At 51.7% G+C, this 55,564-nt stretch carries 60 protein-coding genes (2 of these 60 running past the window's edge); 37 read left to right on the top strand and 23 right to left on the bottom strand.

Translation table 11 applies throughout. From position 1 onward, the window contains the following. Window positions 1-372: the end of a diguanylate cyclase gene (locus tag INP78_RS06265; RefSeq protein ID WP_194741340.1), read on the top strand. It extends 1,254 nt beyond the left edge of the window; 372 of the gene's 1,626 nt are visible here — the last part of the coding sequence; its start codon lies beyond the left edge, outside the window; it ends in the stop codon at window positions 370-372. Between the two features lie 16 nt (window positions 373-388). On the opposite strand, the gene INP78_RS06270 is transcribed toward INP78_RS06265, so the two are convergent. Then, entirely contained in the window at window positions 389-757 is a 369-nt protein-coding gene (locus INP78_RS06270) for a glutaredoxin family protein (protein WP_228522704.1), read from the bottom strand. 332 nt (window positions 758-1,089) lie between these two features. Here INP78_RS06270 and mraZ point away from each other — a divergent pair, with 332 nt between their 5' ends. The 21 genes from mraZ (at window position 1,090) to INP78_RS06375 (ending at window position 24,160) form a co-directional block, all read left to right on the top strand. Then, window positions 1,090-1,536: a division/cell wall cluster transcriptional repressor MraZ gene (gene mraZ / locus INP78_RS06275; protein WP_194741341.1), complete on the top strand. Its 447-nt coding sequence runs from the start codon at window positions 1,090-1,092 to the stop codon at window positions 1,534-1,536. Beyond that, on the top strand, window positions 1,533-2,522 hold the full coding sequence (gene rsmH, locus INP78_RS06280; RefSeq protein ID WP_194741342.1) for a 16S rRNA (cytosine(1402)-N(4))-methyltransferase RsmH: 990 nt from the start codon (window positions 1,533-1,535) through the stop codon (window positions 2,520-2,522). The genes mraZ and rsmH overlap by 4 nt, the downstream gene beginning before the upstream one ends. A gap of 11 nt (window positions 2,523-2,533) precedes the next feature. Next, window positions 2,534-2,812, top strand: a complete 279-nt coding sequence (ftsL, locus tag INP78_RS06285; protein ID WP_019883491.1) for a cell division protein FtsL — start codon at window positions 2,534-2,536, stop codon at window positions 2,810-2,812. A gap of 19 nt (window positions 2,813-2,831) precedes the next feature. Beyond that, on the top strand, window positions 2,832-4,565 hold the full coding sequence (locus INP78_RS06290) for a penicillin-binding protein 2 (RefSeq protein ID WP_194741343.1): 1,734 nt from the start codon (window positions 2,832-2,834) through the stop codon (window positions 4,563-4,565). Further along, a complete protein-coding gene (locus INP78_RS06295; protein ID WP_194741344.1) occupies window positions 4,562-6,022 on the top strand; it encodes a UDP-N-acetylmuramoyl-L-alanyl-D-glutamate--2,6-diaminopimelate ligase in 1,461 nt (486 codons plus the stop codon). Before INP78_RS06290 ends, INP78_RS06295 begins: the two co-directional genes overlap by 4 nt. Beyond that, entirely contained in the window at window positions 6,019-7,386 is a 1,368-nt protein-coding gene (gene murF, locus INP78_RS06300) for a UDP-N-acetylmuramoyl-tripeptide--D-alanyl-D-alanine ligase (RefSeq protein ID WP_194741345.1), read from the top strand. The genes INP78_RS06295 and murF overlap by 4 nt, the downstream gene beginning before the upstream one ends. Before the next feature lie 8 nt (window positions 7,387-7,394). Then, window positions 7,395-8,498, top strand: coding sequence for a phospho-N-acetylmuramoyl-pentapeptide-transferase (gene mraY, locus INP78_RS06305; protein ID WP_194741346.1), 1,104 nt, complete (start codon window positions 7,395-7,397; stop codon window positions 8,496-8,498). Window positions 8,499-8,525: 27 nt separating this feature from the next. Beyond that, window positions 8,526-9,896, top strand: a complete 1,371-nt coding sequence (murD, locus tag INP78_RS06310; RefSeq protein ID WP_194741347.1) for a UDP-N-acetylmuramoyl-L-alanine--D-glutamate ligase — start codon at window positions 8,526-8,528, stop codon at window positions 9,894-9,896. Next, on the top strand, window positions 9,881-11,044 hold the full coding sequence (gene ftsW / locus INP78_RS06315) for a putative lipid II flippase FtsW (protein ID WP_228520038.1): 1,164 nt from the start codon (window positions 9,881-9,883) through the stop codon (window positions 11,042-11,044). The genes murD and ftsW overlap by 16 nt, the downstream gene beginning before the upstream one ends. Beyond that, complete coding sequence (gene murG, locus INP78_RS06320) at window positions 11,044-12,144, top strand: undecaprenyldiphospho-muramoylpentapeptide beta-N-acetylglucosaminyltransferase (RefSeq protein WP_194741348.1); 1,101 nt, start codon at window positions 11,044-11,046, stop codon at window positions 12,142-12,144. Before ftsW ends, murG begins: the two co-directional genes overlap by 1 nt. Further along, window positions 12,141-13,535, top strand: a complete 1,395-nt coding sequence (gene murC, locus INP78_RS06325) for a UDP-N-acetylmuramate--L-alanine ligase (protein WP_194741349.1) — start codon at window positions 12,141-12,143, stop codon at window positions 13,533-13,535. Before murG ends, murC begins: the two co-directional genes overlap by 4 nt. Next, complete coding sequence (murB, locus tag INP78_RS06330; protein WP_194741350.1) at window positions 13,532-14,437, top strand: UDP-N-acetylmuramate dehydrogenase; 906 nt, start codon at window positions 13,532-13,534, stop codon at window positions 14,435-14,437. The genes murC and murB overlap by 4 nt, the downstream gene beginning before the upstream one ends. Then, window positions 14,434-15,354 carry a D-alanine--D-alanine ligase gene (locus INP78_RS06335; RefSeq protein ID WP_194741351.1) on the top strand — a complete coding sequence of 307 codons (921 nt, stop codon included), beginning with the start codon at window positions 14,434-14,436 and terminating at the stop codon, window positions 15,352-15,354. The genes murB and INP78_RS06335 overlap by 4 nt, the downstream gene beginning before the upstream one ends. A 17-nt stretch (window positions 15,355-15,371) precedes the next feature. Beyond that, window positions 15,372-16,076: a cell division protein FtsQ/DivIB gene (locus INP78_RS06340; RefSeq protein ID WP_194741352.1), complete on the top strand. Its 705-nt coding sequence runs from the start codon at window positions 15,372-15,374 to the stop codon at window positions 16,074-16,076. 56 nt (window positions 16,077-16,132) lie between these two features. After that, complete coding sequence (gene ftsA, locus INP78_RS06345; RefSeq protein WP_019883476.1) at window positions 16,133-17,371, top strand: cell division protein FtsA; 1,239 nt, start codon at window positions 16,133-16,135, stop codon at window positions 17,369-17,371. 82 nt (window positions 17,372-17,453) lie between these two features. Beyond that, window positions 17,454-18,614: a cell division protein FtsZ gene (ftsZ, locus tag INP78_RS06350; protein WP_194741353.1), complete on the top strand. Its 1,161-nt coding sequence runs from the start codon at window positions 17,454-17,456 to the stop codon at window positions 18,612-18,614. Between the two features lie 114 nt (window positions 18,615-18,728). Continuing rightward, window positions 18,729-19,664 (top strand): UDP-3-O-acyl-N-acetylglucosamine deacetylase, encoded by a 936-nt coding sequence (gene lpxC / locus INP78_RS06355; protein WP_024930573.1) that lies wholly within the window; start codon window positions 18,729-18,731, stop codon window positions 19,662-19,664. Between the two features lie 18 nt (window positions 19,665-19,682). After that, window positions 19,683-19,865 (top strand): hypothetical protein, encoded by a 183-nt coding sequence (locus INP78_RS06360; RefSeq protein WP_194741354.1) that lies wholly within the window; start codon window positions 19,683-19,685, stop codon window positions 19,863-19,865. 33 nt (window positions 19,866-19,898) lie between these two features. Continuing rightward, a complete protein-coding gene (locus INP78_RS06365; RefSeq protein ID WP_228522705.1) occupies window positions 19,899-21,878 on the top strand; it encodes a transglycosylase SLT domain-containing protein in 1,980 nt (659 codons plus the stop codon). A gap of 84 nt (window positions 21,879-21,962) precedes the next feature. After that, entirely contained in the window at window positions 21,963-22,925 is a 963-nt protein-coding gene (locus INP78_RS06370) for a complex I NDUFA9 subunit family protein (RefSeq protein WP_194741355.1), read from the top strand. Window positions 22,926-22,948: 23 nt separating this feature from the next. Then, window positions 22,949-24,160 carry a multifunctional CCA addition/repair protein gene (locus tag INP78_RS06375; protein WP_194741356.1) on the top strand — a complete coding sequence of 404 codons (1,212 nt, stop codon included), beginning with the start codon at window positions 22,949-22,951 and terminating at the stop codon, window positions 24,158-24,160. A 13-nt stretch (window positions 24,161-24,173) separates the two neighbouring features. Here INP78_RS06375 and INP78_RS06380 read toward each other — a convergent pair whose 3' ends face one another. From INP78_RS06380 to INP78_RS06425, 10 genes are all read right to left on the bottom strand, one after another. Continuing rightward, on the bottom strand, window positions 24,174-25,109 hold the full coding sequence (locus INP78_RS06380) for a sensor domain-containing diguanylate cyclase (RefSeq protein ID WP_194741357.1): 936 nt from the start codon (window positions 25,107-25,109) through the stop codon (window positions 24,174-24,176). A gap of 213 nt (window positions 25,110-25,322) precedes the next feature. Then, complete coding sequence (locus INP78_RS06385) at window positions 25,323-25,664, bottom strand: excalibur calcium-binding domain-containing protein (protein WP_194741358.1); 342 nt, start codon at window positions 25,662-25,664, stop codon at window positions 25,323-25,325. Between the two features lie 37 nt (window positions 25,665-25,701). Further along, window positions 25,702-25,926, bottom strand: coding sequence for a DUF2788 domain-containing protein (locus INP78_RS06390; protein WP_194741359.1), 225 nt, complete (start codon window positions 25,924-25,926; stop codon window positions 25,702-25,704). Between the two features lie 24 nt (window positions 25,927-25,950). Next, window positions 25,951-26,544, bottom strand: coding sequence for a nucleoid occlusion factor SlmA (gene slmA, locus INP78_RS06395; RefSeq protein WP_194741360.1), 594 nt, complete (start codon window positions 26,542-26,544; stop codon window positions 25,951-25,953). A 65-nt stretch (window positions 26,545-26,609) separates the two neighbouring features. Continuing rightward, a complete protein-coding gene (locus tag INP78_RS06400; RefSeq protein WP_194741361.1) occupies window positions 26,610-27,266 on the bottom strand; it encodes a pyrimidine 5'-nucleotidase in 657 nt (218 codons plus the stop codon). Window positions 27,267-27,292: 26 nt separating this feature from the next. After that, complete coding sequence (gene argB / locus INP78_RS06405) at window positions 27,293-28,174, bottom strand: acetylglutamate kinase (RefSeq protein WP_194741362.1); 882 nt, start codon at window positions 28,172-28,174, stop codon at window positions 27,293-27,295. Window positions 28,175-28,244: 70 nt separating this feature from the next. Continuing rightward, entirely contained in the window at window positions 28,245-29,813 is a 1,569-nt protein-coding gene (argA, locus tag INP78_RS06410) for an amino-acid N-acetyltransferase (protein WP_194741363.1), read from the bottom strand. 316 nt (window positions 29,814-30,129) lie between these two features. After that, the gene (gene cfa, locus INP78_RS06415; protein ID WP_194741364.1) at window positions 30,130-31,302 is read right to left on the bottom strand and encodes a cyclopropane fatty acyl phospholipid synthase; all 1,173 of its coding nucleotides are present in this window, start codon (window positions 31,300-31,302) and stop codon (window positions 30,130-30,132) included. Window positions 31,303-31,468: 166 nt separating this feature from the next. After that, window positions 31,469-32,401, bottom strand: coding sequence for an AEC family transporter (locus tag INP78_RS06420; protein ID WP_194741365.1), 933 nt, complete (start codon window positions 32,399-32,401; stop codon window positions 31,469-31,471). Window positions 32,402-32,409: 8 nt separating this feature from the next. Next, on the bottom strand, window positions 32,410-32,877 hold the full coding sequence (locus tag INP78_RS06425) for a nuclear transport factor 2 family protein (RefSeq protein WP_194741366.1): 468 nt from the start codon (window positions 32,875-32,877) through the stop codon (window positions 32,410-32,412). 135 nt (window positions 32,878-33,012) lie between these two features. On the opposite strand from INP78_RS06425, the gene INP78_RS06430 reads away from it, so the two are divergent. Next, entirely contained in the window at window positions 33,013-33,228 is a 216-nt protein-coding gene (locus INP78_RS06430) for a ribbon-helix-helix protein, CopG family (RefSeq protein WP_194741367.1), read from the top strand. After that, window positions 33,212-33,466, top strand: coding sequence for a type II toxin-antitoxin system RelE/ParE family toxin (locus tag INP78_RS06435; RefSeq protein WP_194741368.1), 255 nt, complete (start codon window positions 33,212-33,214; stop codon window positions 33,464-33,466). Before INP78_RS06430 ends, INP78_RS06435 begins: the two co-directional genes overlap by 17 nt. Before the next feature lie 130 nt (window positions 33,467-33,596). On the opposite strand, the gene INP78_RS06440 is transcribed toward INP78_RS06435, so the two are convergent. Together INP78_RS06440 and INP78_RS06445 are read right to left on the bottom strand one after the other, a co-directional pair. Further along, window positions 33,597-34,244: a hypothetical protein gene (locus INP78_RS06440; RefSeq protein WP_194741369.1), complete on the bottom strand. Its 648-nt coding sequence runs from the start codon at window positions 34,242-34,244 to the stop codon at window positions 33,597-33,599. Then, complete coding sequence (locus tag INP78_RS06445) at window positions 34,245-34,979, bottom strand: 16S rRNA (uracil(1498)-N(3))-methyltransferase (RefSeq protein WP_194741370.1); 735 nt, start codon at window positions 34,977-34,979, stop codon at window positions 34,245-34,247. It lies immediately after the preceding gene. Between the two features lie 99 nt (window positions 34,980-35,078). Between INP78_RS06445 and INP78_RS06450 the strand changes: the two genes are divergently transcribed. Beyond that, a complete protein-coding gene (locus INP78_RS06450) occupies window positions 35,079-35,630 on the top strand; it encodes a thioredoxin family protein (protein ID WP_194741371.1) in 552 nt (183 codons plus the stop codon). A gap of 3 nt (window positions 35,631-35,633) precedes the next feature. Here the strand turns inward: INP78_RS06450 and INP78_RS06455 are convergent, their stop codons facing one another. Further along, window positions 35,634-36,848 (bottom strand): NnrS family protein, encoded by a 1,215-nt coding sequence (locus tag INP78_RS06455; protein WP_194741372.1) that lies wholly within the window; start codon window positions 36,846-36,848, stop codon window positions 35,634-35,636. Between the two features lie 87 nt (window positions 36,849-36,935). On the opposite strand from INP78_RS06455, the gene INP78_RS06460 reads away from it, so the two are divergent. Beyond that, a complete protein-coding gene (locus INP78_RS06460; RefSeq protein WP_194741373.1) occupies window positions 36,936-37,376 on the top strand; it encodes an Rrf2 family transcriptional regulator in 441 nt (146 codons plus the stop codon). Between the two features lie 92 nt (window positions 37,377-37,468). After that, on the top strand, window positions 37,469-38,668 hold the full coding sequence (locus INP78_RS06465; RefSeq protein WP_194741374.1) for a globin domain-containing protein: 1,200 nt from the start codon (window positions 37,469-37,471) through the stop codon (window positions 38,666-38,668). A 44-nt stretch (window positions 38,669-38,712) separates the two neighbouring features. Here INP78_RS06465 and INP78_RS06470 read toward each other — a convergent pair whose 3' ends face one another. The 3 genes from INP78_RS06470 to INP78_RS06480 form a co-directional block, all read right to left on the bottom strand. Further along, a complete protein-coding gene (locus tag INP78_RS06470) occupies window positions 38,713-39,444 on the bottom strand; it encodes a PEP-CTERM sorting domain-containing protein (RefSeq protein ID WP_194741375.1) in 732 nt (243 codons plus the stop codon). An 81-nt stretch (window positions 39,445-39,525) separates the two neighbouring features. Continuing rightward, window positions 39,526-41,394: an ATP-binding protein gene (locus INP78_RS06475; protein ID WP_194741376.1), complete on the bottom strand. Its 1,869-nt coding sequence runs from the start codon at window positions 41,392-41,394 to the stop codon at window positions 39,526-39,528. A 13-nt stretch (window positions 41,395-41,407) separates the two neighbouring features. Beyond that, window positions 41,408-42,667: a transporter gene (locus INP78_RS06480; RefSeq protein ID WP_194741377.1), complete on the bottom strand. Its 1,260-nt coding sequence runs from the start codon at window positions 42,665-42,667 to the stop codon at window positions 41,408-41,410. A gap of 115 nt (window positions 42,668-42,782) precedes the next feature. On the opposite strand from INP78_RS06480, the gene INP78_RS06485 reads away from it, so the two are divergent. The 3 genes from INP78_RS06485 (at window position 42,783) to INP78_RS06495 (ending at window position 45,516) form a co-directional block, all read left to right on the top strand. After that, window positions 42,783-43,418 (top strand): response regulator transcription factor, encoded by a 636-nt coding sequence (locus INP78_RS06485; protein ID WP_194741378.1) that lies wholly within the window; start codon window positions 42,783-42,785, stop codon window positions 43,416-43,418. A 164-nt stretch (window positions 43,419-43,582) separates the two neighbouring features. Next, window positions 43,583-44,401 (top strand): VPLPA-CTERM sorting domain-containing protein, encoded by an 819-nt coding sequence (locus INP78_RS06490; RefSeq protein ID WP_194741379.1) that lies wholly within the window; start codon window positions 43,583-43,585, stop codon window positions 44,399-44,401. A 98-nt stretch (window positions 44,402-44,499) separates the two neighbouring features. Further along, complete coding sequence (locus INP78_RS06495; protein WP_194741380.1) at window positions 44,500-45,516, top strand: Gfo/Idh/MocA family protein; 1,017 nt, start codon at window positions 44,500-44,502, stop codon at window positions 45,514-45,516. A gap of 301 nt (window positions 45,517-45,817) precedes the next feature. Here the strand turns inward: INP78_RS06495 and fae are convergent, their stop codons facing one another. Then, window positions 45,818-46,369, bottom strand: coding sequence for a formaldehyde-activating enzyme (gene fae, locus INP78_RS06500; protein ID WP_019883452.1), 552 nt, complete (start codon window positions 46,367-46,369; stop codon window positions 45,818-45,820). Between the two features lie 270 nt (window positions 46,370-46,639). On the opposite strand from fae, the gene tkt reads away from it, so the two are divergent. Beyond that, window positions 46,640-48,625 (top strand): transketolase, encoded by a 1,986-nt coding sequence (tkt, locus tag INP78_RS06505; RefSeq protein ID WP_194741381.1) that lies wholly within the window; start codon window positions 46,640-46,642, stop codon window positions 48,623-48,625. A gap of 156 nt (window positions 48,626-48,781) precedes the next feature. Beyond that, window positions 48,782-49,120 (top strand): zinc ribbon domain-containing protein YjdM, encoded by a 339-nt coding sequence (locus INP78_RS06510; RefSeq protein WP_194741382.1) that lies wholly within the window; start codon window positions 48,782-48,784, stop codon window positions 49,118-49,120. An 18-nt stretch (window positions 49,121-49,138) separates the two neighbouring features. Here the strand turns inward: INP78_RS06510 and INP78_RS06515 are convergent, their stop codons facing one another. Genes INP78_RS06515 through INP78_RS06525 form a run of 3 tightly spaced genes read right to left on the bottom strand, consistent with a single transcriptional unit; the run spans window position 49,139 to window position 50,791 of the window. Further along, complete coding sequence (locus tag INP78_RS06515; protein ID WP_228522706.1) at window positions 49,139-49,729, bottom strand: Swt1 family HEPN domain-containing protein; 591 nt, start codon at window positions 49,727-49,729, stop codon at window positions 49,139-49,141. After that, window positions 49,719-50,354, bottom strand: coding sequence for a DUF5343 domain-containing protein (locus INP78_RS06520; RefSeq protein ID WP_194741383.1), 636 nt, complete (start codon window positions 50,352-50,354; stop codon window positions 49,719-49,721). Before INP78_RS06520 ends, INP78_RS06515 begins: the two co-directional genes overlap by 11 nt. Window positions 50,355-50,401: 47 nt before the next feature. Then, on the bottom strand, window positions 50,402-50,791 hold the full coding sequence (locus INP78_RS06525; protein ID WP_194741384.1) for a hypothetical protein: 390 nt from the start codon (window positions 50,789-50,791) through the stop codon (window positions 50,402-50,404). A gap of 266 nt (window positions 50,792-51,057) precedes the next feature. Between INP78_RS06525 and INP78_RS06530 the strand changes: the two genes are divergently transcribed. Then, window positions 51,058-51,237, top strand: coding sequence for a hypothetical protein (locus INP78_RS06530; protein WP_194741385.1), 180 nt, complete (start codon window positions 51,058-51,060; stop codon window positions 51,235-51,237). Between the two features lie 56 nt (window positions 51,238-51,293). Next, on the top strand, window positions 51,294-51,560 hold the full coding sequence (locus tag INP78_RS06535; RefSeq protein WP_194741386.1) for a hypothetical protein: 267 nt from the start codon (window positions 51,294-51,296) through the stop codon (window positions 51,558-51,560). A 72-nt stretch (window positions 51,561-51,632) separates the two neighbouring features. On the opposite strand, the gene INP78_RS06540 is transcribed toward INP78_RS06535, so the two are convergent. Both INP78_RS06540 and INP78_RS06545 read right to left on the bottom strand, forming a co-directional pair. Next, window positions 51,633-51,803: a hypothetical protein gene (locus INP78_RS06540; protein WP_194741387.1), complete on the bottom strand. Its 171-nt coding sequence runs from the start codon at window positions 51,801-51,803 to the stop codon at window positions 51,633-51,635. Beyond that, the gene (locus INP78_RS06545; protein WP_194741388.1) at window positions 51,800-52,285 is read right to left on the bottom strand and encodes a nucleotidyl transferase AbiEii/AbiGii toxin family protein; all 486 of its coding nucleotides are present in this window, start codon (window positions 52,283-52,285) and stop codon (window positions 51,800-51,802) included. Before INP78_RS06545 ends, INP78_RS06540 begins: the two co-directional genes overlap by 4 nt. 228 nt (window positions 52,286-52,513) lie before the next feature. Between INP78_RS06545 and INP78_RS06550 the strand changes: the two genes are divergently transcribed. The 3 genes from INP78_RS06550 to pepN form a co-directional block, all read left to right on the top strand. Next, complete coding sequence (locus INP78_RS06550; protein WP_194741389.1) at window positions 52,514-52,744, top strand: antitoxin; 231 nt, start codon at window positions 52,514-52,516, stop codon at window positions 52,742-52,744. Window positions 52,745-52,752: 8 nt separating this feature from the next. Further along, a complete protein-coding gene (locus INP78_RS06555) occupies window positions 52,753-53,148 on the top strand; it encodes a type II toxin-antitoxin system VapC family toxin (RefSeq protein ID WP_228522707.1) in 396 nt (131 codons plus the stop codon). 63 nt (window positions 53,149-53,211) lie between these two features. After that, window positions 53,212-55,564 carry the 5' portion of an aminopeptidase N gene (gene pepN / locus INP78_RS06560; protein WP_194741391.1) on the top strand. Its footprint extends 254 nt past the window's final position, so the window shows 2,353 of its 2,607 coding nt (coding positions 1-2,353); the start codon lies at window positions 53,212-53,214; its stop codon lies beyond the right edge, outside the window.

Consider the following 55,564-nt stretch of genomic DNA (forward strand, 5'->3'; position numbering starts at 1 on the left):
CATGGCAGTATGACCTTTATTGATCTGGATGGACTCAAGTTTTACAACGATCATTATGGTCATGCGCGTGGTGACGCGTTACTGGTAAGTTTCGCAAAACACTATCAACACTATTTGGGCAGCCATCTCGTCTTATATCGACTGGGAGGGGATGAGTTTGCCGTGTTGGCACACAAAGGCGAGGTGCGGGTGGTTGAGCAGGCGCTGCAAAAAACCATTGAAAGCGTACGCCTGGAGGGGTTTGAGTTTTCTGGTGCCAGCGCAGGGTCTGCCTATTACTATGAGGCTGAGAACATCACCGAACTCATGCAGTTGGCAGATGAGCGCATGTATGAAAATAAGCGGTCGCGCCAGTCAGCTGTGACGGCCTGACTGTGATGTTTACTCGCTATTTAGCTGGGCTGGCTGCTTGTCGTTGCCAGTGATCCAGTACAGTTTCCATCTTTTTCTGCTGATAACCTCGCACTGCTTCCCCTGCCACCAGTAATACCGGGATCCCGTTCGCGGCCAGCCGTTGGTATTGGCTGCGCGCTTCTGCTGAGGTTTCGATATTCATTTCCTGATATGGAATCCCTTTGGCTGCCAGCAGCGCCCGTGTTTTTTCGCAATACGGGCACCAGTCGGTGGCGTAGAGCACCACTTGCCCGTGGCTAAAGTCTGGCGGTGGACTCAGGTAGAGCCACCAGGTGCGCCATTCCATGGCCAGCAAAATCACGGTGCCTATGATCAGGAATTTCAATCGTGGAGAAAGCTGCATCTTAATCGTCTATGAAGCGTGAGGGGGATGTTGAAGTTGACCTATTTTTTGCACAAAGAATCATCAAAAAATAACATTTTTTAATTATTCAATATTTTCAATGAGATAGCTATTTTTATTAAACAACTTTATGTGTTTATTGCGCCAATATGTTGATTTGAATTGCTTTGTTAAAATGCTCTAAGTCGTTGTCTTTAAAAGGGATTTTTTCTCCCAAAGTGCTTGCCAAGCACTTTTTTTTTATCTATAGTGTGCAAAAGGGTAATTTTGTGTTGAATTGTGGGAAATTTATCCCGCTTTTAAACAAAATGAATGGGTAAAGGTCAATATTGATGTTTCGCGGGGCGGTACAGTTAAGTTTGGATGCTAAAGGACGGCTCAGTGTGCCGGCCAAGCATCGTGACGCCCTGACGGCTGGCGGGCAGGGCGAAGTCGTGCTCACGGCCCATCCGCACCGCTGCCTGATTTTGTATCCACAAGCAGCTTGGGAGCCGATTGAGTCCAAGCTGACCAGTTTGTCCAGTTTTAATCCTCAAACCAGTGGTATTCAACGCATGATCGTCGGTCAGGCGGATGTGATGCATCTGGATTCTGCCGGTCGTTTGCTGGTGAATGCCGTACTGCGCAAGTTTGCCAAGCTCGATAAAGACGTGATGATGGTCGGGCAAGGTAGTCATTTTGAGTTGTGGGATCTGGCGGCATGGGATCAGCAGCTGGAGAGCCTGATGGCGACCGACCAGTTGCAGATACCGCAAGAGCTAGAAGGATTCTCGCTATGACGCGGGGCGCGAAGTCAGCGCCCGCGTCCTTGACGGAAACGTCAGTGTCACCAGTCGCCGCCAGTCATATCACCGTGTTGTTACATGAAGCGGTGGATGCTTTGAACGTGCAGGCCGATGGGGTGTATGTCGATGGCACCTTTGGGCGTGGTGGACACAGTCGACTCATTCTTTCCAAATTAGGTAGCAAAGGGCGTTTGATCGGCTTGGATCGCGATCTGGCGGCAGTGGCGCATGGGCAAACGATTGCCGATGCGCGTTTTACGATGGTGCATGCGCATTTTTCAGCCATGGCAACAGTGTTGGCTGAGCTGGGCGTGCAGGCGGTAGACGGGATATTGCTCGATTTGGGTATTTCGTCGCCGCAAATTGATGAGGGTGTGCGCGGGTTCAGTTTCCGTTTTGACGGGCCGCTGGATATGCGCATGGATCAAAGTCGGGGCAAGACCGCCGCAGAGTGGTTGGCGGCGATGTCTGAAAAACAATTGGGTGAGGTGATTAGGGATTATGGTGAAGAACGGTTTGCTAAGCAGGTTGCAAGGGCGATTGTTAAAGAGCGCGAAGATGGGCATGCCATCACCACTACAGGGCAACTTGCCAAGATCGTGGCAGGCGCCATCCCCAAGAATGAGCCGGGCCAGAACCCTGCAACGCGCACATTTCAAGCTTTACGGATTTTCGTCAATCAAGAGCTTGAGGAACTCTCGCTAGTGCTGCCAGATTGTTTGCAGTTGCTGCGTCCGCAAGGCCGGTTGTCGGTGATTAGTTTCCACTCGCTGGAAGACCGCATCGTAAAACGCTTTATCCAGTCAGAAGTGGATAGAGACAACTTGCCAGCCGGGTTGCCGGTGCGTGCCAGTGAATTGCCACAGCCGCGCATGTTGTCTGTCGGGCGTGCGATCAAGCCAAGTGCGGCCGAAGTGAAGGCAAATGTGCGTTCACGCAGTGCGGTGTTGCGCGTGGCTGAACGTACCAGTGTGCAGTAATTGATTGCAAGATGATTCGGCTGAATTTGATTTTGTTTGCGTTGACGATTGCCATGGCTCTGGGTGTGGTGACGGCGCAATACAAGGCGCGCAAATTGTATTTTGAGCTGGATAGGCAAGAAGTGTTGACCAAGCAGTATATGACGGAATATGACCAGTTGCAGATTGAGCAGAGCACCTGGGCCATGCATTCACGGCTGGAAGATTTTGCCACCACGCGTTTGCATATGCACAGCCCAAGCATGCAACAGACGCAAGTGATCATGGTTGATGTGCCGCCAGCGCCATAACCGGAATCGTTGCGAGTGAATGGTTATGCTGCTTAAGGAGAGTCAACACAAGCTGGTGAAATTGCCGGCCTGGCGCAGAAGAACGCTGCTGGTGTTGCTGCTGTTGAGTTTTGTCTTGCTGCTGGGGCGCGGGTTTTACCTGCAAACCTTGCATAAAGATTACCTGATTAAAAAGGGTGAAGCATTTTCGCGGCGCAAAGTGGTGTTGATGCCGCATCGCGGCAAGATTTATGACCGTAATTTCAAGCCATTGGCGATCAGTTTGCCGGTGGAGTCAGTGTGGGCAAACCCGACTGACGTGCAGGTGACGGCTGCGCAGTTAAAGCAAATGTCCAAGTTGCTGGAAATGCCAGCCAAGGAATTGCAGCAAAAGCTGCAAAAAAAGAAAAAAGAATTTGTGTATATCAAACGGAGAGTGGCGCCCGATGTGGCAAAACAGGTGATGGCGATGAAAGTGCCCGGCGTATTCAGTCAAAAGGAATACAAACGCTTCTACCCGGCGGCAGAAGTGACGGCGCATATCGTCGGTTTCACTGGCGTGGATGATACCGGTGTTGAAGGCATGGAGCTTTACCGTAACAACGTATTGTCCGGCAGTGCGGGCAAGCGTGACTTTGTGCGTGACCGCAAAGGCCATGTGGTGGAAGATCTGGTGGCGGTGAAGTTGCCACACGATGGCCAGGACCTGGTATTGAGCATAGACCGCACGGTGCAATATGTGGTGCACCGCGAACTTTCGCGTGCCGTTGAAAAACACAAGGCCAAAGCAGCGGCAGCAGTGGTGCTGGATGCTAAAACCGGCGAAGTGCTGGCGCTGGTGAATATCCCAACCTATAACCCGAACAATCCGGTCAATGTGGCCAGCAAGTTACGCAACTCGGCGATTGTGAATATTTTTGAACCAGGCTCGACCATGAAACCGGTGACTGCGGCAGCAGCCATGGAGTTTGGCCCTTACCAGCCTGATACCAAAATCCAGACCGCACCGGGCTACTTACGTATAGGCACGGCCACCATTCATGACGCACACCCGAACCAGGTGCTGACGGTGTCGCAAGTAATCCAGAAATCCTCCAACGTTGGCTCGGCCAAGATGGCGCTCGATTTAAACCGCGAGCAACTATGGAATACCTATGTGCAACTGGGGTTTGGTTCAGCCACCAAAATTGGATTCCCTGGTGAGGCCTCTGGCAAGGTGCGCGATTACAAAACCTGGCGCCCGATTGAGCAGGCCACCATGTCCTACGGTCACGGCATTAGCGTGACCTTATTGCAATTGGCGCGCGCCTACACTGTGTTTGCCAATGAAGGTGAGTTGCTCCCTGTCACGCTGACCAAGTTGTCTGAACCACCAGTTGGTCGCCAGGTGTTTTCGGCCAAAGTGGCTAATTCAGTCAAAGACATGCTGGAACTGGTTGTTCAACCAGGCGGCACCGCTTTGAAGGCTCAAGTCACCGGCTATCGCGTTGCGGGCAAAACCGGCACCGCGCACAAGCTGGGCGATCATGGTTACGAGCATGACAAATACGTCGGTTCTTTTGTTGGCATGGTGCCTGCATCCAATCCACGCCTGATTATGGCGGTGATGATTGATGAGCCGAGCAATGGCGAATACTACGGTGGCAGCGTCGCTGCGCCGGTCTTTAGCGCCGTGATGAATGATGTGCTGCGTATGCTGGTGATTCCGCAAGATGGAAATGCATTGCCAGTGGCGGCCCCAGCAGACGCGGCTGAAGTGAAGGAGGCGATGTGAGTAAATACATTATTCCAGCGCCGGTACACGGCATTACTGCTGATAGCCGCCAGGTCGAAAAGCATGGCTTGTTCCTGGCCTATCCAGGTCAGCACAGCGATGGCCGCGATTACATTGAAGATGCGATTGCCAAGGGCGCCAATACGGTGATCTGGGATAGCCAGGGCTTTGACTGGAAACCTGAATGGCAGGTGCATAACATCGCCATTGCTGACTTGAAGTCCCAGGTCGGCCATATCGCCAGCCAGTTTTACAAGGACCCTTCCGAGCAGATGTGGTGCGTGGGTGTGACTGGTACCAACGGGAAAACCACGGTGACGCATTGGCTGGCCCAGGCGTATCGCTTTTTGCAGCAAAAATCTGCCGTCATCGGCACCTTGGGTAATGGTGCGCTGGAAGATTTGCAAGCGACACAAAACACCACGCCTGGCCCGGTAGAGCTGCAAAAAATGCTGGCGACATTTGTGCTAGATGACGTACGCATGGTGGCCATGGAGGTTTCTTCCCACGGCCTGGACCAAGGCCGTGTCAATGGCGTGGCTTTTGATGTTGCCGTGCTGACCAACATCACGCGCGATCATCTTGATTACCACCTGACCATGGAAGCCTACCAGGCAGCCAAACGCAAACTGTTTGACTGGCAAACCCTGTCAGCAGCAGTCGTCAATGCGGATGATCCGTTTGGCCTGGCGTTGATTGAAGACTTGCGCAAGCAAGGTAAAAAAGTATTGAGCTATGGCTTGCATGCGCAGGCCGATGTGTGTGCAACGGCGGTGACCATGCATGCTACCGGTTTTGAAATTCAGGTGCGCACCGCGCAAGGCACTGGCGATATCCAATTACACGCCCTGGGGCAGTTCAATGTGTATAACGCCCTGGCGGTGCTGACTTGCCTGCTGGTGAACGAAGTGGCGCTACCTGCTGCCCTGCAAGCTGTGTCTGGGCTAGTGCCGGTGGCTGGTCGTATGCAGATGTTTGGCGGCGGTGACTTGCCGCTGGTGGTGGTGGATTATGCCCATACGCCAGATGCGCTGGAAAAGGCCTTGCATACCCTGCGTAGCCAGGCACGCGGCAAACTGGCGTGCGTCTTTGGCTGTGGCGGTGACCGCGACAGTGGCAAGCGTAGCGAAATGGGCCGTATTGCTGACGAGTTGGCCGATAGCGTCATCATCACCAATGACAATCCACGCAGTGAAAACCCTTACGCCATTATCGCGGCGATTGCTGAAGGCATGGCGCGTGAGGCGACGGTGGAAACAGACCGCGCCAAGGCGATTGCGCTCGCTGTGAGTCAGGCCGGTAAGGGCGATGTGGTGCTGGTGGCAGGCAAAGGCCATGAAGATTACCAGGAAATACATGGTATCCGTTATCCATTCAGCGATGCCGATTGGGTACAAAACGCGTTGAAAAAAAGCGCATTGAATCAAGATGCTTCGAATCGGAAGGCGCAGGCATGATCGCGCTCAAAATCATCGCTGACGTTTTACAAGGCACTTTGCAGCAGGGCGCAGACGTGACTGTGACTTCGGTAGATACCGATAGCCGCCGTGTGTTGCCAGGTCAGTTATTCGTGGCGTTGCCGGGCGAAAAGTTTGACGGCCATGACTTCCTGCCGCAAGTGGCTGATCAAGGTGCCGTCGCGGCGCTGGTGAGCAAACCGGTAACGAGTCGCTTGCCCACAGTGCTGGTGAAAGATACGCGGCTGGCTTTGGGGCAATTGGCGAGCTGGTGGCGCCAGCAACTGGCGTTGCCACTGATTGCCGTCACCGGTAGCAATGGCAAGACCACCACCAAGGAAATGATCGCGGCCATCATGCAGGCGCATGTCGGTGGCGCAGACAAGGTGTTAGCCACCGCTGGTAACTTTAACAACGATATTGGCATGCCGCTCACCTTGCTGCGTTTGCGTGCCACACATCGCTGCGCCGTGATCGAGATGGGCATGAATCACCTGGGCGAGATTGATTACCTGACCCGCCTTGCGCGCCCGAATGTGGCGGTGATTAACAACGCGGGCACAGCGCATATTGGTGAACTAGGCTCACGCGAAAACATTGCTAAAGCCAAAGGCGAAATCTTCGCTGGATTAAGCCAGGATGGCATCGCCGTCATCAATGCTGACAGTGAGTTTGCCGACTACTGGCGCGGGTTGAACGCCGGTCGTCAGGTGCTGACGTTTGGCTTGCATCCGGCCGCTGATATTCGCGGTGAAGTGTTGGGCGATGCGTCCAGTTTCACGCTGCATTATCAGGGCGAGGCGGTGACGTTAACGCTGGCGGTGCCTGGTGCGCACAACGTGATGAATGCATTGGCGGCAGCCGCTGCGAGTTTAGCCGCAGGTGCCAGCCTGGCCGATGTGGCCCAGGGGCTGCAAGGTTTCGCCGGTGTTAAAGGGCGCTTGCAGGTGAAACAAGCGGCCAATGGCGCCAAGGTGATTGATGACACCTATAACGCCAACCCGGATTCGATGAAGGCGGCGCTGGATGTGTTGCAGCATGCCGGTACAAACACGGTGTTTGTGATGGGTGATATGGGTGAGCTGGGCGCAGATGCCGAGGCCATGCATATGCAAATCGGCCGTTATGCCAAAGAACACGGCATTAGCAAACTGTATGCGTTGGGTAATTTCACGCAGGCAGCGGTGCAGGCGTTTGGTACTCAGGCACAGCATTTTGCTTCGGTGGAGGCTTTGGTGGCCGCTTTGCAGGCAGACACAACGGCCAACAACGTGGTGTTGGTCAAAGGCTCGCGCTTTATGCAAATGGAACGCGTGGTCAATGCGTTAGTTGAATCGCAAGCCACTGAATTAGTGGGGAAATAGGGAAGCATATGTTATTAGAACTGACCAAATGGCTGGCATCAGATGTACACGGATTTCATGTATTCAATTACATCACCTTCCGTGCCGTCCTGGCGACGCTGACAGCGCTGGCTATCTCGTTCCTGGTCGGGCCAGCCATGATCCGCAAACTGACTGAATACAAAGTTGGCCAGGCGGTGCGTGATGATGGTCCGCAAACACATCTGGTCAAGGCCGGGACGCCAACCATGGGTGGCGCCCTGATCCTGGTCGCGATTGCGATTTCTACCTTGCTGTGGGGCAACCTGCATAACCGCTTTATCTGGGTGGTATTGATTACAACACTGGGTTTCGGCGCGGTGGGCTGGGTCGATGATTACCGCAAAGTGGTCTACAAAAATCCTAAAGGCTTGTCAGCCAAAGCTAAATATTTCTGGCAAAGCCTGGTTGGTTTGGGAGTGGCAGGGTTTTTATATGCCACGTCGACCACACCGGTTGAAACGACGTTGATCGTGCCTTTCTTTAAGCACCTGGTATTCCCGCTGGGCGCGGTGGGTTTCATTGTGCTGACCTACTTGGTGATTGTGGGTAGCAGCAATGCCGTCAATCTGACTGATGGCCTGGATGGCCTGGCGACCTTGCCTACGGTGATGGTAGGCAGCGCGCTGGCGATTTTTTCTTATGTGGCCGGGCATGCGGTGTTTTCTAAATACCTGGGCATTCCATATGTGGCAGGGGCCAGCGAGCTGATGGTGTTTTGTGCGGCGATGGCTGGTGCTGGCCTGGGTTTCCTGTGGTTTAACGCTTATCCGGCAGAAGTATTTATGGGCGATGTTGGTGCGTTGGCGCTGGGAGCTGCACTGGGAGTGGTGGCAGTGATTGTGCGCCAGGAAATCGTGCTGTTCATCATGGGCGGCGTGTTTGTGGTGGAAACCTTCTCGGTGGCTGCACAAGTCCTGTATTTCAAATACACCAAAAAAATGACCGGGACCGGTAAACGTATTTTCCTCATGGCGCCTTTGCATCATCACTATGAGCAAAAAGGCTGGAAAGAGACACAGGTGGTGGTGCGTTTCTGGATTATCACCATGATGCTGGTGCTGGTCGGTTTATCTACCCTGAAATTGCGATAAGGCACGGAACAGTCGTCGGGCGTGAACATGAAAAAACAGTTTGAACAACAGCGGATTGCAGTACTGGGACTGGGTGATACCGGCTTCTCAGCCTTGCGCTGGCTGCGCCATATGGGCGCAGACGTCGTGATGTTCGACTCACGCCTGCACCCGGCGGGGCAAGATCGTTTGCATACAGAGTTTCCTGAGGTGGAGTGCCACCTGGGTCCGTTTAATCATGCATTGTTAGCTGGCATGGATTTAATTGTGGCCAGCCCTGGCGTCTCATTAAACGAGCCAGTCATCGCGCAACTCATGGCGGAAGGCAAAGCGGTGGTCGGCGATGTTGAGCTGTTTGCACGCTTTCGCGCCCCTTATGCCAAGGTGATTGCGATTACGGGGTCTAATGGTAAAACGACGGTGACCTCGTTGGTGGGTGAAATCTGCAAACAGGCCGGGTTGAACACCATTGTGGCAGGCAATATCGGCTTGCCGGTGCTGGATACCTTGCAGATGACAGCACCAGATGTCTATGTGTTGGAGTTATCCAGTTTTCAATTGGAAGCCCTGCATCAACTGCAAGTGGATGCGGCCACGGTCCTGAATCTGTCTGAAGATCATATGGATCGCTACGATGGCATGGAAGGCTATGCACAGGCCAAAGCACGTATTTACCAGCACGCCCGCATTGCCGTGGTGAATCGTGACGATCCTGCCAGTGCAGCCCTGGCAGGTCAGCTACCACAGGTGTCGTTCGGTGTGAATCCGGCACCCTCCATCAATGATTACGGCCTCAATGATGCGGGCTGGTTATGTGCAGGCAACCGTCATTACATTGAAGCGGACAGCTTGCAGATTCGCGGCAAACATAACATTGCCAACGCCCTGGCGGCCATTGCACTGACGCAAGCGATTGGTATCGACAAAGTGTCTATCCTGCACACCGTACAGGCGTTTGCCGGTTTGCCGCACCGCGTGGAGTGGGTAGCGAATATCGATGACGTGGATTTTTACGATGATTCCAAAGGCACCAATGTGGGTGCGACCTGCGCGGCCATCAGTGGCATGCTCAAGCAGGGCAAGCCGCAAAAAGTGGTATTGATTGCTGGTGGTGATGGCAAGGGCCAGGATTTCAGCCCGCTGCGTGAAGCCATTCTGCATCACGCCAGGGCTGTGGTGCTTATCGGTCGCGATGCGCCAAAAATTCAGCAAGTCCTTCATAACCTGCAATTGCCGGTGGTCGATGCAGTCGATTTAACGGCTGCCGTCCATATTGCCAAAACGCTGGCTGAAGAAGGCGATGCCGTCCTGCTGTCACCGGCGTGCGCCAGCTTTGATATGTTCCGTAATTACGAACACAGGGCCGAGGTTTTTGTTGAGGCTGTCAAAGCCATGGAGGCCGTATGCTTGGGCCGTTAATGATGAACCGCGAGCGTTACAACTCCCCAAACTACGATGTGTCGCTGTTGTGGGTGGTGTTGTCCTTGCTGGCGTTTGGCATGGTCATGGTCTATTCCGCTTCAATTGCCTATGCCGATTCGAGCAAGATGTTTGGCCATAACAGCACCTATTTCCTGGTGCGTCAGGCTCTGTATATCGTGGTCGGCCTGGTGGCAGCCGTGATTGTGTTCCAGATCCCCATGGCCTGGTGGCAAAAAATGTCGCCTTACCTGTTCATTATGGGCATTGTGCTGCTCATCATGGTGCTGATTCCAGGCATCGGCAAAGTGGTGAACGGTAGCCGCCGCTGGATTTCTCTGCTGGTGATGAACCTGCAACCTTCAGAGCTCATGAAGTTGTTTATTGCCATGTACGCCTCCGACTATGTGGTGCGCAAGGCCAGCAATATGCACAGTTTTCAAAAAGGATTCTTGCCCATGCTGGGCGTGATGGCGTTTGTGGGTGTGCTCTTGTTGCGCGAGCCAGATTTTGGCGCCTTTGCCGTGACGGCATCTATTGCGTTTGCGATTATGTGGCTGGGCGGCGTAGACCTGAAAATCTTCCTGGGTCTGCTGGGCGCATTGCCATTGGCCGTGATCGGCCTGGTGGTGATGGAGCCATATCGTCTTGAACGTATGAAAGGCTTTTTGAACCCGTTTGATGACCCGTTTGATACTGGTTACCAGTTGTCGCATGCACTGATCGCCTTTGGCCGTGGTGAGTTCTGGGGGGTAGGCCTGGGTGGCAGCGTCGAAAAATTATTGTACTTGCCAGAAGCGCATACCGACTTCCTGCTGGCAGTGGTGGCAGAAGAGTTGGGCTATGTCGGCGTGCTAGTCGTGGTGTTGCTGTTTGCCTGGCTGGTGATTCGCGCCTTCAGTATCGCCAAAGAGGCGGTGGCCAATGAACGTTACTACTCTGCCTTGCTGGCACAAGGCATTGGTGTCTGGATGGGCGTGCAGGGGTTTATCAATATGGGTGTGAATATGGGTCTGTTGCCAACCAAAGGCCTGACCCTGCCCTTGCTGTCTTACGGTGGTAGCGGCATTTTGGCGAATTGCATTGCATTGTCTGTGTTGCTGCGTATCGATTTTGAGAATCGCCGTCTGCAGAAAGGCTTGAACTGATGAGCCGATCATACACATTAATGGTGATGGCAGGTGGTACCGGCGGGCATGTATATCCAGCCATGGCGGTGGCCGACGCGCTACAGGCGCAAGGCTGGAAAATTGTCTGGCTGGCCACTGAAGGCGGTATGGAAAACCGTTTAATTGCTGACAAGCCTTATGACAAAACAATGATGACCATGCGCGGTGTGCGTGGCAAAGGCCTGCTCGGTTGGCTGACGTTGCCTGTGAAGCTGGCACGCGCCTTTGCACAAGCCAGGCAGGCGATTCGTCAACATCAGCCGGATGTGGTGTTGGGCATGGGCGGCTTTGCCGCGTTCCCGGGCGGTGTGATGGCCAAACTGGCAGGTATTCCGCTGGTGATACACGAGCAAAACTCCATTGCTGGCCTGACCAATAAAGTGCTGGCCAAAATCGCTAGCCGTGTATTAACCGGTTTCCCAGGTGCTTTGGGCGCAAAAGGCGAGATGGTCGGGAATCCTGTGCGTGAAGGCATTACGACCTTGCCCACACCAGAACAACGTTTTGCCGAGCATCACGGCGTGCTGCGCGTGTTAGTGGTGGGTGGCAGTCTGGGCGCGGTAGCCTTGAATACCTTGTTGCCACAGGCTTTTGCCCAGTTACCGGTCAATGCTCGTCCGCAGATCATTCACCAGGCCGGTGAAAAACAGTTTGAGGCGCTGAAAAAAGCCTATGCCGATGCTGGCGTGGCCGCAGATTGCCGTGCCTTTATACACGATATGGCAGAAGTCTATGCCTGGGCTGATTTAGTGATTTGCCGTTCTGGTGCTTTGACCGTGGCTGAACTGGCTAACGTGGGCGCTGCCAGTATTTTAGTGCCGTTTCCGTTTGCGGTGGATGACCACCAGACAACGAATGCCGCTTACTTGCAGCAGGCGGGTGCTGCCTTGCTGATACAGCAGCGCGACATGGAGGTTGCCCAATTGGCCGCGACGTTGCAAACACTGGATAGACCAACTTGTTTGATGATGGCGCAAAAAGCGCGGGCACTGGCCAAACCGCAAGCGACTCAACAAGTCGCAGATATTTGCCAGCAACTGGCGGCAGGCAATAAAAAAGGAACAACGGGTTCAGTATGAAACATAAAGTTAAAAAAATTCACTTTATCGGCATCGGCGGCTCAGGCATGAGCGGCATTGCTGAGGTGTTGCTGAACCTGGACTTTGAAGTCAGTGGGTCTGACCTGGCCAGCAATGCCACCACCAAGCGTTTGCAAGGCTTTGGTGCCACCGTGTTTCAAGGCCACGCCACCGAGCATCTGAATGATGCCGACGTGGTGGTGGTCTCCAGCGCGATTAACGAAGAAAACCCGGAAATCATTGCTGCGCGTGCGCGCAAAGTGCCAGTGATTCCACGGGCAGTGATGCTGGCCGAGTTGATGCGTTTCAAGCAGGGCATTGCCGTAGCGGGTACCCATGGCAAAACCACCACCACCAGCCTGATCGCCAGCATTTTGGCCGAAGCAGACATGGACCCGACTTTTGTCATTGGTGGCAAGCTGGAAGCTGCCAGCGCCAATGCACGTCTGGGCACCGGCGAGTGGATTGTGGTGGAAGCCGATGAGTCAGATGCGTCCTTTTTGCACCTGACGCCGATCATGGCGGTGGTGACCAATATCGACCAGGACCACATGGATACCTATGAACACAGTTTTGAAAAGCTCAAAACTGCGTTCGTTGAATTTTTGCAGCAAATTCCATTCTGGGGCATGGCGGTGTTGTGCATTGATGATGCCAATGTGCGTGAAATCTTGCCGCGCGTGACGCGTCCTGTGACGACCTATGGCACCCATGAAGAGGCCGCGATTCGCGCCGAGAATATTGTGGCTGACAACGGCAAGATGCATTTCACGCTGGTGCGCAAAAACGGTACCACCGTGCGCAACGAAGTGACGCTGAACCTGCCAGGTCATCACTATGTGCTGAATGCGCTGGCGGCGATTGCGATTGCGACTGAGTTGAATGTACCGGATGCAGCCATCCTGAAAGCGCTCGCTGAGTTCAGGGGTGTGGGACGCCGCTTCGAGCGTTATGGCGAAATCCCGGTCAACGGTGGCTACTTCACGCTGGTGGATGATTACGGCCATCACCCGATTGAAATGCAGGCGGTGATTGCTGCCGCGCGTGGCGCTTTCCCTGATCGCAGGCTGGTGCTAGCGTTTCAGCCACACCGCTATACCCGTACGCGTGACTGCTTTGAAGACTTCGTCAAAGTGTTATCTACCGTCGATGCATTGCTGCTAACCGAAGTGTATAGCGCAGGCGAAGCGCCGATTGTGGCCGCCGATACACGTAGCCTGATTCGTGCCATTCGCGTCAATGGCAAGGTGGAACCACGTTTTGTGGAAACGACCGATGAATTGCCAGCAACCATACTGGAAAGCGTACAGCCAGGTGATGTCGTCGTGGTGATGGGCGCAGGCAGTATCGGTAGCGTCGCCGCCAAAACCAGGGAGTTGGCCAGCATATGAGCGCCTCAGGATTAAAAGCGACGGGCCTGCAAGTGCTGAACAACGAGCCATTGGCCCGCTATACCAGCTGGCGCGTCGGTGGTCCGGCTGATCGTCTGGTGCTGGCGGATAGCGTCGCGCATTTGCAGCAGTTTTTGCAGCAATTGCCAACTAGTGAACCGCTGACATTTATAGGCCTGGGTAGCAACTTGCTGGTGCGTGATGGCGGTGTGCGCGGCACGGTGGTGGTCATGCATCAGGCACTGCAAGCGCTGGAAATGCAAGGTGAGCGTGTGTATGCCGATGCTGGTGTCACCTGCGCCAAGCTGGCACGTTTTGCCGCCAGCCACAATCGTGCAGGTGCCGAGTTTATGGCAGGCATTCCAGGCACGGTCGGTGGTGCGCTGGCCATGAATGCAGGCTGCTACGGTGGCGAAACCTGGCAATGGGTTGATGAGGTGAAAACGATTAATCGCTCCGGTGACGTGCAAGTGCGTGCACGGGCCGAGTACCAGCCGACTTATCGCCATGTGGAACATCCGGCGGCCGATGAGTGGTTTTTGGGCGGCTGGTTTACGGTACCTGCTGGTGATGGCAAGGCATCTGCCGAACAGATTAAACAGTTGCTGGCAAAACGCCTGGCGAGTCAGCCACTGAATATGCCGAGCGCAGGGTCGACGTTCAGGAATCCCGAAGGTGATTTTGCGGCGCGTTTGATTGAAGCGTCTGGCTTGAAAGGCACCACCATTGGTGGTGCACAGGTGTCTGAAAAGCATGCCAACTTTATTGTGAATTTGGGCAACGCCAGCGCTGCCGATATTGAAGCCTTGATTGAGCATGTGAAAACGACGGTGCGCACCAAGCAGGGCGTGGCATTAATACAGGAAGTGAAAGTCATTGGGGAAGGTGTTTTAAAGGTATGAGTGCAGGTCAACTCTCATTTGGCAAGGTCGCGGTATTGTTCGGTGGCCGTTCTGGCGAGCGCGAAGTGTCGCTCAAGAGTGGTTCGGCTGTGTTGGCCGCGTTGCAGCGTCAGGGCGTGGATGCGCATGCGTTTGACCCTGCGACCCAGGATTTGTCTGCATTAAAAGCGTTTGACCGTGCCTTTATTGCCTTGCATGGCCGCTACGGCGAAGACGGCACCATTCAAGGTGCGCTGGAACTGATGGATATCCCTTATACCGGTAGCGGCGTGATGGCTTCTGCGCTGGGCATGGATAAATGGCGTACCAAATTGTTGTGGACTGCCGCTGGTGTCACCACGCCTAACTATGTGCTCATGGATGACAGCACGCATGCCGAGAATGTGGTCACCGCACTTGGTTTGCCGCTGTTTGTGAAACCGGCCAATGAAGGCTCCAGCATCGGCGTGAGCAAGGTCAAGCAGGCGGGCGATTTAATGGCGGCTTACAGCCTGGCCAAACAGTCAGACCCGCTGGTGATTGCCGAGCAGTTTGTCGGTGGTGGCGAATACACCGTGGGTATTTTGGGCGACACCGCACTGCCTATCGTACGCATTGTGCCGAAAAACGAATATTACGATTACGAAGCCAAGTACCTGCGTGACGACACCGAATATCGCTGCCCGAGCGGCTTGTCTACCGAGCAGGAAAAGCAGATTCAGGCAGAAGCCTTGCAGGCGTTTAAGGTGCTGGGTTGCCGTGGCTGGGGCCGGGTCGACTTTTTGATGGATGACGCTGGTAAACATTACTTTTTAGAGGTGAATACCAGCCCGGGCATGACTGATCACAGCCTGGTGCCAATGGCCGCCAAAGCCGCTGGCCTGGATTTTGAGGCGCTGGTGATTCGTATTTTGCAACAAACCTTGCGTGACGCATAAAGAGGAAAACGGACTCGATGTGGGATAGACCAACATTGCTGAACTGGATCGCCAACCTGCTGTTTTCACTGGCAGTGGTGATGCTGCTTTACGCCATGTTGTTTGTGGTGCTGCATTTGCCTATCTTCCCGGTCAAGCAGGTACAGGTCGAAGGCAATCTGGATCACGTCAATCACGAGCAGATTCAGTTGATCGTGAGCAAGTACCTCAAAGGTAATTTTTACACGCTGGATTTGCAGCGTACGCGGGCGGCGTTTGAAAAGTTGCCCTGGGCGCGCAAGGTCAGTGTGCGCCGCCAATGGCCAGACACCATTGTGGTACAGATTGAAGAGCATCAGGCCTTGGGTCGCTGGGGCGGCGTGGCACTGGTAAATCGTCATGGCGAGTTGTTCCAGGCCGCCTCTGACGAACAATTACCGACTTTTTACGGCCCGGGCGATGCGATTAAAGAAGTGGCACAAGGCTATGCCAGTTTTGCCCAGATGCTGGCCGACACGCCACTGCAAATTCAGCAGCTAAGCCTGTCTTCCCGTCGCGCCTGGGAGATCAAGACCGTGGATGGCCGACAAATGATGCTGGGGCGCGAAGCGGCCAAGCAGCGATTACAACAGTTTGTGGCGGCGTATCGCCAGCAGGCAAGTATCGCGGAAAGTGACTGGCGTTATGCCGATTTGCGTTACCCCAACGGTTTTGCCTTGCGCATGCCGCGCGGCGGTGCTTGAGAACGTGCGGTAGCGCCTAAGAATAAGACTGCCAGAAAAAAGGTCAAGGAAGAGACATGAGTAGAGTCAGAGAAGATAAAAATTTAATTGTGGGCCTGGATATCGGCACCTCCAAAATTGTTGCCATTGCGGCTGAAATATTGCCGGAAGGTACATTGAAGGTGATTGGTGTCGGCCAACATGCTTCCCGTGGCTTGAAAAAGGGCGTGGTGGTGAATATCGACTCCACCATGCAGGCGATTCAGCGCGCGATTGAAGAAGTCGAGCTCATGGCGGATTGCAAAATTAATACTGTGTATTCAGGCATTGCCGGTAGCCATATCAAGAGCCTGAATTCGCATGGCATGGTGAAGATTAAAGAGAGCGAAGTCTCACAAATGGACATCGACCGTGTGGTGGAAACCGCGCGTGCGATTGCCTTGCCGGCCGACCAGCAGATTCTGCATATTCTGACCCAGGAATTCATTATCGACGGTCAGGAAGATGTGCGCGAGCCATTGGGCATGAGCGGCATCCGTCTTGAGGTGCGCGTGCATATTGTGACTGGTGCGATTGCGGCGGCGCAAAACATCGTCAAGTGCATCAAGCGCTGCGGCCTGGAGGTGAGTGACCTGATTTTACAACCGTTGGCTTCCAGTGAGTCTGTGCTGACCGATGACGAGAAAGAACTGGGCGTGTGCCTGGTGGATATCGGTGGTGGCACGACTGATCTGGCGGTATTCAAAAATGGCGCCATTCGTCATACGGCCGTGATCCCGATTGCCGGTGACCAGATCACCAATGATATTGCGGTGGCGTTGCGTACGCCGACGCAGTCGGCTGAGGAAATTAAAGTGAAGCATGGCTGTGCCTTGCGCCAGTTGGCGGACCCGCGTGAAGTGGTGGAAGTGCCTGCGGTCGATGGTCGTGAGCCGCGTCAGTTATCTTGCCAGGCCTTGACTGAAGTGATTGAAGACCGCGTGGAAGAGATTTATGAGTTTGTGCAGCAAGAGCTGCGCCGCAGTGGCATGGAATCGATGATTGCCTCCGGCATCGTGATTACCGGCGGCGCGGCACAGATGCGCGGCATGGTTGAGTTGGGCGAAGAAATTTTCCACACCCCGGTGCGCCTGGGCGTGCCCAGGGGTGTGGAAGGGTTGTCTGAAGTCGTAGGCAATCCACGTTATGCCACCGGCATAGGCTTGTTGCTGATGGCCAAGCAGCAGGTAGAAAAACAAATGGTGGGTAACTTGCAATCTGGGTCAGTGGGCAGATTGCTAGAGCGAATGAAGAGTTGGTTTACCGGTAATTTCTAGGTTTTTGTTGTTTTTTAAACTGTTTTAGGGCGAGTGTGCGGGGCAAACCAAGCACTCAAATAATAGGCAATGGAGGGTTAGTATGATTGAGATTTTTGACAAAGAGAATGACGGCGCCGTAATCAAGGTAATTGGTGTCGGTGGTTGCGGTGGTAACGCCGTGGAACACATGATGACCAAGAGCGTGACTGGCGTTGAGTTTATTTGCGCCAACACGGATATGCAGGCACTGAAAAAGAGCCATGCCAAAGTGGTGCTGCAAATTGGTTCTGACATCACTAAAGGCCTGGGTGCTGGCGCTAAACCAGAAATCGGCCGCGAAGCTGCGCTGGAAGACCGCGACAGCATTGCAGAAACCATTGATGGTGCTGACATGCTGTTTATTACTGCCGGTATGGGCGGTGGTACGGGTACTGGTGCTGCACCGATTATTGCTGAGGTCGCGCGTGAAATGGGTATCCTGACCGTGGCGGTCGTGACCAAGCCATTCGCGTTTGAAGGCAAACGTGCCAAAGTGGCGCAAGAGGGCCTGGAAGAACTTTCACAGTATGTCGACTCTCTTATCGTTATCCCTAACGAAAAATTGATGGATGTATTGGGCGAAGACGTGACCGTGGTAGAAGCTTACCGTGCGGCCAACGATGTGTTGCATAACGCCGTGTCTGGGATTGCTGAAATCATCAATTGCCCAGGTATGGTCAACGTCGACTTTGCTGACGTACGCACCGTGATGTCTGAAATGGGCATGGCGATGATGGGTTCTGCTGAAGCCAGCGGCCCTAACCGTGCACGTATCGCGGCTGAACAAGCGGTTGCCAGCCCGTTGCTGGAAGACGTTAACCTGGCGAATGCACGTGGTGTGTTGGTCAATATCAGCGCCAGTGGTAGCTTCAAAATGCGTGAATACTATGATGTGATGAACACCATCAAAGAATTCACCGCAGAAGATGCGACGGTGATCGTGGGTAATGTGATGGACGAAAGCATGGGTGACAACCTGCGCGTCACCATGGTGGCGACCGGTTTGAACGGTTCACTGGGTAAACGCCAGGCCAAACCTGAGCTGAAAGTCATGACGACATTACGTGATGGTACGACTAACCAGCCTATCTTCACTGCAGTTGAAGAAGATGAGCCAGCCGTATTTACCAGCAATAGCCGTCGTGCCCAGGTGGAAGCCATGAAAAATTCCGGGATTGAAGAATACGATATCCCAGCGTTTTTGCGTAAACAGGCTGACTAATCGTTGCGGTTGGATTGCCAGACCAGCAAAGGCTGGTGCAATCTCGCCATGCGATTAAATGGCTGGTAACGGATTGGCTTATAATAATAGTGATTCATTAACACAGAGAAAACCATGTTAAAGCAACGCACGCTTAAACAATCGATCAGCGCCACGGGCGTTGGGCTGCACAGCGGTGAAAAAGTCACGCTAACGCTCAAGCCTGCGCCCGCTGATCACGGAGTGGTGTTCCAGCGTGTCGATTTGCCCGATACGCCTGCCATGCGGGTCGCCCCGACGGCAGTGAATGACACTCGCCTGAGCTCCGCCCTAGAGTTTTCAGGTGCGCGCGTTGCTACCGTGGAGCATTTGATGTCTGCCCTCGCCGGTTTGGGGGTAGATAATGTGCTGATAGAACTGACGGCCGCTGAAGTGCCCATCATGGATGGCAGTTCAGGGCCGTTTATCTATTTGCTGCAGACTGCCGGTCTGCAAGAACTGGAAGTGCCCAAGAAGTTTGTGCGCATCCTGAAACCGGTAGAAGTGATTGATGGCGATAAATGGGCAAAATTTACGCCGCACCATGGCTTTAAAGCCGAATTTACCATTGATTTTGCGCACCCCGTATTCGAGTTCTCCGGCAAAACCGTGACCATTGATTACGATAGCCAGAGTTATGTTGACGAAATCAGCCGTGCGCGCACGTTTGGGTTTATGCACGAGGTGGAATACTTGCGCGCCAACGGTTTAGCTAAAGGCGGCAGCCTGGATAACGCCATTGTGCTGGATGAATATAAGGTCCTCAATGGCGGTGGTTTGCGCTATGACGACGAGTTCGCCAAACACAAGGTGCTGGATGCGATTGGCGACCTGTATATCCTGGGTTACCCGATTATTGGCCAGTTTACGGCCTTTAAGTCTGGCCATGCCCTGAATAACCAGTTGTTGCGTGCCTTGTTGGCAGATGAAAGCGCTTGGGAATATTGCACGTTTGATAACGATGCGCAGGCACCGGTAGGCTTTCTCAAGCAGCGCGACTACTTTAGCCCCGCCCCTTTGTTGCCCGCATAATGCGCCAGGCAGATTAATATGTGGTGGATACGTATTTTATTTACTGTGCTGGTGATCAGCACCCTGGTATTGGTGCTGTTAGGCTGGCAAACCGGGCAAGCACGTTACTGGCGCTGGCTGAAAACGGTCTGGCGTGGTGGCTTTATTGTATTACTGCTGCTGTTGCTGTTTTTCTTTCTGAGTCGCTTGGCCAGAATTTGATTGTCATCACGTGATGCACGTGATTGTTGACGCATGAAGACTAGATTCCTTTCCCTCCTCTTTTTTGCTGCCTGTCTGCTGGGCACATCCACGTCAGTTTTTGCGGGGGATGCTGAAGTGTATCTGCAGGCCAAGCAGGCCTACCAGACGCGTAACTTGCCGCAATTGGCGGAGGCGACCGAAACCTTAAAACAGCGCCGCTCACCGTTACTCCCTTACCTGCAATACTGGCAAATGATCCTGACCATGGATCAATTGTCTTACTATCAGGTACAGGCGTTCTTGCAGGAAAACAACGAATCCCTGTTGTCGCAGCGCGTACGCGAGCTATGGCTCAAACGACTGGGCCGTGTGCAGTTCTGGGACCAGTTTGTTGAAATGAGGGCGCAAATGCCCATGTATTACAGCATCAGTGATACGGGTAATCAGTGTTACCAGGTGCAGGCAGGCATTGCGCTGGATGACCCCAATGCCTATGAGGATGGCAAGAAATTATTGCTGGCGGGTAAGGATCTGCCAACTGATTGCCAGGGCATGATGGAAGCCTTGCAGCAAGTCGGCGTGCTGGATGAAAAGCTGCTGCTGACTTTGTATCGTGATGCCTTGTTTAGCAATAAAACCGGCCTGGCAAAAGTGCTGGCCAAGCGTAGCAGCAAAACCGATAACAGCCTGTCCAGGCAGATTGACGATGTGGCCCAGAACCCGGCGCTGGCTTTGAAAAAAGGCAGCATACAGGAGCGTTCAGGCTATGGCCGTGCGCTGTATATGTATGCGATACACCGGCAAGCCAAGGCAGACCTGGCCGTGGCCAAAACCAGCTACCAGAAATACAGCGGCTATCTCGATAACGATGAAAAACAACTGGTACAAGCTTATATGGCCCTGGAGGCAGCACGCAAACATGAACCGGAAGCCATGCAGGGCTTTGCCAAGGTCAACACTGCCTTGTTAAGCAGCGAGCAATGGGAGTGGTATGCACGCAGCGCCTTGCGCCAGCAGGACTGGCATCAGGTGCTTAAAGTGATTAACGAGATGCCCGCAGCATTGGCGGAAGAGTCTGCCTGGCGTTACTGGAAGGCGCGGGCGCTCATCGCCAAAGGCCAGGTGGCCGAGGCGAACCAGATTCTGGCGAAACTCTCGCAGGAGCGTCATTTTTATGGCTGGCTGGCGGCAGAAGACTTAGGCCCGGTGGCCGGTGAGCCCATGGCGACTTACCAGCCGGGTGATGATGAAGTACGCCAGTTTGCCAAACAACCGGCAGTGAAACGTATGGAGGCCTTGTTTGATGTGGAGGCCCGCTACGAAGCCAGGCTGGAGTGGATGTATCTGCTGGAGGCGCTGGATGACCCGACCCGCATCGTCGCCGCACAATATGCCTTACTCAAGGGCTGGTATGACCTGGCGGTGCTGGCGGCAGATAAAACCAGCCGCACGCACAATTTTGAATTACGTTACCCGACACCTTATCGGGATTATTTGCAAAAAGCCTCACGTAGCCGCGCGATTGATGAGGCCTGGGTGTATGGCATTATCCGCCAGGAAAGCCGCTTTATGCATTATGCCAAGTCGTCGGTAGGCGCGGGTGGCTTGATGCAGGTGATGCCTGCGACGGCCAAGTGGATCGCAAAGAAACTGGGGCTGAACGGCTATCATGATGGCATGTTGCATGATATTGATACCAACGTGAACCTGGGTACCTATTACATGCGCTATACCCTGGATACGTTTAACGGCCAGGAAGTGATGGCGACTGCGGCCTATAATGCAGGCCCTAGCCGCGCCAGGCGCTGGGCCGCCAATGCGCCGCTGGAAGGGGCTATTTATGCCGAAACCATCCCGTTTAGCGAAACGCGCAATTATGTCAAAAAAGTATTGGCCAATGCGCATATGTACGCGCCCAGGCTGGGTTTGCCCATGTTGACGCTTAAAAAGCGCCTGGGCACGATCCCGGCCCGCAGCACAGCAGATGCCGAGAATGTCTCGACGACAATCAGCATTTCAGAGCAAGAGTAAACCCTTGGTTTAAGCAAGATTGAAGTGTCGTCGCCATTTTTCGGTACAATACGGTTCAACGCAAGACGTACTCAGGAATAAAGCATGATGAAGACAGTGACTGTATTAGGTGGTAGCGGTTTTGTAGGCAGTAGTGTGGTTGCCAGGCTGGACCAGGCTGGCTATCAGGTGAAAGTGCTGACGCGCCGCCGCGAGCAGGCCAAGCACCTTATTTTGTTGCCGAATGTGCAAGTGGTCGAGTGTGATATTCATGACGAAGCGGCCTTAAAAACCCATCTGCAGGGGAGTGATGCCGTGATTAACCTGGTGGGTGTTTTGCATCAGACACGCACCAACACCTTTGAACAAATGCATCATCAGTTTCCGCGCCAGATTGCACAGTTATGCGAACAGTTGGCTATTCCGCGCCTGTTGCATATGAGTGCCTTGCAAGCCTCGGCCAATGCCCCTAGCGAATACCTGCGCACGAAAGCGGCGGGTGATCAGGCAGTCATGGCGTTTAGCAAAAAACTGCACGTCACGATTTTCCGGCCATCGGTCATTTTTGGTACGCGCGACCGCTTTATTAACCTGTTTGCCAAACTGATTCAATGGATTCCCGTCTTGGCGCTGGCGATGCCGCAAGCCAAATTCCAGCCCATCTGGGTAGAGGATGTTGCCGCAGCCATGGTCAATGCCGTGAATGAACCTGCCACCTATGGCAGAACCTATGAACTGGGTGGCCCGGCCATCATGACCTTGCAGCAAATCATGGAAGCGGTGATGAAAACCATTCATGTGCAACGTCCCATCATGGGCCTCAGCCTCAATATGTCCTTGTTGCAAGGCAGCTTTATGCAGTTGTTGCCGATCAAGCTCCTCTCACGTGACAACGTCAAATCCATGCAGGTCGATAATGTCTGTCAGCAACCCATGGCTAATGAACTGGGTGTGGTGCCGACCGATATGTTTGCCGTCATTTCTGGCTATCTGGTCAAAAACAACCCGCGTGGCGCTTACGACCAGTTTCGTGCTGCCGCGGGTCGCGTCATCAACGCCAGGCGTTAATGCCTGGCTGTGAATATTCCGCCATGCAGATTTATCAGGTAGGAGGCGCGGTCCGCGATCGCCTGCTTGGCCTGCCGGTCAAGGATAGGGATTATGTCGTGGTTGGCGCCACGCCCGAGCAGATGCTGGCAGCGGGCTACCGTGCGGTTGGCAAAGACTTTCCGGTATTCCTGCATCCAGATACCCAGCAGGAGCACGCACTGGCGCGCACCGAACGAAAAACAGGCAAAGGCTACAAAGGTTTTAGCGTTTATGCGGCGCCTGAAGTGACACTGCAAGAAGATCTTGCTCGTCGTGATTTCACCATGAATGCTATTGCAGAAGCCGATGATGGCAGCCTGATCGATCCTTTTAACGGCCAGTTGGATATCCAGAAAAAACTGCTTAGGCATGTGACGGATGCTTTTAGTGAAGATCCGGTGCGTATCCTGCGCGCTGCGCGCTTCCTGGCACGTTTTACCGAGTTCACCGTGGCACCGGAAACGATGTTGCTGATGCGGGAGATGGTAGATGCCGGAGAGGTCGACGCACTGGTCGCTGAGCGTGTCTGGCAGGAAATTGCCAAGGGCCTGATGGAAAAGCAACCCAGCCGCATGTTTGAAATGCTGCGCGAGTGTGGCGCGTTAAAAGTCATCTTGCCTGAGCTGGACCGCCTGTGGGGCGTGCCGCAAACTGCCACATACCACCCTGAGGTCGATACCGGTATTCACGTCATGATGGTAATTGATTACTCGGCCAAACAAGGCTACAGCTTGCCGGTCAGGTTTGCTGCCTTGACCCACGATTTAGGCAAGGGCACAACGCCTGCTGACGTCTTGCCGCGTCATATTGGCCATGAATTGCGCAGCGTGGATTTGATTCGAGAAGTGGTGGCCCGCCTGCGTGTGCCCAATGATTGCAAGGACCTAGCGCAGGTGGTGGCTAAGTATCATGGCAAATTGCACGCGGCCCGGCAGATGAAGGCCAGCACCTTATTGCAGTTTTTGGAGGAGCTGGATGCGTTCCGTCAGCGTATGCGCTTCGAAGACTTTTTGCTGGCTTGTGAATGCGACAGCCGCGGCCGTTTAGGGCTGGAGGATTGCCCGTTGGCCGATGCCGAGCATTTAGCCATGGCGTTGCAGGCTGCACTCACTGTGGATGCCGGGGCCATTGCCAAGCAATGCAGCTCTCCGGCACACATCAAACAGTCCGTGGCTGAGGCACGTATCCACGCCATACAGGCGATACTGCCTTAATCGTGCGCTAGCTTCAGGCGCCGTTCACCACAATACGGTTGCGGCCATTGCGTTTGGCCTGGTACATCAGCGCATCTACCGATTCAACAAAGGTTTTGAGGTCGTCCGCCTGGCTAGGCGTGATGCTGCCAGCGCCGACACTTATGGTCAGTATCTGGCTGATTTCCGACTTGGCATGTGGAATTTGCTCCTTGAAGATCAGGTTGCGGCAACGCTCGGCAATTTTGCCGGCCGACACTTCATTGGTCTCTGGCAAAATCAGCGCAAACTCTTCACCGCCAAAGCGGGCAAAAAAGTCTTTGGTACGCACCCCGGCCTGCGCCAGTGTCTTGGCCACTTGCTTGAGTATTTCATCGCCCTGCAAATGCCCGTAAAAGTCATTAAATTGCTTGAAGTAGTCGATATCAATCATGATCAGTGACAACGGGTGCTGATGTTGCCTGGCTTCCAGCCATTCCCGTTCCAGCACGGTGTCGAACATGCGGCGGTTGGCCACGCCGGTCAAGCCATCTTTATAAGAAAGCTCTTCCAGTTGCTTTTGCAGAATCAGTAATTGTTCTTCGGTTTTTTTGCGTTCGCTGATGTCGAACATAAAGCCGATCAATGCTTCAGGCTCGCCAGTCAGCGTGCGCATCACATGCACGACGTCGCGGATCCAGACAAAGCTGCCATCTGCCGCCAGTGCACGATAGTCCGCTTCATGGTCCAGCCCTTGTAGCGATTGTTGTACGCAAAAATTGAACACGCGTTCACGGTCTTCTTCATGGATGCGGTTGACCCAGTCTTCCACCGAGTGCCAGCTTTCTGGCGACCAGCCTAGCAGGGGTTCAATTTGTGGGCCGATGTAGGAAAATTGCTTGGACGCCCAGTCAATCTTCCACGGGATGGCCTTGGTCGACTCCAGCAAGGTTTTGTAGACATCACTGTCGTTGGGAGGGGATTTGTCCATATCAGGCAAGTATTTATCACTATGTATGGCTTAGGTTAGCGGACTGCGGCAGGCACCGCAATAGCCCATGGGTGTCATAAACGTAATAAAGCGTTAACCTTGGCAGAGCAGTAAGAGATGGACGTGGCAGCGGCTGCCGCGTGTTGTGGCGATTGCACTGGGTCAAGTCGAAGAAACAAGAGTCTGTTACCTCTGTGTCTTTGTCAGTCAGTATTAATTAAAAATGGATTTACACCATTGCCGTTCGCACGGAACTCCATCGCCATCTCCGTCCATTTCGGCATTCGGGCAGCGCGACAACCATTGTTTGGCTTCCTCACATGAGCGCATTTGTGAGCAATGCGTGTGTCCGTCGCAGCCTGCACTGAAGTTTTCATGCATCATTGGTTCAGCCTTCGGGGTAGGTGTATCAATCTTTGGCGAGTTGTATCTAATAGGCTGCGTCGATTGTGTCTCTGGATGTTGAGATGTGAGTGCAGGTAGGATTAAGTTATCCAAAACGATATAACCAGCACAAGATAATGTCACGATGCCAAATATTTTGATGACGTTCATGGACGATGCGCGTGTTTTCGATTCAATCGTTCAGGTTTTACTGAATATTCAGGTAATGCTGAATAGCGAGTTTGGCCAGAAAACCCACCATGCCTAAGGTGAGGGCGAGAAACAGCGCGAATGTCCCGGTTTTGCCTGCTTTGGATTTCCAGGCCAGGTTGCCGACAATAAATACAATGAACAGGATCAGCCCGGCAAGGCCCCAGCTCATGCCAAACTCGGTGAGTTGGGCCTCATTCATGCCAAAAACGGTGGTTTCCATCGATTAAAACTTTCTACATCTTTTTTATTGCAAACAGCCGGTAATCAGTTGCGTCACATGCTGTTCAAGGTTGTCGCTAGGTTTGCGTTTAAAGCCGCTTTTGGCAAATGCATGCCAGCGACCAAGCACGAAGCTAATCATGGTGTTGGCGGCGATGCCAGCATCGGTGATTTTATTGCCTTGTGCTTCGGCAATACGCAATGATTGTTTCAGGCTAGCTTCCAGGCGGTCCAGTAACTGGTTGATGCGTGCTTGCAGGGCCTCGTCTTCGTTGACCAGTGCATCCCCTATCAGCACGCGCGACATACCCGGGTTGCGCTCGGCAAATTTGAGCATGGTTTGCAGCATCAGTTGTACTTGCTTGAGACCGTCGGTTTCATCGGTGGTGATTTTATTCATGACGCCAAACAGCGCGCCTTCAATAAACTCAATCAGGCCTTCGAACATTTTGGCCTTATTGGCAAAGTGACGGTATAACGCCGCTTCTGAAACATCCAGTTTGGCGGCCAGTGCGGCAGTGGTGATTTTCTCGCCACGCGGTGTTTGCAGCATGCCTGCCAGGGTTTCCAAAATTTGCTGTTTGCGGTTTGCGCGTGCTTCTTTATTGATGGTTGCCATTGTGATTTCCAGAACCGAACCCAAGTGAGTGTTGTTATTTTGACGGCTATTTTAACCGCATTCGCTCAGCACGGAAATGCATGTGCGGCTTTTTTTAACGGACTGTGAGTGAGTGCCAACACATGCGATAACCTATATTGCACAAAGTTTGGCTTGTGCAGGCGGCGGCTGATCCACACGGTACGCATGCCTAAGCGCTTGGCCGTCATCAGGGCGGGCAGGCTGTCTTCAAACATCGTGCAATCGGCTGCCCGGCATTGCAGTTGCCGCAACAGCAATTGAAAACCACGCACGCTGGGTTTGGCATGAAAACGGCTGGATTCGACACTGAAGACCAGTGAAAAACAATCGGCGATGCCTAGCACGTTGAGCACGCGCATGGCGTAGGCACGCGGGGCGTTGGTGAAAATACATTTTCGCCCGGGCAGGCGTTGCAGTAGTTGCCGTAATTGCTTGGTGGTTTGCACCATGTCATCTGTCAAAAAGGCATGGGTCTCGGCCAGGAAATGATGCGGGTCCACACCGTGATGCCGCATCAGGCCTTTGAGGGTGGCGCCATAAATGCGCCAGTAATGCTGGCGTAACTGATGAGCGGCGGCTTCTTCCATGTTTAGCGATTGCATGATGTAACGCGTCATGGCTTGATTCATGACCGGGAAGATATGCGCAGAAGCATTATGCAGGGTGTCATCGAGATCGAAAATCCACACCCTGCGCGACATGATATTAAAAGTAAGTAACTGCTTACTTATTTAGCTTTAATTAAAGTACCCACGCCTTCGTCGGTGAGCACTTCCAGCAACAGGGCGTGCTCAACGCGGCCATCAATAATATGCACAGACTTCACGCCACTACGCGCAGCATCTAAGGCGGAACTGATTTTTGGCAACATGCCACCACTTAAAGTACCATCTTCCACCAGGTCGTCAATTTGCTTCGGTGTCAGGCCGGTTAAGAGTTGGCCGCTTTTATCCAGCACGCCAGGCGTGTTGGTGAGCAGAATCAGTTTTTCGGCATTGAGGATTTCTGCCAGTTTGCCTGCCACCACATCGGCGTTGATGTTGTACGTTTCGCCATCGCGGCCAACGCCAATCGGCGCCACGACTGGAATAAAATCGCCGCTGTCCAAAAAGTTGATGATGCTCGGATCAATGGCGGTAATCTCACCCACCTGGCCAACATCAATCATCTTGCTTGGGTCTTTGAGGTCTTCCATCAGCAGTTTGTGCGCGTGGATAAAGTTACCGTCCTGTCCGGTCAGGCCGACGGCTTTGCCGCCATGACGGTTGATCAGGTTCACAATCTCTTTGTTTACCTGGCCGCCCAGCACCATTTCTACCACGTCCATGGTTTCTTCATCAGTTACGCGCATGCCCTGAATAAACTCGCCTTTTTTGCCCAGCTTATCCAGCATCTCATTAATTTGCGGACCGCCGCCGTGCACCACCACCGGGTTCATGCCCACCAGTTTGAGCAACACCACGTCTTGCGCAAAGCATTCTTTAAGGCGCTCGTCAGTCATGGCGTTGCCGCCGTATTTGATGACGATGGTTTTATCAAAAAAGCGTTTGATATAAGGAAGCGCTTCAGACAGGGTTTGCGCTTTTTGGCTGGCGGTAGAGGTTTGCATAGGTCAAACTTTCATTCAATCATCGGGCGATTGCAGTCAATCGGGTACAGGCTGAATTTTAGCCAAAAACTCATAACGGTTTGATGAAAACTTTGGATTTTCTCTGAAAATTGTAGAGTTTTTGCTTTTCGTCAGGCAATTGGTCGACATTCTGCTCGGTAAATCCACGTTCGAGGAACCAGTGCTCGGTGCGCGTAGTCAGGCAAAACAGCTGTTGATAGCCTTTTTGGCTGGCGACTTCCTGACAATAGTTAAACAGTTTGTCGCCACGGCCACCGCCGCGATAGGACGGGTCTATGGCCAGGCAGGCAAACTCCACCATTTTTTCCTGAGCAAATGGATAGAGTGCGGCGCAGCCAATCACGCGGTTGTCGTGCTCCATGACATAGAAATAGTTGATTTCCATCTCTATGCGCTCGCGGCCACGCCGCACCAGAATACCTTCGTTTTCCAGTGGTTCAATCAGCATCAAAATGCCGCCAACATCGTCAATATTGGCCTGGCGCATGGTTTCCAGTGGCAGTTCGGTAATCATGGTGCCTATGCCCTGCCGGGTAAACAGCTCCTGGATAATCGCGCCGTCAATATGGCGCGAGATCAGATGCGTCCGGGTCACACCATGCTCGCAGGCGCGCACGGCGGCGGGCAGGTAGTAATTGACGTCTTCGGAGTAGTGAATGGGCACATCACTCTCCTGCACATTGCGCAGCAGGTTGCGCGCTTTGGCAGAGGTCATTTCACGTAACAACTCGCCGCGCAGGTTGTGTACGCCTTCTGAGTCCATGAGGAAGATCAGTTTTTCGGCGTCCAGTGCACTCGCCGCACTCACGGCTACGTCTTCCAGGGTTAAGTTGAAGGTTTCGCCAGTGGGGGAGTAGCCCATCGGGGATAAAAGCACTAATTCGCCGTCATCTAAGCGTTTCTGAATGCCAATAGCATCAATCTTGCGCACTTCTCCTGTATGTTGCAGGTCGACGCCATCGCGCACGCCTAACGGCTTAGCAGTGACAAAGTTGCCGCTGGCGACACGGATATCGCTGCCTGCCATCGGCGAGTTGGCAATCCCCATCGAGAGCAGAGATTCAATTTCTACGCGGATAGCACCATTAGCTTCTTTCACTGCCTCCATGGCGGCATCGTCGGTAATCCGCAGGCCGTTGTGCAATTTGGGCGTGAGGTTGTCGCGTTTGAGGCGTTGTTCAATTTGCGGACGGGCGCCGTGGACCAGCACCAGTCGTACTTCCAGGCTGGCGAGCAGGTTGAGGTCGTGCGAAAGTGCCACAAATTGTTGCTCGCTCACGACTTCGCCGCCAAACGCAATAACAAAAGTGCTGCCGCCAAAGGCGTGGATATACGGCGCGGCGGAGCGGAACCAGTGCACAAAGTCTTTGCTGTTGGCGCTGGAGAGGATCGCTGGTGGAGTATTCGTCAGCGAGATCGGTGTCAGGTTGGCATCATATAACCGCCCCGGTGTGGTGCTCAGTGCTTGGGCGGCGGCGCGCAGCAGAGTCTCGGAAATGCCCACCTCTCCGCGCTCAATGCGCGACAAATTGCTGGCGTCAGTCCCCATGCGAGAAGCTAATTGCTGTAAAGTTAGATTTTGCGATTTGCGCAAATCTCTAATATTTGAACCGATCATAATATGATTTTTCGCATTTATTTTGCAAAATAATAATTAAAAATGGTTTTTATTGCAAATAATAAGGAAATAAAAACCTTGTTGGCCGCCGGTGAACGCAGATGCACGCCGATAAAACCAACTCTAGTGATCACAGATATTGAGTAGATGTAAGGTAAGCAGTTCGTAAGGCGCTTTGCTTTTAACGATTTTATCTGCATTCATCGGCGTGTATCGGCGGCTCAGAAGGGTTTTGCCGTTTTGGCACGGATATTCAGCACAAAAAAATGACGGCTTGCGCCGTCAATAAGGAAGGACAGAGAGGACTACGTTTACATCAACTTGCTGGCGCCGGGCGCATTGAGCGGTAAATACGGGTGCTCTGCCGTTTGCTCAATACCAGTTGCCAGAGTTGCCCTTGCCGGGAGCGGAAATAGCCTGCACAACACATCAGGTAGTATTTCCACATCCGGTAAAAACTTTCATCATACTTAAACTGTAATTCTGGCCAGGCGCGATTAAATTTATCCCACCATGCCATCAGGGTGCGGTCGTAATCGTGGCCAAAGTTGTGCCAGTCTTCAATTAAAAACTTTTGTTCTATGCCTTTGCTGATTTCGCTGACTGAAGGCAGCTTGCCATTCGGGAAGATGTAGCGATCAATCCAGGCATCGGTGTGCAGCGCAGTTTTGTGGTTGCCTATGGTGTGCAGTAAAAACAAGCCGTTGTCTTTGAGCAGGCGGTGTGCGGTGGCAAAATAAGTCTCGTAGTTTTTGGGGCCGACATGCTCAAACATGCCCACAGACACGATTTTGTCGAACTGCCCGTGCAGCTCACGGTAGTCTTTGAGCTGTATATCGACAGGCAAGCCCGCACAGCGTGCCCGGGCGAAGGCTTGTTGTTCGACCGAGACGGTAATACCGACCACCTGTGCACCATAGTGTTGTGCCATGTGTTTGGCCAGGCCGCCCCAGCCACAGCCGATTTCCAGGACGGTGTCACCTGGCTGCAAATCCAGCTTGCGGCATATCATGTCCAGCTTGTTGAATTGGGCCTCTTCCAGCGTGTTGGCATGTTGCCAGTAGGCGCAGGAGTAGCTCATGCTGCTGTCCAGCATGGCTTCAAACACGTCGTTACCAATGTCGTAATGCTGCTGTGCCACCTGGTAGGCGCGATGTGGCGCCTGCAAGTTAAACAGCGTGTGGCGGATGACTTCGCCCAGCAGTTTCAGCTTGGCCATGCCGCCCATTTTTTCATCAATGTCGGCGCGCATCACGCGGTGAAAAAACTCATCCAGCCGTTTGCAGTCCCAACGGCCTTCAATAAATGCCTGGCCCAGCCCCAGCGTTCCCTTGGTTAACACATCGCGGTAGACGCTTTCTTCATACACCTGGATATCCCAAGGGGCATGGCCATTGATGGTAACGCCGGTTTCAGCGAGCAGGCTGACTAGCGTCTCGGGAGGCGTGGGTTGCGGAGGTATATATTGGTTGGTCGTGGTTTTCGGCATGATCTTCTGATAATCCCAAATAACACCAAACGATTAAGAGTGACTGTTTATCGCTATCTTAAAAACAGTCGTGACGCTTGACTACTCGTCATATGACGTATGACAGCATGCCGCATAAAAATTCACACAACATGCGTGATTTCATGGGTTTAAGGCAGAAAAAGGATTAAAAACCTTGCAGCAGGACAAACCAGAGGGACAGGCTGCCTATGCTGAGCAAGGTGCTCAAAAATACAGCGGCAGCATATAGGGCGCCATCCAGCCGGTAGCGCTCGCAAATCACAATGCCAAACACCATGGTGGGCATGGCGGCGAGCAGGACGCAGGCAGTGAGTTGGTTGTCGTGCAGGCCCAGTGCGCGGGCAACCCATAAGGCAGCGAAGGGTGCAATGCATAGGCCGATGAGGCACACGGGCAGCAATAAAGGAATCAATTTGAGTTTAAACGTATCCCAGCGGATGCTCATGCCGAGGGCAATCAGCATTAACGGGACGACACCGCCAGCCAGGGTATGTAGCGCGTGGCCGACCATGACAGGTTGCGGGAGGTGGCTCAGGTTGAGCAGGGTGGCTAGCAGCAGCGCCCACAACGGCGGCACTTTTAATAATTCTTTTACTGGATGTGTTTTATGCTCGGACTGGCCATAGCTTTGTGCCATCAGCATGCCCAGTGTCAGCAACACTGGCGTGCAGGCAAACAGGTCAAACTTGAGCACGATTTCGTGGGTCCAGTCGCCCAGCACTTCGCTGGTGACCGGCAGGCCAAGATAGGTGGCGTTAGGGAAAGTGGCGGCCAGCATCAATGCGCCTTGCTGGGCGCGCGAAATGGTCATCACGCGCTGTAGCAGTTGCAGTGTCAGCCACATGCATAAAGCCGCGACTGATAGGCGGCTAAGCGCAGTCACAGCAAAGGCGAGGGTGCTGGCGTCAAACGGCGCTTGCCATAAAATATCCAGTACCAGCGCGGGCAGCAATATATAAAACACCAGGTCTGTGAGTGCTCGCCGGTGTGACAACGCCGACATATGGTCAGGCGCCATGCGCTGCCAGAGCATTCCGGCGGCGATCAATAGCGCCATTTGCAGCATGACTTCAAACATGTGGAGGCTTATAGTCCTAATTCAGTGAGGCCTGCGTGATCGTCCGGGCGTCTGCCCAGCGGCCAGAAAAACTTGCGATCACTGGCCTGGATTGGCAAATCGTTAATGCTGGCATGGCGCTGCATCATGAGTCCGGCCTCATTAAACAGCCAATTCTCATTGCCATAACTGCGATACCACTGGCCGGAGTCATCGTGCCATTCGTAGGCAAAACGCACGGCAATTTTATTATCTAAAAACGCCCAGATTTCTTTAATTAAACGGTAATCCAGTTCACGCGCCCATTTGCGCGATAAAAACCCATGCACGGCTTGGCGGCCCACGGGAAACTCGGCGCGGTTACGCCAAATAGTGTCTTCGGTATAGACCTGGATCACGCGGTCCGGGTCGCGGCTGTTCCAGGCATCTTCTGCCAAACGTACTTTCTGGATGGCAGTTTCTAAAGTGAATGGCGGTAACGGTGGACGGGTTTCCATGGTTTTACCTTTTTTGTTTAAAGTTACCTGATGCTACAAAAGGCTGTTGTATAAAGCAATCGCAAAAATTGACATTGACTATACTGAGCTTATAATGACTTTCATTGAAAGTCATTAAATGTCGCGGAGCTAATAATGAGCCAAATTACTGCAAGACTACCTGATGCGCTGGTAGATTCACTCGATAGTGCGGCTAGCCAATTACGACGGACGCGTGCCGAAGTGGTGCGTCAGGCCATTGAATATTATCTGGAAGACTTTGAGGATATTAATCAGGCGATTCAGGTATTACGCGACCCTGCTGACCCAGTGCTGGATTGGGATGCCGTAAAAAATGAACTACTCGGTTAGCATCAAACAAAGCGCGTTCAAGGCGCTTGCAAAAATTGACCAGCCGCAACGGCAACGATTATTTGACGCGATTGAAAAACTCAAAATCACACCCACAGCAGGAAGCGTGCTAAAGGGCGAGTTTTCTGGTTTGCGCAGAATACGGGTGGGCAATTATCGAATTGTGTATGAAGTGCAGGATGCACAATTGGTTATTTTGGTGATTAGGGTTGCACATCGGAAAGAGGTTTATAAGTAGAAACCCTGGAAAAAGTAACTACTACGCCCAAGGAATGAAAATGGTTTTGTTTAGAGTACCCTTCAACTTCGTAACAAAGATCCTCTTGGGCAAACGGTTGGCCATAGTCAACATCAAAAACGGATATAGTTTACTCTATGGACGCTGGAATTGCTAGAGCAGTTAGGTAGCTTTCATATAGTGTTTTAACTTTATTTAAATTATTAACTCGTTTATTTTGCTTTGCAGAGTTGAAGTAGAGTTTAATTGTGGCAAAGGCCGCAAGGGGTAGTGTTGAGTTTCCTGTGTTAGATGTAATCTCAAAAAAGCTTAAATTTCTCTCCAAGTCTTTAATTATGCTAGATTTGCTCGGGTTAAATCCTTTGACCTCAATAGCACATAATGGAAGTTGACCATAAGCAGGTGTGCAATTGTCGTAAATTGCAATATCAATTTTTCCGCTTCTTTTGTTACTGTCGTAGGTTCCACTTCTAATTTGGCTGGTTGTATTAAAGGTATATGGCTTATTTTTTAGTATTAATGGAGTGCAATTTGTAGCGAACTCTTTGGTTGGATGTTCAAGTAGGATTTGATAGGGTGATCCCAAATATAGATTTAATGCTTTCAACGACTGCGCAATATTTACAGTGATAAGATACTCTGCATCTATTAGTTTGTTTTTTACTAGAATATCCTCAATCTCCCCAAACATTTCTTGAGCTTCTGACCATGACTTTTTAATGCCATGCTCTATTTTTGAGATTAGCTCGCTTTTAATTGCTTTTATGTCTTTTTTCATCTAAAAATCGCCCCACAGCGACTGCATGCTGGCGATGGCGGTGAGCGCGGCGGTTTCGGTGCGCAAAATTCTGGGGCCGAGGACAATCGATTGAAAGTGGTGTTGTGTGGCGAGTTCGATTTCAGCCGGGCTTAGGCCGCCTTCAGGGCCTATCAGCAGTTGAATGGTACTCGCTGGTTTGCTTAAAGCGGCCAGCCGTTTGGCGCCAACCGGGTTCAGCAACAAGTTTAGCGTCTCTGGCGTTGCGTGCTGGCTGAACCATTGCGCCAGCGTGAGTGGCGCATACACGGTGGGCACCACCGCGCGGCCGCTTTGTTCACAGGCGGCAATGGCGACGCCTTGCCAGTGTTCCGTGCGTTTTTCGGCACGGTCGCCCGTTAACTTGGTCACGCAACGCTCGGTGCTGAGTGGATAAATCTCGGTCACGCCGAGTTCGACGGCTTTCTGGATGGTGTAATCCATACGGTCACCGCTGGAAATCCCTTGCAGCAATCGAATCGCAAGTGGTGATTCGTTGCTGATTTGCACGCGGCTCAGCACTTCCACCTGGGCGGATTTTTTCTCTATGTTGGTCAGTGCGCATTGGTAGTCAAAGCCATCGCCACAAAACAGGGTCAACGTATCGCCGACTTTGAGCCGCATCACCCTCACTGCATGCGCCATGGCATTGTCGCTCAGTGCTGTTTGCTGGCCGACCGTTAATGCCGTCGGGCTATGAAATCGTAAATTACTCATGACTGGCATTGTAACCAAAATGCCTGTGCGCAGGAGATTCACCTGAGCGCTTTAATCACGTACCATCATGGTTTGAATTCAATCGCAGGAGCAACTCTGATGGCAAGCATAAGCCCACCCGTATGTGACTTTGGCTGGAAAGCCCCGGCATTCAACTTGCCAGATGTTGATGGCAAACTGGTTAACCTGGAAAACAGCATGGGCCGTAATGGCATGTTGGTGATGTTTATCTGTAACCATTGCCCTTATGTCAAAGCGATTTTGCCGCGCCTGATTGCCGATGTGAAAGCACTGCAAGTGCTGGGCGTGAACACCGTGGCGATTATGTCTAATGACCCGTCTGATTATCCTGAAGACAGCCCGGAAAACATGAAAAAACTGGCAACAGACATGGCGTTGCCTTTTCCTTATCTGCTGGACGAAACACAGCAAGTGGCCAAAGCCTATGATGCGGTATGTACGCCGGATTTTTTTGGTTTTAATAACCAGTTTGAGTTGCAATACCGTGGCCGTTTTGACGAAAGCCGTAAAGAAACGGCGCCTGACAGCACGCGCGATTTGTTTAAGGCCATGAAGTTGGTGGCTGAGAGCGGGCAAGGGCCCGAGCAACAAATACCGAGTATCGGTTGCTCGATTAAGTGGAAAGAGTAACGCTTAACCTGGCGTGCCGTCTATCCGTGGTTTGCTGAGTATCGGCCAGTAGGTGACGCAAAATAGCCCGAACGCGACTATCCAGCCGCTGGCAGCCAGCATCACGGATAAGCGGTAATATTCAGGCAGTACGATAGGCAGTAACACGCGGCTCAGGGTGGCAAAAATCACCAGGCCAAATACCCAGACCACGCTGCGTGGCGGGGTGTGGATATTGCGGCCGGTGTGACCCAGCGAAACGCGTGCCATCATGGCTAAGGTAATCACACCAATACCGCCAATCGCCCAGCAGTGGATGGCAAAAATCACCGGTGTAGCAGCGAGGATAAAACTAAGCGCATAGAGTAAAAACCCCAGGTTAATCAGCCACAAGCCACAGTAAAAACTCCATAGCAACGGCACCTGCCAGATGCCTGGCGTATGCCAGCGCCATAACCTGAATCCAGCACTGATGGTGATAGTGAGTCCTAACACTACATTGATTATTTCAACGTTGATGGTCAGTATGTTGATCAGCAGCGCCGCCAGGCTAACCATCAGCAGTCGGTCTATCCAAGCGTTGTTTTTTAGTGTCACTTCCTCTTTCACACCTCGCTCAATAAACATCGGCAAAATACGGCGGCTGATGACCATAATCAGGCTCACATTCAACAGCAGGCCTATCCATAGCGCCGCGTGTGCACCATGGCTTGTCCAGCCCAGTGCCTGGGTGTAAAACGCCATATTGCCCATGGTGAGAAATACCACTTTTGACAGCACGCCGAGTTGCCGCCATTGTTTGACCTTGATGATCGGCTGCGCGACTGCGGCAATCAGCCAGACATTAAATAGCAGGTCGAAGGTCGCGGCGACGATGATATTCGCCGGGGCAATCAACATTACACCGCGGGCAATAGTCCAACATGCCACCAGTCCCATCAGCGGGCGGCCATGCAGCGTTTGTATGCCAGTCCAGTTTTTCACTGCGGTGAGCAGAAATCCCGCAATCACGGCAAAAGCAAAGCCATACAGCATTTGATGGGCATGCCATTGTGAGGCTGAAATGGTCGTGAAAGATTGTGCGTTATATTGAAAATAACGCGCCATCCAAACCGCCATAGACAAGGTCGCAAAGATTGCTGCCAATAAGAAGAAAGGCCGGAAACCTAGATTGAATAAAGCAAAGCCTTGCGTGGGCAGTTTGCGGCTGGGCGGAGAGATTTGAATCAGCGGCTGCATAGGGAAACTCCTGTCAATCTGATAATAAATCTCAGCATAGCAATTTAAAGTTGCATTGTAAATGAAACATATATTAGAATGCACAGCATGCAGCTAAACAAATTTACCGATATTGGTTTGCGCGTCTTGATGTATTTGTCACAGTCGCGCTTTGACCAGCAAGTGACCATAGACGAGATCGCGACCACGTTTGATTTGCCGCGTAACCATTTGATTAAAGTGATTACGCGCTTGAACAAGCTGGGCTGGATCAAGGCAACGCGCGGCCGCAATGGTGGCTTGGAGTTGAACCCGGAGTCACTGCAGTTGCGCATAGGTGATATTTTGCGCGAGCTGGAAAATACGACTGAACTGATTAATTGCGAAAAACCCATGTGCCGGTTTCATGGAGACTGCCTGCTCAAAGGGGCTTTGCAAACTGGGCTGGAGTCATTTTATGCGCATATGAACCAGCACCGGCTGTTCGATATCGTCAATCACAACACCAGGGAAAAAATTATTTCCATGCATAAAACCCACGCGGCCTGAGTCACACGGCCTAAGTGGGGTGCGGCCTGTGAAAGCAGGCCATTTTTTGATGTTAAAAGTTGCATTTTAGATGCTATTTAAAAGGAGTGTTTATGTTATCCAGTACTGCCCGTCCGTATATCCAGGCCAGTGTCCCCGTGTTGCAGGCGCATGGCGTGGCGATTACCACCACGTTTTACAGCAATATGTTTAACGCGCATCCTGAGTTGAAGAACCTGTTCAATATGGGTAACCAGGCCAATGGTAGCCAACAGCAGTCGCTGGCCGCTGCCGTGTTTGCCTATGCTGCCAATATTGATAATGCGTCGGCTTTGCAACCGGTGATTGACCGTATCGTGCACAAGCATGCTGCGGTTGGCATCAAGCCAGCGCATTACCCGATTGTGGGCCGCCATTTGCTGGGCGCGATTGCTGAGGTGTTGGGTGACGCGGCCACGCCCCCCCTGATTGCTGCCTGGGATGAGGCCTACTGGTTGCTGGCAGGGGAATTTATCGCCGCAGAAGCCCGCTTATATCAAAGCACCGGTTATGCTGCAGACCAATGGATAGAGGCGCGTATCACAGAGGTGACGACAGCCGCAGACGGTATCCTGTCGATTGTGCTGGAGGCAGAAGATCAGGCACTGCCTGCGTTCAAGGCCGGGCAATACATTAGTGTCGCCGTCACCTTGCCGGATGGTGCGCGCCAGATCCGTCAATACAGCCTGTCAGATGCCGAGCAAAAAGACACTTACCGCATCAGTGTGAAACGCGAGGCTGGGGATACGCAAACACCGCAAGGCACGGTGTCCAACTGGTTGCATCAATACGCCAAGGTTGGCGGGCAGTTTCTGATCAGCCATCCTTATGGCGAATTTACGCCAGCTTTGCAAGCCAGCACACCACTGGTGCTGATCTCCGCAGGCGTGGGCATTACGCCCATGCTGTCCATGTTAAAAACACTACAGCAAGCGCAGGCTAAGCGCGAGGTGTGGTTTTTGCATGCGGCTCGCACCATGCAGCATGTGCCACACCTAGATGAACTGATTGCCAGTTCCGAGCAAATGGCATCACTACACTTGGGTTTATACATTGAAGAGAAACCCGGTTTTGCAACCGAGCGCCTGGTGCATGAGGGCCGCATGCGTGTGAACGAGTGGCCATTCAATGCTGACCTGCATGCGCAATATTACCTGTGTGGCCCGCTGCCGTTCATGATAGCGCAGTGGCAAGCCTTGCTGGCATTAGGGATTCCACCGCAACACATCCACCGCGAAGTGTTCGGCCCGGAAAGCCTGAATCAGGCTGTCTAGGCGCGGTTTGGTTTGAACGTCAGGTAGCAACTTACCGGCGTCGCTCAAGAGAATAGCGCTTTTCTGCTGAGCGTCGCCAAACCGCCCCTGGCAGACCTGTGTGTGCGCATGTAGCCAGCCAGGCCCAGCAAGCCCAGGCTGAGCATGAGTGCCGAGGTCGGTTCAGGCACGCTGCTCACCATCTGCCCATACTGGATATGATCGACTTCAATCCCGCCGCCCGTGCCTATGGTGATAGACCGGATACCGCCGGCAAACTGAACGCCGAAAAAGTGATCATCGCCTGTCGTGCCGCCAAAGGAGCCATCTGGAATGCCCGTAAATGACTGTGAGCCCAGTGATTGGCCCAGCGCATCGGTTGCGCTGAATGTAATCGTCCCCGAGCCATCGGTCCACACCAGGCCAAAGGCTGTAGGCAAAGGGCCACTGCCGACAAAGGTGAAAGTGACGTCGCTGGAAAACCAGCTGTGACCGCCATTGCCTACGCCGTCAATATCACCATCATCTGCATCTACAGAGTCCACTAAACTGCCCCAGGTTGATGCATCAATAATGCTGCCGCTACTCGCGCTGAGTGTGCTGTCTAGCGTGTTGTCTTCGAGAGTTTCTAACAATACTGGCAGTCCACCCTGATAAAAGCCGGTAGGAATGTCATGCGAGGATAAATACGGTGCTGGTCCCCAGAAGGTGGCTGTGCTGGTGCTGATGGCATGTGCCATATTGGTCGTGCCGAGCAAGCCAGCGGCAAGTGCGATCGTGATTTTTAATGTGTTCATCTTTCTCTCCTCCAGATAATAGGAGCCTTATCTTAGAGGATTAAATCAGCCGCTTGCATCCCCTGAACAGGGGGGGGCAGTTTAATCAGACGCAAGTGCAAATGCCTGCAGTGGTAGTTGCAGGCAGAGTTTGAGTCCGCCAGTCGTTGAGGTGGCAAAATGAACCTCGCCGCCTAGCAAGGCGGCCCGTTTCTGGATATTGTTTAAGCCTCGCCCTTTGCTTTTTTGCGCCTCATCATTGAGGCCAATGCCATTGTCACTGATGGTGAGTAACAGGTGAGTGCCATCACAGCTCAGGCGGATTGTGACTTCGCTGGCCTGGGCGTGGCGGATAATGTTAGATACCGCTTCGCGGATAATGCGGCCCAGGTTGAGTACCTGCGGTTGCGTCAGCAATCGCTCATGAGCCGTTGTCTGCAGATCCCAAATCAGTTGGATGTTGACATCGCTAAGGCGTTTTTCGCACTCAATGCGATAGTCGGCCATGGCGTCGGTCAGTGGCATGCGCTCAGCCCCGGCGCGCGAGACCACATCGCGCAAATCCTGCAGCGCCGACCTGGCCAGTTCGGCATTGTTAGGGTTTTGTGCGCGATACACCAATGTGAGTAACTTGGCACCCAGGTCGTCATGCAGGTCCTGATAAATCCGCTCGCGCTCCGCTAGCGTCGCCTGCTCTTTGAGGATGGACTGCAACTGCTGAAAGTTTTGATTGAGTTCTTCATGTTTGGAAACCACGCGTTGTTCGAGTTGCTGATTCAGTTGCTCGTAATCATTGAGGGCCCCAACGTAGCGTGACGTCATCATCAGCCCGACAATCAAAAACAGCACCGGCGCTGAAAATTGCATCAGATACTCCTCGTTGCTCATCCATTTGCTAAGCACAGCAATGTTGGTATGGATCAGCCAGTCATGAAATGCAAACAGCAGAATCACACTCAAGGTCAGCAACAGCAATCGGGCATCTTTGTTGCGGTGCACAACGCCGGCTTTGGCTAGCAAGCCCAGGCCAACGATGACCACGGCCATGGTGACCAGATGCCAGAAATCGGTGACATCGGTAAAATAGGCGGCGGGAGTGCAGAGTAAGCTGAGTGGCGAGAAGATGAGCATGGCCCACAGTAATTGGTTAAAGCGTTTGAGGCGAATACCGACAAATTCGAGCAAAGAAATCAGCCATAACGCGGCAATGGCCTGAAAACTGGCGTTGACCAGCAGCTCCCACAAAGGCGTCGGTAGAGGAGCAGTGATCACATAGAAATTGAGCGATTGTAGCGCCCACACAAACGCCGCTAGGCCAAACAGGCCATACGCCGTATCCTGCTTGCGGCGCCACCACAAGCTCAGCATCAGCAAGCCTATGCCTATGATCAACAGGCTGGAAGTTTGATTGAGGGTGATGCGTATAAACTTTGCCTGATCATAGCGTGGTTGCAGACTGCTCAGTGTATTAATTTCCGGCGCATACAGCATGCCCTGTGAATTACGTGGCGCCATGATCCTGATATATAACAGATTGCCTTTGGCTTTGAGCACGCCGGGGGCAATCGTCAACAGCATTGGTCGGTTCCAGTAGCGGGCAACCGGTTCAGTGAACGCGCCACCGGAGCCGATCAGCGTGCCGTTTAAATAAGCCTCACCATTGAGGCTAAGCCGCGACAGGTAAAGCGCATAAAGCTGCTGGTGGTTCAGCGCCGGATAATCAAATTGAAAGCGATACCAGCCATTGCCCACGGCCTGCGGGTGGTTGATTTTCCACAGGTCTGGCAGCCTCACAGGTTGCCAGTTGGCTTGTGACGGAGGCGTGGCCTGGGCGTTGAGGGCAAACCAGCCCTGTTCGATGGTGATCGCGGTGCTGGCTGATTCGGGCACGGCTGCCGAACCAAAAGTGGTGCTTGGGCTAAGTAGCCAAATACTGACAATGAGGCATAAAAGGGTTTTAATGGCAGGCATTTGGGACGATCTTCTATTTAAAGAGGGTGATCACCTGCAGGGAAATATCGCGCACATCGACAAAATTGCGTCCGGCAACCGTATCCTGTATTTCGAGTTTCACAATGAGTGGCAAAGGCAGTTTGCCTTGTTGCCAGGCTTGGATGCCGCTCCATGCAGCGCTGATGCGGTATTGCTCTGCCTTGGTGAAGGTGTTTGTTTCCAGGCTGCTGGTATCTGTGCCTATGCTGGAGCGGTAGTCATCTGCTTGCTTTTCATAATGATGCCAGGTGGTGGCGAAGCGCCAGTTAGACCAACGATAACCTAGCTCGATGTCTGTTTCATAGTAGTCACCCAAATCACGTCGCAAGCGCTGTTTGCTGCTCGCCGGTGCAATTAACTGGCCCGGCGCCGGGATGCGCATGCTGGCTTTGTCTGCCGTTTGCCAGTTGTAATCGGCAAGCAGGCGCAGATCGAAATTTGCGCCCAGGTCGCGAAAATACTCGAAACGGCTGCGAATATCGTTGCTGCCATCGCCCAGCGGCGTGTCCAGCAGATTGTCCGGGTCATCTTTTTTGGCCAGGCCTAGTCTCAGCCCCAGGCCGATGATCAGGCTTTCTCCCGGGGACTTGAGCGCACGCCACAATACGCCCAGCGTTGGGTCGCCAAGGCCTTCACTACGATGATTCTGGATCGCTTTATATTGATATCCAAAGGCCGGGTTGGTTAACACATTTTGCACCCCTGCGCTGCCCAGTGCGGTCACCGGGCCGCCGACAGGTGCAAACGGAAAGTTGCCTGCACTTACCGGCTGGCTGGCATCAAATGCCGGATTGGCGCCCACCGTGCCGCCATTTACCCCGAATGCGGCGCGGGTATGTGAGGTTGCATAGGGGATGATCGCACCGATGGTGAGGTTAGGCGCGAGGCCGTAACCAATGGTGAGGATGCTGGCCTGTATGTTGGTTTCACTTTTAAAACGCGTGGTGCCCAATGAGGCACCTGCCCCCAGAGGTGATAGTGCCGGAAAGATGCTGGCATTTAGGTCCAGTTGATTAAAGTGTGCGCCAAGGTCACGCAAGCGCCCGTTGTCATCATATCGCTGGTTAAACGAGTTGTTGCGTTGCTCAAGACGGATACCCCAGCCGCCTTCTGGTGCCATGGTGTCCAGGCCGAAATAAGAGGCAGTGGGTAAGGGCTCTGTGGCGGATGCCGTTTGGGCATAGCATAAGCCCAGTGCAATCAAGTAGGGTGTGGGTGACAAGATGAGCCAGCGGCAGCGTATGTGGTGCATGAGTGTATTCGAATTATTTTTAAATGTGATCCCCCTGTTTACGGGGGTGTCGCGCCCGAAATTTCGTATATAGTCCCTTTAACGACATTGATGCATCCTGGCACCCCTGACTACCATGAAAACTGCTTTTATTCTTGAGGATACGCCCGAGTCACAAGTGTGGCTGTCTGAGGTGTTGCGACAGAGTTTTCCGGAGATTCAAATCCAATCTGCCAGCCATATTGCTCAAGCAGTGTCTATGTTGTCTGCGCTGCCCGCCGTCGATATTGCGCTCATAGATTTAAGTCTACCAGACGGCAGCGGCGTTTCGGTGATTGAATGGTTGAATCGGCATTCTCCGCAAACAATCTGTGTGGTTGCAAGCATTTTTGACGACGATCACCATATTTTCCCGGCATTGCGCGCGGGCGCGCACGGCTATTTGCTCAAAGATCAGCCACAGGCTGCCATTGTGCAGGCGCTCAATGGCATTTTGACCGGCCAGCCACCCTTGTCGCCTGCCATTGCGCGTAAATTATTACGCCATTTTCATGAGCCGTTTGACCAGGCAAACTCTCCCGCCTTGCTGACCGAACGTGAGAAAGAAGTGTTATCGATTATCGCCAAAGGCATGACCATGGTTGAAACCGCCAATATGCTCGGCCTCAAGCGCAATACCGTGGCTGGATACGTCAAAGAAATCTACCGCAAATTAAACGTTTCTTCACGCGCCGAGGCTGCCATTACAGCGCAGAAGATGGGCTTGATTTAACCTGCATCAACACGTTTAACAGGCGATAAGAAACAGGCGTGGCTTGTCCCTTACAGCCATCTCCCCCCTGTTTGCGGGGTGTTTCCGTTTATTCTGATGCACTATCATCTTCTCATCATCGTGTTTGCTCTGTTTGAAATTCACTTTATGGGAAGGTTGATTCTATGCTTGGAGTATTTCGTTACGCTGTTCAATATCAAAAGCCTGCACTCGCACTCAGCTTTTTTTACCTGACTGGCGCAGCTCAGGCGACCTCTCTGGTCGTCGGGGACATGACGGAGGCGGATTGGGCGGTCATTTTAGTCAACAATACAAATTCAGTCACAGAAGTCAGAACGGTAGTTGCCAATGGCGGAAATGCTGGCAGTCACTTGCAACTGGGCGTGTCAAAATCGGGTTACGACAGTCCTATTGAGTCCGACGGTAATAGATACTCTCCAGGTGCAGGACTGGCGATGATCTATCAAGCCGCAGCCTGGAACCCCGCCACCGATGGTGTGCTGACCAGCCTCGATATCAGTTTTGACGCAACGAGTCTGGAGTCTAGCTACACTAACAACAGCGGCGGCTTGTTAACCGCGGCAGTGGAGCAAAACGGTCGCATCTATTATTTGTGGGATAGCATGATATCCATCACCAATAGTCAGTGGCAAAGTTTTAGTTTTAGTTTTAGTAGTGTAGACGGTAGCAAGTGGTTGAGTTTAAATGCTGATTTTGTGACTCAGGGGTTTTATAGCACTGAGCAACCTGACTTCAGTAGCGGCATGTTGCGCTTTGGCGTTGGTTATGTGGCGTACAACCAATGCTATGTTTCCTGTGATGGGTTCAACGCCAAAGTCGCTGTAGATAACTTGAGCGTCAGCGTGAACGGGATGGCGCCGAGCGTGATTAGCCCAGTGCCTGCGCCCACTGCCGTTTGGTTGTTTGCAACAGGTCTGCCTGTGTTAGGTGCGGTGGTGCGTCGTCGTACACGCCCGGTTTAATATTCCGTTTGCAAGTGTGATTGAAAGGCTGGGTAACCAGCCTTTTTTTATGTGTGCGCACGGTATAATAAAGCTCGTTTAATGAATGAGGTGGAAAGATGGGCAAACAAAGGCTGAAGTGGGGTATTTTAGGCGCAGCCCGTGTCAATGAGCGTCTGCTGCCTGCGATTATAGAGGCCAGTAACTCGCAATTGGTGGCCATTGCCAGCCGCCGCGCCGGGGCAGCTAAAGCCACGCTCGATAAATATGCGCCCGACCTGGGTGGCGTCACTTGCTATGACGACATGGATAGCTTGCTGGCGGACAGCAATGTGGAGGCCGTGTATTGCCCAATGGCCAACGAAGAGCACGCCGAATGGGCGCTGAAAGCGATTGCGGCGGGCAAGCATGTGTTAATCGAAAAGCCGATGACGACCAAGCTGGCCGATATCGATACGATTGAATCAGCCGCCAAGGCCAAAGGCGTGACGGTGATGGAAGGCTTTATGTACCGCTTTCACCCGCAGCATGCCAAAGTCAAAGCGCTGGTCGACAGCGGCCTGATCGGCGATGTGCTGTCCTGTCGCGCCAGCTTTTCTTTCCTCATGGCGCCAGCGCGTATGTACCGTATCAATCGCGATATGGCCAATGGTGGCGGAGCCATGTGGGATATCGGGCCGTACGCGATTCATGCGCTGCGCTGGTGCTTTGGTGGCGGCGATGCGCCAGCAGAGCCAGTCAATGCCGTCGCTTACGGCAAACTCAATGAACATGGGGCGGATGTCGTCGCCAGCGGCGTGCTCGACTTTGGGCCGGATGCACAAGGCCGTGCCCGTTTAGGCCACTTTGATGTGAGCTTTGAGCGTGGCCGCAAGGCTGAGTATGAGCTTATTGGCGATAAAGGCTGGATCAAATGCCACAATATGTGGGCCTACCCAGGCGATGACCCGGTGATTAGCTGGGAGGCGGGTGGCAAATCAGAAACCATCGTATTGCCCAAAGCTAACCACTTCAACTTGGAGATTGAGCATTTTGCTGATTGCGTGCGTTACGGCAAAACACCCTTGCTGACTTTTGACGATGCGCGCGGTAACTGCAAGGCGATTGAGGCTGTGATTGCGGCCTTGAAGCGCTAAAGAAATTAGGATTTGTGCAATAAATAAAGGATGCTTTAAGCATCCTTTATTTATTCATTACAGTGATCAATGTGCGAGCAGGATAAAGTGCAAGGCGCACGGCACACAGAAACCGGACAATAAACGGAGTGTTGCGGCGTAGGCTAACTCGCGTAGCGATGTTAAACGAAGTGGCCGAAGCCAATGTACATTGAGTACATGAGGATTTCGAAAACGTAGTTTCAGTGTAGGCTAACCTTAAGGTTATGCCGTAACTAAAAAACTGCGCAACGCTGCAATTTGCCCGCGCAGCCATTGATGATTAGATCTTGCCATCCAGGCCCATCTGATAGTACTTATGCACGATTTTCTCCTGGTTTTCTAACAACCAGTCAATGCTAGGCTCGTTGCGCAGCGCTTTCTGAATCGCCTTGAAAGTGGCTTCGCGGTGAATATCAAACAGGGCTTTATGGTCGATTTTCTCTTGTTCCAGAATCGCCGGGCTCAGCCACACTGAGACAATAATACCCAGATCGTTGGCTTTTTCTTTAGGAATGTCGCCACTGCGTACCGCGTCGAGCACGCCATTGGCAATCGCACCTTGCACGGTGCCCATTAATATATTGGTATAGCGCGGGTCTTTCACCGTCACCTTGCTCACCATTAGTGTCGCCGGGCGTACCATGATATCGGTATTCATAATCGCCAGCACGCGCGTGTGGCCTTTGACCTGGTCGCCCAGCAGGTTGGCAAAGGCCGTGCCCATGGGGCCGTTCATTTCGCCAATGGCGACTTCCGGTTCTGCGGCTGTGCCGGGTGGGCCGCCAGCGACCAGTGCTTCACCCACACGCATGATAATTCGTTCGTCAGACATCATTACTTCCTTTGCTATCAATGTTTTGTCATGGTAGGGGAAACCCTCGCCGAAAGCTACCCTTGCAGGCAACAGAATGCCCTTTTTCATAGGTCAGCCATAGCAAAACCATCACCAGAAAAAGGTGATTAACGCTTGAAGTAAAACGGGTTCTAGTGAATAATCTAGCCTTTCCGTAAAAGGCGGGTTTTTCGGCCTTTTTAAAGAATTCAATCAAGGTTTTGCAGCATTTTGTGTAAGACCGCTCACTTTCACTCTAGGGAGAAAACAATGGCAACTCGTGTCGACTTGTGCAACGCCATCCGTGCTCTGAGCATGGACGCTGTACAAAAAGCAAACTCCGGTCACCCAGGCGCACCTATGGGCATGGCTGAAATTGCTGAAGTATTGTGGAACCACAATCTGAGCCACAATCCAACTAACCCACAATGGGCTAACCGTGACCGCTTCGTGTTGTCTAACGGCCACGGCTCTATGTTGATCTACTCCTTGTTGCACCTGACTGGTTACGATGTGACCATGGACGACATCAAGTCTTTCCGTCAATTGCACTCCCGCTGCGCTGGTCACCCAGAATACGGTTACGCACCAGGCGTTGAAACCACTACAGGTCCATTGGGCCAAGGTATCGCTAACGGCGTTGGTTTCGCGATGGCAGAAAAACTGCTGGCTGACCAATTCAACAAGCCAGGCCACAACATCGTTGACCACTACACATACGTGTTCCTGGGCGACGGCTGTATGATGGAAGGCGTTTCTCACGAAGCTTGTGCTTTGGCTGGTACATGGGGCCTGGGCAAACTGGTTGCTTTCTGGGATGACAACGGTATTTCTATCGACGGTCACATCGAAGGCTGGTACACAGACGACACCGCAGGCCGCTTCAAGGCTTACGGCTGGCACGTTGTTTCAGTAGATGGTCACGACCAGGCTGCGATTCAAAAAGCCATCGACGAAGCTAAATCAGTGACTGACAAACCATCACTGATCTGCTGCAAAACCATCATTGGTAAAGGTTCACCAAACAAGTGCGGTTCACACGACTGCCACGGTTCTGCATTGGGCGAAGCTGAAGTTGCCGCAACTCGTGAAGCTATCGGCTGGCCACACGCTCCATTCGAAATTCCTGCTGACGTATACGAAGGCTGGAACCAGAAAGACAAAGGCGCAAAACGCGAAGCTGACTGGAATGCCAAGTTTGACGCTTACGCTAAAGCTTACCCAGCAGAAGCTGCAGAATTCAAACGCCGTATGGCAGGCGAATTGCCAGCTAACTGGAAAGCATTGACTGACGCAATCATCGCTGAAACGAACGAAAAAGCTGAGAAATTGGCGACTCGTCAAGCTTCACAAAAAGCGATCACTGCTTTGGCACCAATCTTGCCAGAGTTCCTGGGCGGTTCAGCTGACTTGACAGGTTCTAACCTGACAGCAGCGAAAGAGTTCAAACACGTGAGCGGTAAAGAGCCAGGCAACTACATCTCTTACGGTGTACGTGAGTTCGGTATGGCTGCGATCATGAACGGTATGGCATTGCACGGTGGCTTGTTGCCATACGGCGGTACTTTCCACATGTTCTCTGACTACATGAAAAACGGCATGCGTATGTCTGCGTTGATGCATCAACGTGTGATTTACGTGCTGACCCATGACTCTATCGGTCAAGGTGAAGATGGTCCTACACACCAACCAGTTGAAAACACCTCTGGTTTGCGTATGATTCCTCGTATGGATGTATGGCGTCCAGCTGACTCTACAGAAACAACCGTAGCATGGGTTGCTGCAGTAGAGCGTACTGAAGGCCCAACCAGCTTGGTATTAAGCCGTCAAGCTGTTCCAGGCATCAAGCACGATGCTAAAGACTTCGACCTGATCCGTAAAGGTGGCTATGTATTCTCTGACGCTGCTGGTAAAGCGGATGTGATCATCATTGCTAACGGTTCCGAGTTGGATCTGGCGATTCAAGCAGCTGCTGAATTGAACGCTGCGGGTACTAAAGTGCGTGTGGTTTCCATGCCATCCACCAATGTATTCGACCGTCAAGACCAAGCTTACAAAGACAGTGTATTGACTCCAGGCGTTAAACGCGTGGCTGTTGAAGCTGCTCACCCAGACTTCTGGCGTAAGTATGTAGGTATTGAAGGTGCCGTTGTTGGTATCGATACCTTCGGCGAATCCGCACCAGGCGGCGCACTGTTCAAACACTTCGGCTTCACAGCTGAAAACGTTGTGAACACAGTGAAATCTGTTCTGTAATTTAGAACAGTCGCTGCATAAAAAACCGCCTCCTTGTGGGGCGGTTTTTTTACGCCTACTGTTTAGCCAATTGCTTAGCGCGACAAACGAACTAGGGTAATCAATAATAACCCTGTAAAATATATGGTTTTATTGATTAGCCTCTAGAAAGTTCGCATGTCCACATTACCCGCCTGCCCACAATGCCAATCCGAATACACCTATGAAGACGGTGAAAACTATGTCTGCCCGGAATGTGCGCACGAGTGGAGCAAGGTTGCCGCAGCGGATACAGACGAAGTAAAAGTGGTGCGCGATGCCAACGGCAACGTATTGCAAGATGGCGATACCATTACGGTGATTAAAGACCTTAAAGTGAAAGGCTCTTCGTCAGTGGTGAAGGTCGGCACTAAAGTGAAAAACATCCGCCTGGTCGATGGTGACCATGATATCGACTGCAAAATTGATGGCTTTGGTGCGATGAAGTTGAAGTCGGAGTTTGTTAAGAAGGCTTGAGCATGTTTTATGCTTCGTTTATAAGCCTACTTGGCGGTTCCAATCATTGACGTACATTTCAATTCTCTGAAATTCAGACGATAGGAGCAACCTGTTGTGAGCTAGAAAATTCCGAGCTTTTTCTAATTCATCCATGCGTTGCTTGAGCCAATGCTGACTTGGAATTAAATCAGAAAAATCTACCCAATTCTCACAAATTATGTCAGCTAAGTGACCAAATTGAATAAACCCTAATGGGTCTCTACTTTGCCCCTCAAGCCATGAGTTATCTAAAGCATCTTTAATTCTTTGTTCTGCAAAATCGCGTATTTTACGAGGAACTTTAGTACCCCACCAAGTTGCACCATATCGTTCACTAAGACGTTCTAAGATGAGTGCTCGAACAGAGTTTTCAAAACAGTATAGAAGCGCGTAAAGCCTAGACATGCTAAGCGCCTCGTTTCGTGTATCCACACTAAAAGGGCTTAATACCTCTTCAAATAGTGATTGTTCAACCTCGCGTTGATCAGCTCCGACTCTTATGCCAGCTTTTCTAAACTGTTCAGCGTCCGCTTCAAACATAAGTCCTCTAAATAGCCAGTCACGAACATCCTTTTTGCTAGTGCTCAAGTAGATGCTCCTTCAGCGATTTGAATATTGCATTGTAGACTTCAGTATCTTTGGTGGCAGGAAGGTGAATTTCAATATTGTAACGAAGTCCACCGAGTCCGATAGATGGAGTAGTATCAACTATTGAATTAATGGCCTTAGATGGTATTGGTGTTTCATGAGTGTTGTCGTTTTTTATCTCAGCTTTCGGAGTTATTTTTACTTGAGGGGCTGAGATGTCTGCTAGCTGCAGGAGTGCGAAAAAAGTTCTTGCTTGTTCTGATGCAATTCTATCTGTGACATTATGAGTTTGTTTGAATTTGCCTTCGATAGCTGATCGATCTTTTTCCGAAAGAGTTTCGTTGATTAAGAATAAATCACTATAAACTTCTTTCAAAGCTTCTCCTAAAACGCGTCGTGATTGTGTTCTGTCACGGTATGCATGGTATCTACTTGTTGGAGTTCCATCTCCACTAAGGAAGTTTAGGTCTTTTAATAGAGCTAATACACCGAAGTCATTGCTACTAGAGAAACCAAGTCCCTTTAAATGTGCGATTGTAAATTTATCTGGTGCCGCACCCTCAACAATTTTTTGAAAAATTGGTGCAAGGTTTTTAACACTGGTCATGTAGCGATTAGTTAACACGTTCAGGCCCCTTTATTGTTGAATGCATGGATGGCTAGATAAATTAGTCATTTTTTATTGATAAATGACTCTTTTCTTAACTTGCGTATATATCTTTCTTGGACACTATTAAGTTCGATCCTAAACTCACGCACCTTATCAATTGACCAACTAGAAGGCTCTAGCCAGAATTGAGATTTATATTGGCAGATTTCAGCAAATTCTTCGTCAATATGACGCATTGGGATTGCTGCAGCAGCCCACAGTTTTACGAGCTTTTCTTCATCATTACGTTGAGTACCTACACCTTTTTCAAGTCTCGAGTAGTAAAGTTGTGTTTCATTAAGAGCTTCATTTACCGCCTTTAGAGCAGCATCGCCTATTTCCCTGTATTCTTTACTCATTGCTGCGACCTTTTTTGGCAAAGCCTCTAGCAGTTTCACAATATAATTAGCCATTGAATTTCTCTTGTATTAAATTAGGAAAACTCGAACAAAGAATTAAAAGCTTACTTATGTTAACAAGCGATCTCAGGTTGCGCAATTCACTTCCTCCTACGGTAACCATTTACGTCAAAAACTACACCAGCACTTTAAATTGGCACCATTCAAGTTTTAAGTGATTTCCCATTTTCCTACATTTTTTTCAGCATCTGTCTGATACCACTATCCTTCTCAGAAACTATGATTTAAATGCTAAAAATTTAAATTAATGAGGAGGCTGTATGTCATCGTTCGTTTTATATCTTATCGGTTTTGCTATTTTGATTGGTGGCATCGCATGGGCGTTGGTTGAGGCAGGCGTGCCGCATTTGTACATCGTGATTGCTTCTGTGATTCTCACAGGTGTCGGCATATTAAAAGCGGTGTCACATACCAGAGCCAAGGATATTTCCCGGAACTAAGCAGACTAGTAGGTATTCAATCTGGATACTGTTGATAAACTTCCGAAGTAGATGCAATGAACAATTTTAATAAAACTGATTTGAAGTTAGACGGGCTAGAGATTAATGGCCTGTATCTTGAAGATGTGTTTTCGGTGTGGGAGCATTTTGATAAAAACGCGAATAAGTACTTTACCGTTTTTATGATTAATAACTCCCGCATCACGGTGCCAGCGACTGAAGCGAATGCAGCATTAATGTACGAGAGCGGCCATCCTGTTTCTGAGTTTGTAGTCAATGATGGCGTTGTGGATGAGCTTGAAGTTGCGACCAAAGCTAACTGAGTCAATTGGGCAAGTGTAATTTAAATTGGACTAGGCTATTTTTATTGTGGGTGATAAGAGAGTCCAACTTTATCAGTCAACCTGTGTCAGCTCATGCTCTTTTGATGATTTAGCCAAACGCAAAAAATAAGCTACCTGCTCCACCCATTGCAACCGCTGCAACGGCGTTAAAGCCATAAAAGCCCGCAAGCGTTCTTCACTGACATGGTAAGTTCTGTCGGCTGGATTAAAGGGCGCATTCATAGTGATTTTATTTTCTCTAAATGTTCAATATCACTGAGGTCTATCGGGCGGGCGGCAGCACGTTTCATAGCAATTAAATCATCCACGCAAGCGACCGCGACTGTTACCTCACCCAAGTTAAATTGCACAGCGCGAGTATGCATCTCGTGAAAGTCTAAAGGTGGAAACAACAGAATATCAATCGTCACCCCCGCCAGGTCTGGTGTGCGTAATGCAAATGCCAGCATGTTTTTTTCAGTGTGCCATTGACGCAATAACGCGAGATTTGTCAGGCTTTCTAAAGGCACAGGAGCAACAGGCGTTAATTGCAGCGATTTTGCACATTGCAGCAAGCCTTCAAGGTTCTCTGGCTGCATGGCGACTGTGATATCCACATCCATGGTTGCTCGCTCAACGCCATGCAATGAAACAGCTAATCCACCGATTAACAGATAATCGACATCAAATTTTTTCAGCGCGTCAAACAGGTCTAAATAAAACATAGCTGAAGTTTAAAGCAGGTGGCTGAAAAAAAGAATTGCTTTTAATTGCACGCTCTTTACTTCGTTAAATCATCGGGGTCAGGTCTTGCAATCTAGCACAAGCAAAACGTCAGCCCCTTCCTTTCTTGAGTTTGCAAAATCATATCGCCATGTGCGCTTGAGAGGCTAATGTGTTGACAGTTGCCCTTTAAGAGATATACTTAAAATATATATTTTTGAGGGCTGGTCATGAAAACTGCCAAATTATTTCAAAACGGCCAAAGCCAAGCGGTTCGATTACCCAAGGAGTTTCGTTTCGAAGGCGATGAAGTCATTATCAAGCGTTCAGGTAATGCGGTGATTTTGTTGCCTGCTAACCATTCGTGGGATGTGTTATTGAGCAGCCTGGATAAGTTTAGCGACGATTTTATGGATGATCGTGCACAACCCGTGCCACAAGAGCGTGAGGACTTGTTTTAATGAGGCTCATGCTGGACACGAATATCTGCATTGCTTTGATTAAGCAAAAGCCTGCTGGTGTACTTAAAAGATTTAATGATTTTCAGGTGGGTGATATTTGTATTTCAAGCGTCACCTTGGCCGAGTTACGTTACGGCGTTGCTAAAAGTCAGTTTCAGGAAAAAAATCAGGCTGCTTTAGATGACTTTATTTTGCCTTTAGAAATTACGGTATTTGATGAGTCTGCGGCAAACTATTATGGTGCTTTACGCGCAAGCCTCGAAAGAAAAGGCACGCCCATCGGGGCGATGGATTTGATGATCGGTGCGCACGCGCTTAGTCAAAACCTCACGATGGTGACTAATAATGTCAGGGAGTTTAATCGCATCCCTAATTTGGTTGTTGTTGACTGGTTTAATGATTAAACCTATTCCTCAGTTTTAACTCTCAAATATAATCAAGCCAATACTTATATAGGTCATTTTTTCATGCGAACCGAAAACGCTGTTGCACCCAAAACCATTTACCTCAAAGACTACACCCCAGCGCCATATCTGGCGACGCAGGTGAATTTGAGTTTTAACCTGTTGCCGGGCAAAACCATTGTCACGTCTATCGTTAAATATGTGAAAAACTCAGCGGGTGCTTCTCATGATTTGGTGCTGGATGGTGAAGATCAGACCATTTTGTCAGTCACAAAAAATGGTCAGCCATTAAGCGATTACACCGTGGCTGATGGGCAAATGACCATAGCCAATCCGGGTGATGCATTCACGCTCACCATCGTCAGCGAGATTGATCCGGCAGCGAATACGGCGCTGGAAGGGTTGTATCAATCGCAAGGCACGTATTGCACGCAGTGCGAGGCGGAAGGTTTCAGACGCATTACCTATTACCAGGACCGCCCGGATGTGTTGAGTGTGTTTACAGTGCGCATTGAGGCGGATGCCAAGGCTTATCCGGTATTGCTTTCAAACGGCAATTTACAGGATGCGGGTAAGTTGACGGATGGCCGTCATTACACGGTCTGGCATGACCCTTTCCCTAAACCATGTTATTTGTTTGCGCTGGTGGCGGGCGATTTGGAGCGCGTGGCGGATACGTTTACGACAATGACTGGCCGCAAGGTGGATTTGCATATTTATGTGCGATCAGGCGATGAAAGTCAATGTAGCCATGCCATGGAATCACTGAAAAAGTCCATGAAGTGGGATGAAGAAGTGTATGGCCGCGAATATCAGCTGGAACTGTTTAATATTGTCGCAGTGAGCGATTTTAATATGGGGGCGATGGAAAACACCTCGCTCAATGTGTTTAATACCGCGCTGGTGCTGGCGCATCAGGAAACCGCGACTGATAGCGATTTTATGAGCGTGGAAGGCGTGATCGGCCACGAGTATTTCCACAACTGGACCGGTAACCGCGTGACTTGCCGTGACTGGTTTCAACTCTCGCTTAAAGAAGGCTTTACTGTGTTCCGCGACCAGGAGTTTAGTGCTGACTTGAACTCGCGCGCGGTGTTGCGCATTGACGATGTGAACGGCTTGCGCCGCTTGCAGTTCCCCGAAGATGGCAGCCCGCTGGCGCATTCGGTACAGCCTGACCAGTTTATCGAGATCAGCAACTTTTACACCAAGACCATTTACGACAAAGGTGCCGAGTTAATTCGCATGCAGCATACTTTGCTGGGCGCGGAGACTTTCCGTAAAGCCACCGATTTGTATTTTGACCGCTATGACGGCCATGCCGTGACTTGCGATGACTTTGTGCAATGTATGGCCGATGCGTCTGGCCGTGACATGTCGCAGTTCTTCCGCTGGTACAAACAGGCAGGCACACCGACACTGCAAGTCAGCAGTCAGTATGACGCCGTACAGCAAAGTTATACGCTGACCTTCAAGCAGTCACAACCGGATACACCAGGGCAAACCGACAAGCAGCCGCTGCATATTCCAGTGGCGCTAGGCTTGCTGGATGCCGATGGTAAAGAAATTCTGCCAACCCGGGTGCTGGAAGTGACCGCACGTGAGCAAACATTCACTTTCAATGGCATTAGCGCTAAACCTGTGCCTTCTATTTTGCGTGGCTTCTCTGCGCCAGTGAAGCTCGAAACCGATTTAAGCGACGATGACCTGCGTTTGCTGCAAGTGCATGACACCGATGGCTTTAATAAATGGGAAGCGGGCCAGACCTTGGCTTTGCGTACTATCCAGCGTGTGATGGCTGATCCGGCAGCAGACATTTCACAGTTTGTGGCGGATGTAGGCACCTTGATTGAACAAGGCCTGGCAGGCAAGGGTGATAAAGCCTTGTTGGCGCGTGCATTGAGTTTGCCTATGATAGGCGTGATTGGTCAGCATTTGCCGGTGATTGATCCTGCCGCGATTGATGCAGCGCGCACGGCTGTGCTCAAGCAAATCAAAAGCACACATAAAGAAGCGCTCGCAGCTTTGTATGATGCCAACGCGAACACCGGCGCTTTCTCCATTACGCCAGAAACCATGGGCCGCAGAGCCTTGCAGCATGCTGTGCTGGAGATTCTCACTGTGACCAATGGCACCGGCTGCGCAGCACGCTCAAAAGCGCATTACGATGCCGCAGATAATATGACCGATCGCGTGACCGCATTGGCATGCTTGTCAGATAGCAGCCAGCCGCAACGTGCCGAGGTATTTGCTGACTTTTATGCGCGCTTCAAGAACTATCCACTAGTGGTCGATAAGTGGTTCTCGCTGCAGGCGATTGCTAACCGTGAACAGATTTTTGACGATCTCGCTATGTTGCGTAGCTATCCTGATTTCAATATCAAAAACCCTAACCGCGTACGTTCTTTATATTCGG

Source organism: Methylophilus sp. 14, assembly GCF_015354345.1.
Lineage (GTDB): Bacteria > Pseudomonadota > Gammaproteobacteria > Burkholderiales > Methylophilaceae > Methylophilus.

Coding starts and splice junctions, on each gene's coding strand:
- INP78_RS06270 (WP_228522704.1), bottom strand. CDS start 757: ATGCAGCTTTCTCCACGATTGAAATTCCTGATCATAGGCACCGTGATT.
- mraZ (WP_194741341.1), top strand. CDS start 1,090: ATGTTTCGCGGGGCGGTACAGTTAAGTTTGGATGCTAAAGGACGGCTC.
- rsmH (WP_194741342.1), top strand. CDS start 1,533: ATGACGCGGGGCGCGAAGTCAGCGCCCGCGTCCTTGACGGAAACGTCA.
- ftsL (WP_019883491.1), top strand. CDS start 2,534: ATGATTCGGCTGAATTTGATTTTGTTTGCGTTGACGATTGCCATGGCT.
- INP78_RS06290 (WP_194741343.1), top strand. CDS start 2,832: ATGGTTATGCTGCTTAAGGAGAGTCAACACAAGCTGGTGAAATTGCCG.
- murF (WP_194741345.1), top strand. CDS start 6,019: ATGATCGCGCTCAAAATCATCGCTGACGTTTTACAAGGCACTTTGCAG.
- mraY (WP_194741346.1), top strand. CDS start 7,395: ATGTTATTAGAACTGACCAAATGGCTGGCATCAGATGTACACGGATTT.
- murD (WP_194741347.1), top strand. CDS start 8,526: ATGAAAAAACAGTTTGAACAACAGCGGATTGCAGTACTGGGACTGGGT.
- ftsW (WP_228520038.1), top strand. CDS start 9,881: ATGCTTGGGCCGTTAATGATGAACCGCGAGCGTTACAACTCCCCAAAC.
- murG (WP_194741348.1), top strand. CDS start 11,044: ATGAGCCGATCATACACATTAATGGTGATGGCAGGTGGTACCGGCGGG.
- murC (WP_194741349.1), top strand. CDS start 12,141: ATGAAACATAAAGTTAAAAAAATTCACTTTATCGGCATCGGCGGCTCA.
- murB (WP_194741350.1), top strand. CDS start 13,532: ATGAGCGCCTCAGGATTAAAAGCGACGGGCCTGCAAGTGCTGAACAAC.
- INP78_RS06335 (WP_194741351.1), top strand. CDS start 14,434: ATGAGTGCAGGTCAACTCTCATTTGGCAAGGTCGCGGTATTGTTCGGT.
- INP78_RS06340 (WP_194741352.1), top strand. CDS start 15,372: ATGTGGGATAGACCAACATTGCTGAACTGGATCGCCAACCTGCTGTTT.
- ftsA (WP_019883476.1), top strand. CDS start 16,133: ATGAGTAGAGTCAGAGAAGATAAAAATTTAATTGTGGGCCTGGATATC.
- ftsZ (WP_194741353.1), top strand. CDS start 17,454: ATGATTGAGATTTTTGACAAAGAGAATGACGGCGCCGTAATCAAGGTA.
- lpxC (WP_024930573.1), top strand. CDS start 18,729: ATGTTAAAGCAACGCACGCTTAAACAATCGATCAGCGCCACGGGCGTT.
- INP78_RS06360 (WP_194741354.1), top strand. CDS start 19,683: ATGTGGTGGATACGTATTTTATTTACTGTGCTGGTGATCAGCACCCTG.
- INP78_RS06365 (WP_228522705.1), top strand. CDS start 19,899: ATGAAGACTAGATTCCTTTCCCTCCTCTTTTTTGCTGCCTGTCTGCTG.
- INP78_RS06370 (WP_194741355.1), top strand. CDS start 21,963: ATGATGAAGACAGTGACTGTATTAGGTGGTAGCGGTTTTGTAGGCAGT.
- INP78_RS06375 (WP_194741356.1), top strand. CDS start 22,949: ATGCAGATTTATCAGGTAGGAGGCGCGGTCCGCGATCGCCTGCTTGGC.
- INP78_RS06380 (WP_194741357.1), bottom strand. CDS start 25,109: ATGGACAAATCCCCTCCCAACGACAGTGATGTCTACAAAACCTTGCTG.
- INP78_RS06385 (WP_194741358.1), bottom strand. CDS start 25,664: ATGAACGTCATCAAAATATTTGGCATCGTGACATTATCTTGTGCTGGT.
- INP78_RS06390 (WP_194741359.1), bottom strand. CDS start 25,926: ATGGAAACCACCGTTTTTGGCATGAATGAGGCCCAACTCACCGAGTTT.
- slmA (WP_194741360.1), bottom strand. CDS start 26,544: ATGGCAACCATCAATAAAGAAGCACGCGCAAACCGCAAACAGCAAATT.
- INP78_RS06400 (WP_194741361.1), bottom strand. CDS start 27,266: ATGTCGCGCAGGGTGTGGATTTTCGATCTCGATGACACCCTGCATAAT.
- argB (WP_194741362.1), bottom strand. CDS start 28,174: ATGCAAACCTCTACCGCCAGCCAAAAAGCGCAAACCCTGTCTGAAGCG.
- argA (WP_194741363.1), bottom strand. CDS start 29,813: ATGATCGGTTCAAATATTAGAGATTTGCGCAAATCGCAAAATCTAACT.
- cfa (WP_194741364.1), bottom strand. CDS start 31,302: ATGCCGAAAACCACGACCAACCAATATATACCTCCGCAACCCACGCCT.
- INP78_RS06420 (WP_194741365.1), bottom strand. CDS start 32,401: ATGTTTGAAGTCATGCTGCAAATGGCGCTATTGATCGCCGCCGGAATG.
- INP78_RS06425 (WP_194741366.1), bottom strand. CDS start 32,877: ATGGAAACCCGTCCACCGTTACCGCCATTCACTTTAGAAACTGCCATC.
- INP78_RS06430 (WP_194741367.1), top strand. CDS start 33,013: ATGAGCCAAATTACTGCAAGACTACCTGATGCGCTGGTAGATTCACTC.
- INP78_RS06435 (WP_194741368.1), top strand. CDS start 33,212: ATGAACTACTCGGTTAGCATCAAACAAAGCGCGTTCAAGGCGCTTGCA.
- INP78_RS06440 (WP_194741369.1), bottom strand. CDS start 34,244: ATGAAAAAAGACATAAAAGCAATTAAAAGCGAGCTAATCTCAAAAATA.
- INP78_RS06445 (WP_194741370.1), bottom strand. CDS start 34,979: ATGAGTAATTTACGATTTCATAGCCCGACGGCATTAACGGTCGGCCAG.
- INP78_RS06450 (WP_194741371.1), top strand. CDS start 35,079: ATGGCAAGCATAAGCCCACCCGTATGTGACTTTGGCTGGAAAGCCCCG.
- INP78_RS06455 (WP_194741372.1), bottom strand. CDS start 36,848: ATGCAGCCGCTGATTCAAATCTCTCCGCCCAGCCGCAAACTGCCCACG.
- INP78_RS06460 (WP_194741373.1), top strand. CDS start 36,936: ATGCAGCTAAACAAATTTACCGATATTGGTTTGCGCGTCTTGATGTAT.
- INP78_RS06465 (WP_194741374.1), top strand. CDS start 37,469: ATGTTATCCAGTACTGCCCGTCCGTATATCCAGGCCAGTGTCCCCGTG.
- INP78_RS06470 (WP_194741375.1), bottom strand. CDS start 39,444: ATGAACACATTAAAAATCACGATCGCACTTGCCGCTGGCTTGCTCGGC.
- INP78_RS06475 (WP_194741376.1), bottom strand. CDS start 41,394: ATGCCTGCCATTAAAACCCTTTTATGCCTCATTGTCAGTATTTGGCTA.
- INP78_RS06480 (WP_194741377.1), bottom strand. CDS start 42,667: ATGCACCACATACGCTGCCGCTGGCTCATCTTGTCACCCACACCCTAC.
- INP78_RS06485 (WP_194741378.1), top strand. CDS start 42,783: ATGAAAACTGCTTTTATTCTTGAGGATACGCCCGAGTCACAAGTGTGG.
- INP78_RS06490 (WP_194741379.1), top strand. CDS start 43,583: ATGCTTGGAGTATTTCGTTACGCTGTTCAATATCAAAAGCCTGCACTC.
- INP78_RS06495 (WP_194741380.1), top strand. CDS start 44,500: ATGGGCAAACAAAGGCTGAAGTGGGGTATTTTAGGCGCAGCCCGTGTC.
- fae (WP_019883452.1), bottom strand. CDS start 46,369: ATGTCTGACGAACGAATTATCATGCGTGTGGGTGAAGCACTGGTCGCT.
- tkt (WP_194741381.1), top strand. CDS start 46,640: ATGGCAACTCGTGTCGACTTGTGCAACGCCATCCGTGCTCTGAGCATG.
- INP78_RS06510 (WP_194741382.1), top strand. CDS start 48,782: ATGTCCACATTACCCGCCTGCCCACAATGCCAATCCGAATACACCTAT.
- INP78_RS06525 (WP_194741384.1), bottom strand. CDS start 50,791: ATGGCTAATTATATTGTGAAACTGCTAGAGGCTTTGCCAAAAAAGGTC.
- INP78_RS06530 (WP_194741385.1), top strand. CDS start 51,058: ATGTCATCGTTCGTTTTATATCTTATCGGTTTTGCTATTTTGATTGGT.
- INP78_RS06535 (WP_194741386.1), top strand. CDS start 51,294: ATGAACAATTTTAATAAAACTGATTTGAAGTTAGACGGGCTAGAGATT.
- INP78_RS06540 (WP_194741387.1), bottom strand. CDS start 51,803: ATGAATGCGCCCTTTAATCCAGCCGACAGAACTTACCATGTCAGTGAA.
- INP78_RS06545 (WP_194741388.1), bottom strand. CDS start 52,285: ATGTTTTATTTAGACCTGTTTGACGCGCTGAAAAAATTTGATGTCGAT.
- INP78_RS06550 (WP_194741389.1), top strand. CDS start 52,514: ATGAAAACTGCCAAATTATTTCAAAACGGCCAAAGCCAAGCGGTTCGA.
- INP78_RS06555 (WP_228522707.1), top strand. CDS start 52,753: ATGCTGGACACGAATATCTGCATTGCTTTGATTAAGCAAAAGCCTGCT.